Here is a 57,671-nt window from a genome sequence, read left to right on the forward strand (position 1 = left end):
TGGCGTCAAGGTGTATCCGGATGCTGGCCATGATCTATGGGAAGCTCTGGCCATGGACGTCAAGGTCGAACGCGACCATGACCGGGTGATCTATCGCCTCACTGGCGATATTCCTCAGGACTGGCATCTTGGCATGCTGGTGGCGGATCATCAGCAGGAAGCCAGCTTCGAGGCCATTGTGCGCGAGATAGCTCCGAATCGTGCCACCCTGGAGCTGCTCACCAACTATCGGCACGGCGCCAGCGTATGGGGGGTACACGCCCACGACAGCCGTCAGAACTTTACCCTCAACCTGTTGATGGATGATGACATTGACCTGGTCACCGTGGCTGGCAGCGCAGGTACCGGCAAGACCTTCATGACCCTTGCTGCCGCCTTCCAACAGACTCTCGACAGCAAACGCTTCGAGCGTATCGTGTTTACCCGGGCGCCCATTTCGATGAGTGAGGACATCGGCTTTCTGCCCGGCACCGAAGAGGAGAAGATGTCTCCATGGATGGGTGCATTCCATGACAACATGGATAACCTGCTCCGCGATGAGCATGACGGTAGCTCTACCTGGAACCAGGACGCGACCCGTCAGTTACTCGGTTCAAGGGTGCAGATCCGCGCTCCAGGCTTCATGCGTGGCCGTACCCTCAATGACACCTTCCTGATCATTGACGAGGCACAGAACTTCACTCCCAAGCAGCTCAAGAGCCTGGTAACCCGCGCCGGGCGCAACACCAAGATCGTCTGTCTGGGCAATGTCGGCCAGATCGACACTCCATACCTCACCGCCAATACCTGCGGCATGGCTGCTCTAGTGCAGAATTTCAAGAACTGGCCTCATGGGGGGCATGTCACCCTGCAGAGTGTCGAGCGTTCACGTCTCGCACTGGCCGGTGAAGAACTTCTCTAGCGCAATATTCAACGCATACGGCGCCTTACGATAGGCCTCAAACAGCACAGCCCCCGGTCATCACGACCGGGGGCTGTGTATTCAGTGCCGCGCTATCACGCCTATTTGTCACGATTGACGGCATCTTCCATCAGCTTCTCATCCTCGCTGCGAGGTGTGTTTTCCAGCATCTCCAAGGCTTCCGCATACAGGCAGATATAAGCCCGGCAGGAGGCACAATGCACCTTCTCGTCCGGATTCCGTGTGCTCGGCGCACGCATTACGTGACTACCACATTCGGGACAAGGCTTGGGAAGGCGCAGATTTTCACTCAAAGCCATGAGTCTTCTCCTATTCGGGTCCACCACGTCTGCTACCGCCGCCGCGAGGGCTACGTGGCAAGACGAAAGGTCGCGACACCGACAAGAATCGTCTCCATGTTCTACCAGACCTTGAGGCAATCTGGATAACTTCAAGGCCCTGACCCGAATTAGCGCACGAGTCACCCTGCGCTTACTGCGACAAGCGAGACACCATCCACTCGCCGATATCGGCAATCTGCTGAGGGCAAACTGCATGCGCCATCGGGTACTGACGATAGCGGGGAGTATAGCCAAGGGATTCGAGGCGCGAATGAGCCGCACGTCCCAGAGCTTCTGGAACGACGGGGTCCATATTGCCGTGATGGATTTCGATCGGCATCTCACGATTGGCTTCCGCCAACTCAATGGAGTCTGCGGTGGCAAGATAGGTCGACATCGCCAACAGCCCACCCAGCGGCTGCTCAAAGCTCAGCGCCGCTTCATAGGCCACAGCGCCGCCCTGTGAAAAGCCCGAGACGAGAATCCGGCGACTGTCGATACCGGCAGCAATCTGCTCACCAATGATCGCCTGGATGCGCTGCGCCGACTGACGTAGCTGCTGTTCATCGACACGACGGTCGAGGCTCATTTCCAGAATGTCGTACCAGGCCGGCATCACCATGCCGCCGTTGACCGTCACCGGCAGCCGCGGCGCATGGGGCATGATAAAGCGCACCTGCGCGTAATCCGGGCGCGGCATCATCCTTGCCACCGGCTCGAAATCACGGCCATCGGCTCCCAGGCCATGCAGGATGATCATACAGGCATCGGCAGGTGCATCACCGGCCGGGTTGATGACGATCTGATCGTTGTCACTCATGGTTGTCTCGTGGCCAGGTTCATAAAATTCGAAGACGACACATTATCGTAATGGCAAAGCCATCGCGAGCCCCTGCATTCAGCCGGTGAAGGGCCAGATGAGCGGCGTCAGCGCGATCACGATAATGGCAGTCAGCACATTCAGCGGACCACCCAGGCGCAGGAAGTCACCCAGTCGATACCCCCCAGGCCCCATGACCATCAGGTTGGTTTGATAACCGATCGGGGTCAGGAAGCTCGCCGAAGCAGCAAACATCACCACCACCACAAATGGCATCGGGTTGACGCCGAGATGTTCCGCGCCGGACATGGCAATCGGAAAGGTGATTACCGCTGCGGCATTGTTGGTCACCAGTGAGGTCAGCACCGCTACCACGACATAGGTGCCGATCAACAGCAACCATGGCTGGTCGCCCACAATCGACAACAACGCCCCGGCAACCTCCGCTGCCGCACCGGAACCGTCGAGCGCCGCGCCGAGCCCGAAGGATGCGGCGATCGTCAGCAACACCTGAGTATCGAGACTGCGCCGAGCCCCGGCGACGCTTACACAACCGCTCAACAAGGTCGCCGCTGCACCCAACATGGCGGCATTCATCATGCTCATCATGCCACTGGTAGCGAGAACCACCACTGCGGCAAGAATTCCCCAGGCGCGGATGGCACGTTCGTGCACCGGGCGAGCCGCGCCATCGATCTGGCTGATCAACAGAAAGTCTCGTGACTGTCGATGGCGTTCGATGAAGGCTGGACGTGCTTCCAGCAGCAGTACATCAGCAGGCTGCAGGCGAACCTGGCCAAGGTTGCCGGATACTCGCTCACCACTTCGGCAAACTGCCAACACCGCAGCTCCATACTGGGTACGGAAGTGCCCATCACGGATACGTTGACCGATGAACTGACACTGATCGGAGACCACTGCCTCGACAAGACGACGCTCTCGGAACTCCTTTTCCAGACTTGAAGTTCCCTGACGCGAAGGCATCAATCCACGCAGCTGCTGAAGCTCCACGGCTCCGCCCGCTGTCCCGGCGAAAACCAGACGATCTCCGCCCTTGAGCCGTTCGCCGGGGCCCACCACACTGACCACGTTACCGCCACGCTCGATCTCGACCAGAAAGAGCTCACTTAGATGGCGTAATCCTGCCTCCTCCACGGTATGGTCCACCAGCGGGCCACTCGGGTCGACTTCCATCTCGATGGTGAACTCACGAGGGTTGGAGAAGGCATCCTCGGTACCGGCACGACGCGGCAACAGGCGCGGACCAACGAGGACAAGAAATCCCAGCCCGATCACCGCCATCGGCACACCCAGCCATGCGACTTCGAACAACCCCATTTCGAGTCCGTCGATGCGTTGCTCCGCCAGCGCATGCACGACCAGGTTGGTACTGGTGCCCAGCAGCGTGATGGTGCCGCCAAGAATCGAGGCGAAACTCAGCGGCATCAGCAGCAACTGCGGTGCCACTCCCAGACGCCGGCTCCAACTCAGCACTGCCGGAATGAAGGTCGCCACCACTGGGGTATTGTTGAGGAGTGAGCTGATGGCCGCGACCGGAAGAATCAATCGTGTCAACGCTCGTCGGTCGCCCTGAGGCCGACCCAGCACATAACGAATGATCAGATCGATACCACCGGTTTCGCGCAGGCCCGCGACAACGATATACAGGAAGGCAACGGTAAACAGACCGCTATTGGAAAAGCCACTCAAGGCCTGCTCAGTGTCGATTACCCCGAGGCTCAACAGCAGCGCCACAGCGCCCATCAGCACCATGTCCGGGCTGATCCGGGTCAAGGCCATGATCGGGAAGACAGCACCAGCGACAATCAGGGAGATCCAGGCGTCCAGCGACATCAGCAGGCATCCTTGCAGGAGGAGCCTCATTGTGACCGCTTCAGCTTATTCTAAAAAGTTCCTGATTATTATCCACTTATCCCTGTTCGGAATAAGCTGGTTTTTCGGGGCACGCCGCGTGCCGGCAGATCTACAGGCCACGGTGCATTCAAGCGCAGCGACAGATGTGCCCGTTATAACGCAAAGAAGGCCCGCCAATGGCGAGCCTTCTTCTGCATTCAGAGCGTTAGCCCTGGACCAGCATCAGATCAGTCGATGACCTTGATGTTGGAAGCCTGCAGGCCTTTCTTGCCCTGAGTGACGTCGAAGGAAACCTTCTGGCCGTCCTGCAGAGATTTGAAGCCGTCAGCCTGAATCTCGGAGAAGTGAGCGAACAGGTCGTCACCGTTGTCGTCCGGAGAAATGAAGCCGAAGCCTTTAGTGTCGTTGAACCACTTAACTGTACCAGTAGCCATTATCGAATTCCTCGAATAGCAATTGAATTACCGGGAAATACCCGAGTAGCAGTGGGTAAAACAAGAAACTTTCCCCCGGGAAACCGATGCATCAGGCTTCGATGACCACTGAAGATATGTTCGACTTGCTAACCTACTGCGATCAGCATGCTCGGTCTGAGCGCTCACGTCAACTCTAATTGTCAATCATGACCTCTGGATGACACCCCCTGGCGAACCCAGGCAGCCGCCTTTTCAGCGATCATGAGAGTTGGTGAGTTGGTGTTTCCTGACACGATAGTCGGCATCACCCCTGCATCTACGACCCGCAAGCTGTCGACGCCCTGAACACGCAGCCGGGAGTCGACCACCGCCATGGGATCATTCATCGCCCCCATGGCAGTGGTTCCTACAGGGTGAAAGATTGTCGTACCGATGTCACCGGCTACCTGCTGCAATTCCTCATCACTCTGCGCCGCGGCTCCGGGCTTGAGCTCTTCAGGATGGTAATGCGCCAGTGGTGACTGCTCGATGATACGGCGTACCACTCGTAACGAATCGGCGGCAACCTTGCGATCCTCGGTTGTCGCAAGATAGTTGGGGGAGATATCCGGTGCGGCGCGGGGATCAGCACTCCTCAGGCGCACTGTGCCACGACTGGTCGGGTTGAGGTTACAGACACTGGCAGTGATCGCCGGGAAGTCGTGAAGGGGCTGCCCGAACGCCTCGAGACTCAGAGGCTGGACATGAAACTCGAGATTCGGATGGGGCTGGCTGTCGCTGCTGCGGGTGAAGATACCCAGCTGTGATGGCGCCATGCTCATCGGCCCCGAACGCCTGGCCAGATAGTGCAACGCAATCGCCGCCTTGCCCCACCAGCTCTGCACCATGGTATTCAACGTGCGAGCACCATCGAGCCGATAGACCGCCCTCAGTTGGAGATGGTCCTGAAGGTTCTCACCAACCCCCGGAGCATCCTTGACCACTTCGATACCGTGCCGTTCCAGCAACTCTCGAGGTCCGATACCGGAGAGCTGCAACAGATGGGGAGAGCCAATGGCACCAGCACTGAGAATGACCTCTCGATTGGCCTCGGCGACCATACTCCTGCCTTGACGACTGACTCTCACACCGGTGCAACGCGGTTTCTCGGCGTTGCTGGTATCAAATTCGAGGCGCTCCACCAGGGTACTGTGCCAAAGCGTTAGATTGGGGCGTTTCAAGGCCTTGCGCAGGAACGCTCTCGAGGTATTCCAGCGCCAGCCGGAACGCTGATTGACCTCGAAGTAATCAACGCCTTCGTTGCAGCCACGATTGAAATCATCAGTGGCGGGAATCCCCGCCGCTCGGGCCGCCGCAGCAAACTCATCAAGAATGGGCCAGCGGTAACGCTGCTTCTCGACGCGCCATTCACCACCATGGGCGTGAAAACGCTGCAGCTGTTCGTCGTCATCACCGTGGGGATGATGATCATCGAGACGATAGTGGTCCTCATGACGTCGAAAGTCCTCGAGGCAGGACTCCCACCGCCAGCTGTCATCGCCGGTAATCTCTGCCCAGTGGTCATAGTCTCGCGCCTGACCACGCATATAGATCATGCCATTGATGCTCGAACAGCCTCCCAGAGTTCTGCCGCGAGGATACAGCAGCGAGCGACCATTGAGGCCTGCCGCTGGTTGGGTGCGAAAACGCCAGTCGGTACGTGGATTGTCAATGCAGTACAGGTAGCCGACCGGAATATGAATCCACGGATAGCTATCTCGGCCCCCGGCCTCGATCAACAACACCGACACATTGGGATCTTCGCTCAGGCGCTTGGCCAACAGGCAGCCGGCACTGCCGGCCCCCACGATGATGTAGTCGAACCTGTGGGTGACCTTGCTCATCAACTCCATCTCCTGGCGGCATATAATGTCTGGCTTGCTGGTATCGACAGACTATCGTCCGGCCAGCGCCTGCTCTGCAATGCTGCCAATGTCCAACTCGATGGTCCGACGGCGACCACGGCACTCTGCATTGCGGATAGAATCGCGTTAACGTTGTCTGATAATCGATTCGAACCACCCGTGACCATCGCGACAACACAAGGCCGACCAACGGAACGGCCCTGGACCTGCCGCGTGTTGTTGCTGGAAGTGCTGTTTCTCGAGGAGCCCTGTATGTCCGTATTACCCGTGCGTTTCAGCACCTATGCCTTGAGCATTGCCGGCCTGCTGATCAGTCTGATCGGCCTGGCCTTCGATGGCCTGTGGTGGATCGGTGTGGGGGTCTTCGCCGCCCTCGTGACCCTCGGTACTTTCGACTTGCTGCAGCGCAAACGCACCGTGAGCCGCAACTATCCAATTCTGGCGCATATGCGCTATCTGCTCGAATCGATTGGCCCGGAGTTTCGTCAGTATTTCATCGAGGCCGACACCGACCAGGTGCCCTTCTCCCGCGAACAGCGCAATCTTGTCTACCGCCGTGCCAAGAACGATGTCGACAAGAAACCGTTCGGCTCATTGCATGACATGAACGCTCCCGGCTACGAGTGGATGAGTCCGTCGCTGGCACCGGTGCACATCACCGATCAGAACTTTCGGATCGTTATCGGTGAAAATCGCGTACAGCCCTATAGTGCCAGTGTGGTCAATATTTCAGCGATGAGCTTTGGCGCCCTCTCCCCCAATGCGCTCAGCGCCCTGAACGAAGGCGCTCGCAACGGCGGCTTCTACCACACCACAGGTGAGGGCGCGATCTCGCCCTACCACCTGCGTGGCGGAGACCTGGTCTGGCAGTTGGGTTCCGGTTACTTCGGGTGCCGGCGTGACGATGGCGGCTTCGACCCGGAAAAGTTTCGCCGTAACGCCCAGCGCGATGAAGTCAAGATGATCGAGATCAAGCTCTCTCAGGGCGCCAAACCGGGCCATGGCGGGATCCTGCCGGCAGCCAAGGTCACCCGGGAGATCGCCGTAACCCGTGGTGTTCCTGCCGGAAAGGATGTGGTATCCCCTTCCTGCCACTCGACTTTTTCGACACCTCGCGAAATGATCGGCTTCATCCAGACGCTGCGCGAGCTTTCCGGTGGCAAGCCGGTAGGAATCAAACTGGCCATCGGCCACCCCTGGGAATGGTTCGCCATGGTCAAGGCCATGCGCGAGGAAGGTGATCATCCCGATTACATCGTTGTCGATGGTGGTCAGGGCGGCACTGGAGCGGCACCACTGGAGTTCATCAACCGCCTCGGCATGCCGCTTGATGATGCGCTCAACCTGGTACATAACACGCTGATCGGGGCAGGCCTGCGCGAACAGATCCGCATCGGCGCCAGTGGCAAGATCATCACCGCGTTCGATATCTGCCGCACCATGGCGATCGGCGCCGACTGGGTCAACATGGCACGCGGTTTCATGTTCTCTCTGGGGTGCATTCAAGCCCAGAGCTGCCACAACGACCGCTGCCCGAGCGGCGTCGCGACTCAGGATCCGCTACGCGGCAAACGCCTGGATATCACCGACAAGTCCGAGCGCGTCGAGAACTTTCATACCAACACCTTGCACGCGCTTCGCGAAATGCTCGAGGCCGCAGGACTACAGCACCCGGGAGAACTGGGCCCGGAACATATCATCCGGCGCCTCGACAATGGCTCTGCTCGGCCCTACATCAGCCTATTGAACAGACTCAAGCCCAATGAACTGCTGGAAGGTGGGGCTACCGACCATCCTATCTATCGCGAGTTCTGGGAGATGGCTACCGCCGACAGCTTTTCTGCTCCTTCGGAAATCGTGAAACTTCGCGCCAGTAAGCTGGTGTAACACTGTCCCACCAGGGTAATGGTATTCTCTTGGCTGAATCGCCACCCTTGCGAGGATGGCGACCTGAACGGCCGTAGCGACCGGATACCTGAAGATCAAAAGGGAGTGCCATGAGCGACAACGGACAGCCGCGGATTACCCCTCTGCCCGACGTACTGGCCGGCCCGATTCTGCGGCGCTCCTCAACAGAGCGTCTGCGCATCTGGCTGGTCGCCAGCCGCCATCTTGAGCTTACCCTTGAGCTGAAGCCCGAAGGCCAGTCATCCCTCCGCCTCGCGCTTGATGATGAACAGTGCCGACGCATGCCATTGGGACGTCATGCGGTGCTGCACCTGATCGAGGTCGGTCTGGATACCCCTCTACCGACAGGCCAACACATTGCCTATGACCTGCATATCGGCGACGCTGGCAGCGTTGCCGATTGGGCGCCTCATCTTGTGTACGACCAGCATTCAAGCCCCGGTTTCGTCATCACCAACGAGCAACGTCGGCTGTTGCATGGTTCCTGCCGTCGTCCCCATTACGACGGGCCGGATGGCCTGGCTCACGTCGATAGTTGGCTGGAGCAGCGTCTTGACCAGCCCGCCGAATGGCCAAGCTGGCTGCTGATGACCGGCGACCAGATCTATGCCGATGATGTTGCTGGCCCCATGCTGGTGGCGATCCATGCGCTGATCGAGCGCCTCGGCCTGTTTGATGAGACGATTGAGGGCGCGACCCTCGATGACAGTCAGGCGCTCTACCAATGCGACGCCTGCTATTATCATCGCCAGCAACTATTGCCCGATGTGAAGGAGACCCGCGAGCTGCGCAAGCGCTTCTTCGGTGGCGCGCGCAAACCAGTCTTCACCTCGGCCAGTGCCAACAACCATCTGATGACCTTCTCCGAAGTCATCGCCATGTATCTGCTGGTCTGGTCACCGACGCCCTGGCAATTGATCGAGATTGAACCACCCGAACTGTCTGATGAGGATCGGGAAACCTACCACGAGCAGGCGCGGATCATCACTGACTTTGCCGCCACTCTGCCCGCTGCGGCACGGGTCATGGCGCAGTTACCGACGTTGATGATCTTCGACGATCATGATGTTACCGACGACTGGAACCTGACCGCCGACTGGGAGCGTACCGCCTATGGGCATCCCTTCTCGCGAAGGATCATCGGCAACGCGCTGCTGGCGTACCTGTTGTGTCAGGGCTGGGGGAATGACCCTCAACGGCTTGCCACACCTCTCGACGACGCCCAGGCCCTGCTCGAGGCAGCAAGTGCCAATCACAACTGGCTGGACGGACAGCAACTCGACGAGGTGATCCGCCGCCTGTTGCGCTTCGAGGGCTGGGAGTTCGTGATCGACGGCAATCCGAAGCTGGTGGTGCTGGATACCCGCACCCGCCGCTGGCGCAGCGAACGTGACCCGGAGCGTCCGTCGGGGTTGATGGACTGGGAGGCGCTCTCCGAGTTTCAGCAGCAGATTCTGGGTGCAGGATCCGTGATCATCGTCTCTCCGGCGCCGATGTTCGGTGTCAAGCTGATCGAGATCATTCAGAAACTATTCACCGCCATCGGCAAGCCACTGCTGGTCGACGCCGAAAACTGGATGGCACATCGTGGCGCAGGCAGCACCATGCTCAATATTTTCCGCCACTCACGCACGCCAGGGCACTACGTTGTGTTGTCCGGAGACGTACACTACTCCTTCGTCTACGACATCTTGATCCGCCATCGTCGTGAAGGGCCAAAGATCTGGCAGGTCACCTCCAGCGGTATCAAGAATTGCTTTCCCGATACGCTGCTGGATATCTTCGATCGCCTCAATCGCTGGCTGTTCTCACCACGCTCGCCACTCAACTGGTTTACCCGCCGGCGCCCGATGGCCATTCGTCCTCGCGACCCTGATGGTGCCAAGGCTGGTGAGCGGCTATGGAACGGGCCAGGCATGGGACTGATAACCCTCGCCGAAGATGGAAGTCCCGAGGACATTCGTCAACTCGACGCTCGAGGCATGGAAGTGGTATTCCCACCGCCTGGGAAGCGGCCCTGAGCAGCGTGCGCAGCAACAGGCTACGAGTCACGGGCGACCGAGCCGTTCAGAGCCAGCCACGGGCCTTCAAAGCTCGAGTAGCTCGTGGCTCGCAGTCGCGTAGCTGACGGTGTCAGCTACGCGTTACATAGTTGAGGATCTCCACTACCTGATCGGTGGTCTGCGCCCAGGCCATGGCCGAGGAGTCGACCTCCTTCAACGGATGGACGATATCGGTGTCATGCAGGGTCACATACGGTTTACCCAGCGCAGCACAATATCCCGCGTCGTAGGCGGCGTTCCACTGCTTGTACTTGTCTCCGAAGCGCACCACCACCAGGTCGCTCTGCTCAATCAGCGTGCGTGTACGAATCGCATTGACCTTCGATGACTTATGGTCGCGCCAGAAGCCATCCGACTCTGCCCCCAGGTGGTCACCAGCGGCATCACTGGCATCGTGATCGGTCACCGCAGAGGTGAAGACCACATCCAACCCCGCAGCCTCAGCGCCTCGCGCAATCTCATCGCGCCAGTCGGTATGGATCTCACCGGATAGATAAACGTAAAAACTCATGGTTGTTCTCCTCAATCCTGTCAGGGCCCGTGACCAGCTCCGAGCTGTAAGTTACGAGCCGCGAGCTGACCGGTGCCGCCACCTGGGTTATCGACAAAAGCCACTGGCCCGGGGCTCTTCACTCTTCACTCTTCACTCTTCACTCTTCTCATCATACGTCCACAATTATTGTATACAACAGTAACCAGTATCCAATTGGCACCAATGGCTGGAAAGTCGGCGCTCTTCATCGCATGATGAAAAGCCGCCCGGGAGCAGGCCCAGCAACGAATCGCGATCAGGAACCGCAATGCCGACAACGTCTCTTGCCGCCACTACAGCGACCTCCAGCTCTGCCGACACACGCGAGCTCAATCGCCGCATGAGCCACTTCGAAGGACAATCGAAGGTCTGGCTGTTCGGTTATGGTTCGCTGATCTGGAAGGCTGACTTTGCCTGGCATCAACGTCGCCCAGCGGTGATTCATGATCTATCGCGACGCTTCTGGCAAGGCTCCCACGACCATCGAGGCACCCTCGAGGCCCCAGGTCGTGTGGCCACCCTCGTCGATGAGCCCGGGGCAGAATGTCTCGGCATGGCCTACCTGATCGATCGCGAGATCCTGGCTCCTCTCGATCTGCGTGAGAAGAATGGCTATCTCCGGCGTGTCACCACCATGCATTTCGTCGACAAGGCAGCGAAGGCCGACAATGCCACCGACAGAGCCGAGGGGCTGGTGTATATCGCCACCCAGGAGAACACCGCCTGGCTCGGTGAGGCTCCCCTGACCGGGATGGTCGAACAGATCAGTCAGGCACATGGCCCGAGCGGTGCCAATGCCGAATACCTGCACAACCTCGCCGATGCTCTACGTGAACTGGGCGGTCATGACGAACACGTATTCACGCTTGCCGATACCCTGCGCGAGCGAATGCCGGGCTCGAATCCGCAGCGCTGACCCGCTGTACCCAGCCGCCAATACGGTTCACTACGCCACTACCCTGGCCTATCCCGCTATCATGCCTACTGGAGATCCCGGATGAGCATTACTCTTGACGATGTGCAGCGTGCCGCCTCGGCTACCACTGGCCAACTGGTGCGCACGCCCTGCCTGCACTCCGCGACGCTATCGCGCCTGACCGGCTGCCAGATCTACATCAAGTTCGAGAACCATCAATTCACCGCTGCTTTCAAGGAACGCGGCGCGCTCAACCATCTGCTGATGCTGAATGAAGCACAACGACAACGTGGCGTAATCGCAATGTCCGCCGGCAACCATGCCCAGGCGGTGGCTTACCATGCCGCTCGTCTGGGAATTCAGGCAACCATTGTCATGCCTCGCCACACCCCCAACCTCAAGGTTCGCAATACCCGTGCACTGGGCGCGGACGTGCATCTGGTAGGCGAAGGAGTCGATGACGCTGGCGCTCATGCTCGGCAACTGGCGAGCGAGCATGGCATGGTCTTCGTGCATCCCTACGATGACCCATACATCATCGCTGGCCAGGGCACCATGGCGCTGGAGATTCTCGAGGACGCCCCCCAGCTGGATGTGCTGGTTGTTCCCATTGGCGGCGGCGGACTGATCGCCGGTAATGCCATAGCCGCCGCTGGACTCAAGCCCGGTATCGAGATACTTGGTGTCCAGACAGCGCGCTTTCCGGCCATGAAGCAAGTGCTGGCTGGCGAGACAGTGCACTGCGGTCACGCCTCCATCGCAGAAGGTATCGCCGTCAAGCAACCAGGTGAGTTGACTCGACGACTGGTAGCAGAACACGTCAACGAGATTCTGCTGGTCGATGAAGCCGATATCGAGCGTGCCATTCTCATGCTGCTGGAAATCGAGAAAACTGTGGCCGAGGGCGCTGGTGCTGCCGGTCTGGCAGCAGTACTCAGCGAGCCAGAGCGCTTCCGTGGGCGCAATGTCGGCCTGGTGCTGAGTGGCGGCAATATCGATATGCAGGCGCTGTCATCGGTCATTCAGCGCGGTCTGGTGCGCTCGGGACGCGTGGTGCGAGTACGGGTCGCAATTCCCGATGTCCCCGGTGCCCTATCGGAACTGACATCATTGCTGGCACGCGAACGTGCCAACGTTATTCACATCGCTCACCAGCGTACCTTTACCGACCTGTCACTGCGCGCTACGGAAGTAGAGGCCACTCTAGAGACACTGGGTAGCGAACATACCCGGGAAGTGATCGAGGCACTACGTGGCGAAGGTTACGATCCCGTCATGCCCGCCAATGAAGTACATCCCGATGAGCGCAGGGCCAGCGGTGAGTCACACTGAGCAACAACGACAACGAATGATATCGGGAGGCTTCAGCCTCCCAGTATTCCTGCATCACGCAGGGCCTTGCCGGATGCTGGCCCCAATACCTCCAGTCTGACCAGTAAAGCCTCCAACGCATCCCTAGTGTTGCCCTGTGCTGCCGCGCCCTCCAGTTCTGCCGCGACGCTTTCGATAGCCCGGAAGCCGAGTGAGGACGAGACACCACGTAATTCATGAGCCTCGGCTTCCACTCCAGCCGTATCATCGCTCAACAGCGCGACACGTAGCCGCGACAGGCGCTCGGGAAAACGCTGCAGATACGTGGTCATCAAACGCTGGACACCATCGGGCGACATCACCTCGCGGAGTTCACACAATGTGTCCTCAACCAGCAGTTCAGTGTCCACCTCTGGTTGGGGTATTGCTGCCAGCAACGGAGCACTGACGGGTTTGTTCGAACCGGCTGAAAACTGGTACACGTTCCCCCTGGATGACTCCAGCGCGGCACGTGCCGGATATCGCGCCAGCACATCGCTCAGCTCTGCACGCGAAAACGGCTTGCCAATCACCTCATCCATGCCTGCCTCCAGGCAGGCACGGCGATGCTCTGGCATGACATTGGCAGTCAGAGCCACCACCGGAAGAGCATGCCATCGCGGATCCTCAATATTGGCTTGTGCTTCACACTGGCGCCAGCGACGCGTGGTTTCCAGACCGTCCATGACCGGCATCTGCATATCCATCAACACCAGATCGAAGTGCCGCTCACCCAGTGCCTGCAGTGCCTGACCACCATTGGCCACCAGCTCACAGCTCTGCCCCAGACGCACCAGCATGGCGGCGATCAACTCACGGTTGAGTTCGTTATCCTCGACGACCAATACATGGTGGGGCCCGGGATTGATATGCTCTCCTTCCCCTACATCAGAGCCCGCGCTCGATGGCTGGCTGGGTAGTTCGATATCGAACCAGAACCGACTACCACTGCCTGGCTGACTATCGACCTGCAATTGCCCGCCCATCGCCTTGACCAGGCGCGCACAGATAGCCAACCCCAACCCCGACCCTCCATGACGACGGGCCAGAGTTGTATCAGACTGGGCAAAGGGTTCGAAAATCGCTGTGGTATCTTCTGGCTCGATGCCGCAACCTGTATCGACAACCACGAACGACACCCGATCTCCGGAAAGGCGTGCCACTCGTAACATCACGACACCGTGATCAGTAAACTTGAAGGCATTGTCCAGCAGATTCAGCAACACCTGACGCAGGCGATACAGATCACCCACAACGCTATCCGGCAAGTCCGGTGCGGCCCGCATCAGGAACTGAACATTGCTCTGGCCGTGTGCGCGATAAGCCGTCGCTAGATGCTCCAGCATGCCTGCAAAGTCGAAAGTCCCTTGATGAATCTCCAGGTGACCGGACTCGATGCGGGTATAATCGAGAATATCGTTGATCACTGCCCGCAGGCCGATAGCGCTTTCCTTGAGCCCCTTGAGTTGCCGCCGACCTTCCTCGGTCAATTCCTCGTCACACAACAGGTCAGCCATTCCCAGCACGCCACTCAATGGAGTGCGGATTTCATGGCTCATGATCGCCATGAAATTCGACTTGGCCTCGCTCGCCGACTCTGCGCGCTCGAAGGCTTCGCGCAGCGTCTCGGACTGAGACTCCAGCAGACGCCTCTTGCTGTCTCGCGCCCGGCTCTCCCGTATCAGTGATTGGATCAACCAGACACCGGTGGCAAGGATCAACAACATCGACACCAACGCGACGCCGTACAATCGCGTCAACCAACCAATATCACGTGAGCGTGTCTCCGCAGATATTCGCCCATGCACCAGCATCAACTGTCGACTGTGCTCCTGAAGCACCTTGAGGGTGTCGCCAATCTTTCGACGCATCTCGGGATCATAGCTCGCCGTCCCGCTGGCCAGCGCGGAGAACATAGTGTCGAGACTCGTCATGCTGGCCTCGATACGTCCCACCCTGGTTGCCGTCTCGGAGAAATCCTGCAGAAATGCAGCAGCCTGGCCTTCCTGAAGCCCCCTTAACCGACCGTATAAAAGCTCGAAATCCAGCAACGTATCGTCAAGGTTGTCCTCACCACGTTCCCAGATCGACATACGGAGATCTCGTATCGAGCGATCGAACTGGTATAGCGTCCAGGTCACGGTATCGATACTGCGGTGAGAAAGGGAGCGGTGGCGATCATAGATCAGGCCGCCAGCAACCATCAGAGCCAACATGAACAGCACAGCGGCAACGGTTGCCACTACGGGGATTCTCGTTCTCGGAACCATGGGCATCCTGGTGACTAACGCACTTCGATTCGAGCAACGTGCCAGACCGAGCGACTGAAGTAGATATTGGTATTGAGTTCAGGCCGTTCATCAAAAGGATAAATGACCTGTAGCGGCCCCCTGTCCCGCACACGTATTGGAGTTCCGTCTCGGGTCAGAGCAAGAATCACATCATAGTCATGCGCATCGGAGAACGGAATGTCGGAAGCATAGGCGCGGATAGCCTGCACGTTCATGGTCTCTCCGTGAGCACTCACCGCCTGCAGGATGTCGCGCAACAACGGGCCCTCGAAGCGTGACTGGCCGTCGATCCAGGGGTGGCCAGTGGTCACGACATGCTGGGGTAACGCTTCGAGCATGTCGCGATCAAAATGGGCCTCACCATCCACATTGGTCGCATCGATAGACCCAGCGACTTCGAGAATAACGGCACCGGTCGGAGCCTGCAGCGCCAAAGATGGCACGCTGATCAGCAGTAACACTGCCCCCAGCAGAATCCGCCCATATCGCCAACCCATGAGTCTTCTCCTTTCCGGTCTGATATTTTCCGAGGGGCACGAAACGAACGACATGCTAATGTGATGGTGCGCGTGTGAAAAGTCTGACACTCGAAAGCTCATCGGTGATCACCTGCTTTCAGGATCATCCCCAAACGCAACATCATGGCGGACACCAGTTCACGGTTGAGTGATTGTCTTCGGCGATCAGCACATGCTGCGGGTCGGGAAATACCAGTTCATCACCATGTAGAGGAGACGGCACTCCCGCAACACATGTGGCCATACAAGCCTCAATACCCTTGTTTACACACTTTATATAACTCAGTCACAGTATGACTGGAATCAAAGATACTGCATGAAGCATGGGCGTAGACCCGACCCCACCGTGTCTTCAGGTTCGCCGCCGCTTGCTGGCCGGAATGCATAGCGCCGTACCATATTCGTGCATCTGCAATCGCTGCTTGATAGGGAATTCATGTATTCAATAATGATGGTTGTCGGCACCCTCCCCGAGATGATCAAAATGGCCCCCATGGCCCATGAGTTCAAGGATTCTCCCGCCGCCACCCGACCTTTATCCGTCACAGGCCAGCACCGCGAAGGCTGCACCAGGCACTCGACCAGTTTGATCCCAGCCCAGACAGCGATCTGTAGCGGATTGTCGATGCCGTCTCGCGATTGCTCGACAACCCGGCGCAGCATGAGTCGATGGCGAACACGGCCCATCCCTACGGAGATGGCAGCGCGGCGCAAACCATTGCCGCGTATCTACAGCACAGACCGGACCACCAGCGGGAGGCAACGGAGGGCCCCGAATGAGTGACCTGACGTTCATGCTGGTTGATGCCTTCATCTATGTGCTGTACGGCCTGAAGTGGCTGGCGTTGGTACTGGCCCTGTTGATGCTGATGTGCGGCCTCGATGACCTGTTTCTCGATGTCTACTACTGGACACGGCGCTTCTGGCGCAGCCGAACGGTGTACCAACAGCACTCGCATGCCAATGAGGAGCGCCTGTTCGAGCAACCGGAAAAGCCGCTGGCGGTCATGGTGCCGGCCTGGCAGGAAGTCGGCGTGGTTGGCTCCATGGCCCAGCTCATGGCCAACACCATGGATTATGAGAACTATCAGATCTTCGTCGGCACTTACCCCAATGACCCGGAAACTCAGGCTGAGGTCGATGTCGTTGCTCGGACCTTTCACAACGTACACAAGGTGGTCACGGCGCGCCCAGGTCCTACCAGCAAGGCCGACTGCCTCAACAACATCGTCCAGGCCATCGCCGACTTCGAGGAAGCAGCAGGGATCGAGTTCGCCGGCTGTATTCTGCATGACGCCGAAGATGTCATCTCGCCGATGGAACTGCGCATGTTCAACTACATGCTGCCTGACAAGGACCTGATTCAGGTCCCGGTATACCCCTTCCGTCCCCGCTGGTATCAACTCTCCAGCGGCCACTACATCGATGAATTTTCCGAGTACCACGGTAAGGATGTCGTCACCCGCGAGGCCATCACCGGTCAGGTCCCCAGTGCCGGTGTCGGCACCTGTTTCAGCCGTCGGGCCCTGACCCTGCTGCGCGAGTTGAATGACGGTGTCACCTTCGATATCTGGAGCCTGACCGAGGATTACGATATCGGCTTCCGCCTGCATGAAAGCGGACTGACCTGTGCCTTTGTCCGCTACAGCGTCGATGATGACAACCTGTCGCCGCACCGCGAGCACCGCAAGGGGCAGCGTTATCATGACAGCCGCGTCATCTGCGTACGCGAGCACTTCCCGACCGACTTCAAGGCCGTCATACGCCAGAAATCCCGCTGGATCACCGGTATCGTCTTTCAGGGCTACCAGCACCTCGGTTGGAGCAACAACTGGCGACTGAACTACTTCCTGTGGCGCGACCGGCGAGGGGTGGTTGCCTACCCTGTGGCCTTGATCGCCTCCTGCCTGCTGATCGTTCTGGTCAGCCTGTGGCTGGCCGCGATACTGCTGCCCGATGCCTGGCGCTTCCCCGACATCCTCAGTGGCGGGCTACTGTCCACACTATTGATGATCAATGGTGTGCTGCTGATCAACCGAGCCTTTCAGCGCTTCTATTTCGTCAAGATCTACTACGGCTGGCGCCAGGGAATCCTGTCGTTCCCCCGCATGTTGTGGAGCAATATCATCAATTTTCTCGCCAACGTGCGGGCATGGCGCCTGTTCATGCAGCGCGCCCGCCACCAGACCTTTGCCTGGGACAAGACCACGCATGAGTTCCCGCATGTCGAGTTGCCGGTCGAGGTGCCGTTGGAGGATTTTCTGCTCGAGGATGGCGTGATCACCCAGCAGCAGTTGACCACTTTCAAGGCACAATCGATTCTGCGCGAGGAAGGCCGAGAAATGCTTGTCCAGCAGTTGATCACTGGTCGCCAGCAGGTCGCAGCGCTGGCCCGCAAGCATGACATGCAATGGCGCTCGATCAATCCGCTGGCTCTGGCGGAAGACCTCGTGGCAAGGGTGCCCACGGCGACGGCGATGCGCTATGCCATCCTGCCGATCGGCGAACAGGGCGATATTCTACAACTGGCCACGGAAGCCCCGCTGACGCCAGTGGCAATTGGTGCGATCTGTCGCCGTCTCAAGTGTCGGGTCGAGGTTTATCTGGTGCCGATCGGTCGCGTTACGCTTGGTCTACGCCACTGGCACCTGAACCGTCTCCCCGACCAGCAGGAACGCCGCATCACCAGCTGGCAACCCGAAGACGATAACGGTGAAGCCCACCTCGATGCCTACTGCTGCCACCAGGTACTGTTGGGTCAAGTGCTGGTCGAACGTGGCTGGCTGTCCAATACCTTGTTCATTCAAGCGATGATCGACTTCGACCCACAGCAGCAGCGTCTCGGTGACTTCCTGCTTCAGCGCGGCATGATCGATGCCAGCGTCCTCGACCAGGCGCTCGAGGTTCTCGCCGGGGAAGAGCGACTGGCCCGCCAGTTGTTGGAGGAGCAAGTCGTATGAAGGCACACCTGACTCTCGCGGTGCTGCTACTGTCCGGAGTAGTTCACACCCCGAGCCTGGCGCAGGAGCAGTCCGGGCTCAGCCGATTCGACAACTTCCGCAGCTACCCCTATCTCGACCGGGCCTATCGTGCCGCTGAGGAACAGCGCTGGACGGACGTACAGCGCTTGATGGAACACCTCCTCAAACGTGTCCCTGGAAGCCTCGAAGCTCATCGCCTGCTGGCACGCTCGCTGATGGAGCAGGGAGATCTCGACGGAGCTCTCGATACCCTCAACGGCCTCGATATCAATATCTCCAGCGCGCAAAAGCTGACGCTCCAACTCAGCTGGATCAATGCCGGCAAGGCCACTGCAAGCCAGGCCAGACAGTGGGCCAGCGAAACCACCGGTAGTGGACGCAAACGCCTGTGGCAGGCCGAAGCCGAACACCTGCGCCAAAGCCGCGGTACAGCGGCCGCCATGGACTGGCTGAGCGGAATTGCCGAGCGCGGCAGTGACCTGCCCCTCGACCGCTATCTCGCCACACTCGCTGAGTCCACTCAAGACTGGCCAACCGTGGTCAGCTCACTGGAACCTCACGCCGCCAGCGGCAAGCTCAACGACGTCGACTGGCAGCGCCTGACGTCCGGGCTGGTGGCCACCTCGGATGCCGCGGGGCTCGATCGCCTATTGGCATCGATGCCCGAGCATCGGCAGTCGGTGGCATTGAATGAGGCAGCACAACGAGCGATCGCTCTCGGCCACCCGGAGATCGCCGGGCGCTGGCTGAAGGAACTCGAGCGGCGCGGTGAACTGGATGCTACAGGCCGGTCGATGCTGCTCGAAACAGCCTTCGAAGCTCAGGATACCGAGACCGTGCACGACCTCGCCATGCGCTCAACCGAGAATTGCCTCAGAGCAACTGTCTGGCTGGCCGATCAAGCGCCAGGCATGGCCAGGGAAGTGCTGGCTCACTGCCCTCCCGGTACCCACATCGATCCGGAAACCTGGTTGAATCTGGCATCGCAGCTTGGCGCCACAGAGCTGATCGAGCGCATGCCGCTGCCGCGCGACCTCAACAATCGCCGCACCATGGTGCTGGTCCAGGAGAATGAACGCCAGGGTAACTGGCGGGCGGCACTAGCCTGGTTGCAGGACGTGCCCCCCAGCCCTGAACGCTGGCAACTCGAAGCCGAACTGGCCTCCCGTGCCGGCGATGCCCAGCGAGCCGCCCGCGCCTGGCAGACCCATTACCGACTGACAGGCGCCCCACAGTCGCTGGACACTGCCAGTCATCAGTTGGTCGAGAGTGGCCAACAGCAGCAGGCGCTGGAGCTCCTGCGAACGGCCTTCCAACAACATCCGGACCGACTCAACAGCAACAGCCTCACACGGCTGGCCGAACTCTTCCGTCAGGCCCCTGCCAGCCTGGATGCCGCCACCCTGGCCGCACTCAATGCGCGCCTGGCTCCCGAACAGCGTCCGTCGCTGATCGAGAGCCTTGCCTATGCCGAGCGCTGCGACCTGGTCACCGCTCAGGCCAACGCCCTGAATCCACCCGCCTGGCGGGCGCTGGCAGTCTGCGCAGGGGATCACCCCGATGAAGCTGTCGCACTCTGGCAGAAGGCTCTGGAGCAAAGCCTTGTCGAGGGCAACACAGACGTCATCGAAACCGACCGACGAGCGTTGGCTTATGCGCTGGGCAACGCTGGCAAGGCTGAAGATGCCTGGCAACAATGGCAGCAACTGCCCTGGCCGCATCTCGATAGCGATGCTCGAGAGGCCGCCTCTCGCAGCGCGCTGGCCGTTGGCGCAGCGGAAGACGCCTGGACCATCTGGCAGAGCCTCGACACCAGCGACAGCCGAATTCAACTGCTCGGCGCGCGCATCGCCCTGGCTCGCGGTGAGGATGAGCGAGCCATCGCGCTGGCACGCGATGCAGCGGAGTCATCCAGCAATACCTCGGATGCTGCCGAGTATCTCACCGAGGCCAGTGCCATTGCTGCCAACGCCGGCGATCCGCTGTTGGCCACTCAGTGGCTGGAGCAGGCTCATCGACTCACCCCTGACTCACCTTCATTGACCCGCCAACTGGGCATGACTCTGGCCAACAGCGAGGACGCCGCTACTCGGCAACGTGCCGTCACGCTACTCGAACAATCCCGTCAGGACTATCCCGAGGATTACCTGACCACCGGCACTCTGGCCAATCTGGAAGTGGCTCTCGGCAACTACGCAAACGCCCGGCAGTGGCTGCGCCGCTCGATCGATCAGCAATCGGAGGCGTCTACCATCAGCGATGCAGACAGCCGCGAGATGGCCAACCGACTCTATGCACAACGTCGTGCGCACGAAAGCCTCTCACGGCGCGACACCATACGTCTCTCCAGTAGCTGGGCCCCTACCCAGCCATCAGCGGGCATCTACAATGATGATGGCGGCGATAACGGCGGTGCCATCAATACCCAGATTCTGGAATGGGAGCACGCACTGGGCAGGGAACCCTGGTCGAGGGGCCGTCAACTGGCGATGTATGGTCGTACCATCGTCGGCGGTGATGACCGCCACAGTTACGCCGATAGCCAGTCTTTAGGCCTCGGCCTGCGCGCCAGGCCCTTTGCCAGCCACAACTTGAACCTCTATGCCGAACTCTACGCGGATCACGACTACGCGAGCGACGATACTGATGTCGACCTGATGCTACGCGCCAATACGTCGTTGCTCGATCAAGGAGACTACAGTAGCGAGTGGCGGCCCAGTACGAACCACTGGAACGAACGTTCCCTGTACCTGGATACCGCCTGGTGGGTACACCGTGACGCGGCCCAGCTCTATGCGCGCTATCAGCAGGGCCATACCTTCAAGCTGCACACCAGCTCCGCCCAGACCTTGATGCCGTACATCGCCGCCCAATACACGCTTCAGAACAACGCCGACTGGGACGACCAGCAGGATGACAGCCGCCTGGCAGCGGGTCTGCGTTGGCAGCTCTGGTATGACGAGGACCAGTACAACGCCTGGCGCCGAAGACTTACCATCAGTACCGAATACCAGCACTCATTCACAGGCGACCTGTATGGCGGTGAACATGGATGGGCGGTAAGTCTGGAGCTAAGTCTGTAATGCGCAGGCGCATCGTGGCCGGGGCCCTGACAGTAGCATTACTGGGGCTGGCCCTGGCCTTTCCGATCCTGAGGAACCTCCTGTTTCGCGCGGAACACGTGCCGTCTGGAGAACTGTTCGCCTCCCACGGCATCTTCTACCAGCCGCAGAACGCCGATGCGTCACTGAGCTCGACTCAGTGGGATGAACTGTGGCAACACACCCGAGATGTCGGCTTCGATCGTGTCTTCGTACAGTGGACTCGCCATGGGAATAGCGACTTTGGTGGTGGTAATGGCTGGTTGGCCCAGGCACTGACATCCGCCGAAGAGCATGGACTGAAACTGGTTGTCGGTCTGAGCCAGGATCCTCATTACTACTCTGTGCTCCCCGACAATGCAGGTTTCGCCAGTTACTGGCAGCAGCAGATGTTGGAGACAGCTCGGCAACAGCGAATCGTGCAGGACGAATGGCCACTGAATCCAGTCGGTTGGTATCTGTCACTGGAGCTCGATGACTGGTTGTTCCGCGACCCAGACGTACGCAACGAATTGAATCGACAATTGGCCGATACCGCCAGGACTCTGGATGGTCAACTCCACTTGAGCATGTTCACCGGCGGCTTCTTGCCACCCAGGCGTTATGCGGAGTGGGCCAACACCCTGACAGGCAACGGCTGGCAGGTCTGGTGGCAGGATGGTCATGGCACCCACAGCCTCGACCCTGCATTACGCGCCACCTACGAGCAGGACCTGGCCTGTAACATCGGTATCGTACGTGAGGCCTTCAATACACTCTCTGCGCCACATGAAACCTTCCGTGCCGAACCCGCTCAGCCACATACTGACCCCAACAGCTGCCACCCACAGGTGGTCTTCTCTCTACGCTACATGAGCTGGGCTGGGGCCCTGCGCGATGAATCAGCCGACGACTCTTGATTTCGCTCGTGTCCCGGTCAGGCTCCCACTACCGGCTCTGCCAATTGCCGAGACAGCCACTCCACCAGTGCGTTGCTTGCCGGATGTCTCGGCGCGCCACGATCGCCGGGAATCACCAGCGTCAGTCGCGCCTCGGTGGTCACGAAGCCCCAGGGCGCAACCAGGCGTCCGCTGCGCAGGTCCTCCTCGACCAGATAGTCCGGCGCAATGCCGATGCCCAACCCCACCAGAGTAGCCTCGAGCAGATAACTCAGGTGCTCGAAGCTCTGTGCCACGCCAGGCTCGAATATCGATACGCCTTGATGGCGGGCCCAGTCAGCCCAGGCACCAGCACGCGATCCGGTATGCAGCAACGGCAACTCTGCCAGCAACTCGGTCGGCGGTGGCGACTCACTCTCCAGTTCAGGCCACTGTCCGGGCCTCATCACCGGCCCGATGCGCTCCGGGCCCAGCACATGTAGCTGTTCATCATCGCCACACTGCAGAGGTGGAGACTGGAAACGCAACACAGCGTCGACACCAGGACGCAGCAAACTGCTGTCGTCACTGGCGGTCAGGTGCAACTGCAGTTCCGGAAGGGCCTGCTGCAGTTTCGCCATCCGTGGGATGAACCAGCGCGCCAGAAACGACCCCGGACAACTCAGCACAAATGGTGCCTTGCCATCCACCCGCGACAGCTCACGGCAGGCCTGTGCCAGACCGGAAAAATGCTGTCGGGTTGCCGCAGCCATCTGGCGCCCGGCATTGGTCAGCACCAGCCCACGCCCGGCACGCTCGAACAGCGCGATGCCCAACTGCGCCTCCAACTGCCTGATCTGGCGGCTGACCGCTCCATGAGTGACATGCAGCAACTCGGCAGCACCCGACACGCTGTACTGGCTGGCAACCGCATCGAAAGCACGCAGAGCGTTGAGTGAAGGAAGGTCGGTCAGATCGGAGGACTCGGCCATGCCGGCATTCACCCCTCATGTGAGAATATCTCACACATTATGGCAAATTAATCGATATTCCTCGAGTGAGTAACAACCTAGTCTATTCCTATCCAGGCTCACCCATTGGCTCAAGCCAGGTGGCAATCATTGAATTTTCCTTGCAATGGTGAGGTTTCCAACATGACCCAGCCCAACCTTCAGACCGGCCCCGACGAACGAGGCTTCTTTGGTGACTTCGGCGGCCGCTTTGTGGCCGAAACTCTGATGCCGCTGATCCTCGACCTGCAAAAGGAATACGAAGACGCCCGTCAGGACCCAGAGTTTGCCGCCGAGCTGGACGAATTATCGCGCGACTATGTCGGTCGTCAAAGTCCTCTGTATTACGCGGCACGCCTCACTGAACACCTCGGCGGAGCAAAGATCTACCTCAAGCGCGAAGACCTGATGCACACCGGCGCGCACAAGATCAACAATGCGCTGGGCCAGATCCTGTTGGCACGGCGTATGGGCAAGACCCGCATCATTGCCGAAACCGGCGCCGGCATGCACGGCGTTGCCACCGCCACCGTCGCGGCGCGTTTCGGACTCGACTGCGTCATCTACATGGGCAGCACCGATATTCACCGGCAGCAACCCAATGTGCATCGCATGCAACTGCTCGGCGCCACCGTACGCCCGGTAACCGCGGGTGACGGTACGCTCAAGGATGCCATGAATGAGGCTTTGCGCGACTGGGTGACCAATGTCGAGGACACCTTCTACATCATCGGTACCGTTGCTGGCCCTCACCCCTACCCGGCCATGGTGCGCGACTTCCAGTCGGTGATCGGCAAGGAAGTTCGCCAGCAGCTCGAGGACAAGGAAGGTCGTCTACCGGATTCGCTGGTAGCCTGTATCGGCGGCGGCTCCAATGCCATGGGCCTGTTCCACCCCTTTATCGATGACAGCAGCGTGGCACTGATCGGTGTTGAGGCCGCCGGTGAGGGCATGGACACTCCCCGCCATGCTGCCAGCCTGCAAGGTGGTCATCCTGGCGTCCTGCACGGCAACCGCACTTTTCTGCTCCAGGACGAGCAAGGCCAGATCAGTGACGCCCACTCGATTTCTGCGGGTCTCGACTATCCTGGCATCGGCCCCGAGCACGCATGGTTGAATCAAGTCGGGCGTGCCGAATATGTCGCAGCTACCGACCAGCAGGCACTGGACGCTTTCACTCTGCTCTGCCGCCTTGAAGGCATCATTCCGGCGCTGGAATCCTCGCATGCTCTGGCCGAAGTCATACGGCGTGCGCCGACGCTTCCCGCCGACCATCTGATGGTCGTCAACCTCAGCGGGCGCGGCGACAAGGACATGGCCACCGTTACCGAGCATCTGGCAGATAGCCTTGGCCTCGATACCAGCGATGCCAACTGACCGAATCCAGCGCCTTCAGGAGACACCATGATGACCACTACCCACGATCGCCTGCGTCACCGCTTCACCCAACTGCGTGAAGAAAACCGTGCTGCATTGGTAACCTATATTGCCGCTGGCGACCCCGACTACACCACCAGCCTCGCGACGCTTCTCGGCCTTGCCGAGGCCGGTGCCGATATCATCGAACTGGGTATGCCATTCACCGACCCGATGGCCGATGGCCTTGCCATCCAGCATGCCACACGCCGTGCTCTGGACGCTGGACATACCATGGAAAAGACCCTCGATATGGTGCGGGAACTGCGCCGTGAGGATAACGATACTCCAGTGGTGTTGATGGGCTACTACAATCCCATCTACCGCCGCGGCGTCGAGCGTTTCCTCAGCGAGGCACACAGCGCGGGTGTTGACGGCCTGATCGTCGTCGACCTGCCCCCGGAACACGACGACGAACTTTGCCTGCCTGCGGCGGCGGCAGGGCTCAACTTCATCCGCCTGGCCACGCCGACGACCGACGCACGCCGTCTGCCCGGCGTGCTCGCCAACACCTCTGGCTTTCTGTATTACGTCTCCAGCAATGGCGTCACCGGCGGCGCAGCCCCAACCGCCGAGCGTGTCGCCACGGAAATCGAACGCATCCGCGAGCACAGCGATATCCCCATCGCGGTTGGCTTCGGGATCCGCACTCCCGAACAGGCAGCAGCCATCGGTCGCTTTGCCGACGGCGTGGTGGTCGGATCGGCACTGATTGATGCCCAGGCCAACGGCGCAACGCCTGAACAAGGCACCGCCGCAGTACATCAGCTGACGCGTGAACTGGCTGCCGCGATAAGAAAGGCAAGAGACTGAAAAACAAGCTGTAAGCTTCGAGCGGCGAGCTTTAAAGCTATCCAGTGCCGCCTGACAATGCGCAGACAAGGCTCGGGTTCGGGGTTCAAGCTCGAGCGTAGAGTGCTCGTCGCTCGAAGCTCGTCTCTTGGGTTCACTTACAGCTTATAACTTACAGCTTAAAGCTGATGTAATGACTTACAGTTCGAGCAGCTCAGGCTGCTCGCCTGCGACTTAAGTCGACCCCACCCGGCGTCGACGGAGTGTTAGAATGCGCCGCTTCGTGGACAACCCACGTCTGCATAGCACCGAAAAGGGCGTGATCCGCCCCCATTTCACACTCCGAGAACACCAATATGACAGCCCCGTTCCTTGCCCCGCTGCGCCCGATCATGCGCCTGGGCCTGATCCCGCAGATCGCCATCGGCATTCTGTGTGGTGTACTGCTGGTCCTTGTCTCACCGCAGGCCGCTGAGTCCGTGTCCCTGCTGGGGCAGATCTTCATTTCCGCGCTCAAGGCTGTGGCTCCAATACTGGTATTCGTGCTGGTAATGGCGGCGATTGCCAATCATCAGAAGGGCCAACCCACCCATATCCGTTCGGTGCTGGTACTGTATCTCGTCGGCACCCTGGTGGCGGCACTGGTCGCAGTTACCGCCAGTTTCCTGTTCCCAACCACCCTGATCATCGATACTGCCCAGGCCAGTGGCACACCTCCGGGCAGTGTGATCGAGATTCTGCGTGATCTGCTGCTCAGCGTGGTAGCCAATCCGGTCACTGCACTGATGGAAGCCAACTTCGTGGCAATTCTCGCCTGGGCTGTAGGCCTCGGTATCAGCCTGCGCGGAGCCAACACCACAACACTGAATGCGCTCAACGACCTATCAAACGCGGTAGCAAATATCGTGCGTCTGGTGATTCGCCTCGCACCATTGGGCATCTTCGGCCTGGTGGCCGGCACCCTGGCCGATTCCGGCATGGGCGCGCTGCTCGACTATGGCCGCCTGCTGGCCGTGATCGTCGGTTGTATGCTGTTCGTGGCGCTGGTCACCAACCCGCTGATCGTGTTCCTGACCACGCGTCGCAACCCCTATCCGCTGGTGTTCACCTGCCTGCGCGGTAGCGCAATCACCGCCTTCTTCACTCGCAGTAGTGCGGCCAACATTCCGATCAACCTCGAGCTGTGCAAGCGCCTGAAGCTGCATGCTGATACCTATTCGATCTCGATTCCGCTGGGCGCAACCATCAATATGGCGGGTGCCGCCATCACCATCACGGTGATCACGCTGGCCACGACCCATACGCTGGGCATCAGTGTCGACTTCCCCACCGCCCTGCTGCTGTGCGTAGTCTCGGCGCTGGCGGCCTGCGGCGTTTCCGGTGTCGCCGGTGGTTCACTGCTGCTGATCCCGATGGCTGCAAGCCTGTTCGGAATTTCTGCAGATGTCGCCATGCAGGTAGTGGCCATCGGTTTCGTGATCAGCGTAGTGCAGGACTCCACCGAAACGGCTCTCAACTCCTCCACTGATGTGCTGTTTACCGCCGCCGCCTGCCGTGCGCGTGAGCGAGAACAGCTGTCGAGCCAAACTGCAGACTGACGCTACCGCCGAAACCGCATATGCAAAAAGGGCCGATACCCGGAGGTATCGGCCCTTTTTCATTCCCCTGACAGCATCACTGGACACTGCCACGTCGAATTCAATGCTTCCGGTCCACCTTCAAACCCTGAAGGAAATCACCATCCGTTGGCCTACCGGAAGCACAGGATCAACATATCAGCCATTGGCGGCGGGTAGATTGATCCATATCAAACGACGTCTCCCGATGAGAGATCAGGCACTGAGCAGAGCGTTCAGGCGTTTGACATAGGCTGCCGGGTCATCGAGATGACCACCTTCAGCAATGATTGCCTGATCCAACAGAATGCGTGCCAGATCATCAAAGCCCTCATCGGTGCCTTCAAGACGACCAACCAGCACATGCTCCGGGTTAAGCTCGAGGATCGGCTTGACTTCGGGAAGTGCCTGCCCGGCAGCTTCCATGATACGGCGCATCTGGTAGCCCATTTCATGTTCCGGCAGCACCACACAAGCGGGAGAGTCGGTCAGACGATGCGTAACCCGGACTTCCTGGACCTCATCACCCAGTGCATCCTTGACGCGCTTGACGAGCTCTTCCTTGGCCTTTGCGGTTTCTTCCTGAGCCTTCTTCTCGTCCTCGTTCTCGACATCCCCCAGGTCGAGGTCGCCCTTGGCAACATCGACCAGTTTCCTGCCGTCGAACTCAGTCAGGTGGCTCATCAGCCACTCGTCGATACGATCATGCAGCAGCACCACTTCGACGCCCTTCTTGCGGAAGATCTCGAGGTGCGGACTGTTACGCGCTGCATTGAAGCCATCGGCAACGATGTAGTAGATCTTGTCCTGGCCTTCCTGCATGCGTGACACATAATCGGCCAACGATTGATCCTGAGTAGCACTATCGGTATGCGTGGTAGCAAAACGCAGCAGCTCAGCGATCTTCTCGCGGTTGGCGGAATCTTCTGCAGGACCTTCCTTGAGCACCGAACCGAAGGTGTTCCAGAAGCCCTGATAAGCCTCCTTGTCCCTGGCCAGCTTCTTGAGCATGTCCAGCGCACGCTTGGTCAGCGCAGACTTGATCCGATCGACCTTTGGGTCCTGCTGCAGCAGTTCACGTGACACGTTGAGTGACAGGTCACGAGTGTCGAGCACACCTTTGACAAAGCGCAGATACAGCGGCAGGAATTGCTCGGCATCGTCCATGATGAACACGCGCTGTACGTACAGTTTGACGCCACGCGCGCCATCACGCTCATACAGGTCGAAAGGCGCACGACCCGGTACATACAGCAGGCTGGTGTACTCGAGCTTGCCTTCGACCTTGTTATGGCTCCAGGTCAGCGGATCGGAGAAATCATGAGCGATGTGCTTGAAGAAGGACTTGTATTCGTCATCTGACACTTCACCCTTGGGGCGCACCCAGAGGGCGGTTGCCTCGTTGACCGTTTCCCAGGTGGTAACTTCTGAACCTTCTACCTCGTTGCCGTCATCGTCATGCGCCTTTTCTGTACGAGGCATCTTGACCGGCACTTCGATGTGATCGGAATACTTGCGCACGAGGCTCTGAAGACGGAAATCATCAGCGAATTCCTGTGCGTCTTCCTTGAGGTGCAGAATGATCTCTGTGCCGTGACGCTCGCGTTCGACATCAGCAACCGTGAACTCTCCCTCACCGCGTGAACGCCACTCGACACCGCTGGAGGCATCATCACCCGCCTTGCGGGTGCGCACGGTGATCTCATCGGCGACGATAAAGCCCGAATAGAAGCCCACCCCGAACTGACCAATCAGGCGCGCATCCTTCTGCTGTTCACCGGAGAGCTGCTTGAGGAATTCAGCGGTGCCACTACGGGCAATGGTGCCGAGATTGGCAATGACATCCTCACGGTTCATACCGACACCGTTATCGCGGATGGTTACCGTACCGGCATCGCTGTCGTGTTCGATTTCGATGCGTAGCTCACTGTCGCCTTCATACAAGCTATCGTTGTCCAGCGCTGCATAGCGCAGCTTGTCGCAAGCATCGGCTGAATTGGAGATCAGCTCACGCAGGAATATCTCGCGATTGGAGTACAACGAATGAATCATCAGATTGAGGAGCTGTTTCACCTCAGTCTGGAAACCCAGGGTTTCTTCTTGGGTAGCGGTGGTCATGGTTGGTCGAACCCCTTTCAACATTGCTGGCCAGTATCCGCGGCAAGCGCCGCTGATTGATCAGCGCCCATCGCGGGCACTACTTCAATATGCAAGGGGATATGGGGCCCGGTAACAGCTTTTCAAGCCGTGACCGCCTGGAAAAACGTCACACCTCACCGAGAAGGAAGTTGACGCGAGCACTGGCTACCGGTTGGTCTTCATCGTCCTGCCATGCCTTGACCTTGACGTTGGCCATACGCTTACCCTCTCGCTCGATCCAGCAACGCGCGTAGGTCGGCTGGACCTTCGCACTGCGTAGATAATCCAGGGTGACATCGACCAATCGCGGTAGACGCGGCTCGCGCGCGGCATGCAATGCACTCAGTGCCGCCGTGGTTTCCATGAAGGCTGCCACCACACCACCATGCAAGGCCGGCAACATGAAGTTGCCTATGTTGCGCTGCTGCGGTTCAAGCACAAATAGTGCCGGCTGTTCGGTCCCTGACACCGTAACGCCGATGTATTGTGCATAAGGTATCCACTCCAGCCATACCCCCATATCCCCGCTGGCTCGACCACTCGTCAGTGATTCACGCAGCGGCCTGGAGCATTGATGTCTCTCACTGATATCTGGCACGACGGTGGTAGATGCGACTGTTACATCTGGCGCTCTCTCATCCAGGCCAGCAAAGAGGGCCGCGGAAAAGCCCGGCGGCGTATTACGTTCTCCCAGGCGCATGAAGTGGCCGCTGGCACGCGCGACGATGACTCCCGGACGCTGCCAGACTTCAGCCTCGGTGAAAACCAGCGACTGAGTCACTTCCACGGCCCGCGCCCGAATCCACAACCCCTGACCGGCGACGGCTGGTCTTCGGTGACTGACGTGAAGATCAAGGGTCGGGCAGACTTCCGGTGCATCAAGCGCCGGAAGCAGCGCAGCGCCGGATGCGGTATCCAGCAACATGCTGAGCACACCGCTATGCACAAGACCACGCTGGCGGTCCCCGCTCAAGTCATCCCGCCAGGGCTGGTGGAAGGTCACGCTATCGTCATTGACCTCAGTAACCTGAAGGCCAAGATGCTGTGTATGAGGAATCGCCTCGACCACGCGCTGCAGCGCATGGCGCCACAACGTGAAGGAGGGAGAAGGCGCATGAGGCATTCGCTGGTCCCGTGATGGTTGAGATGGCTATTCAAACACTTGTCTGAATATGGCCTGTCATCAGCAACCACGCAATACGACCAGAGGTGAAGAGGTAATCGAAAGCGAGGAACAGGAAATCAACAGGTGGCGCGAGCGCCACGTCAGCCAATCATCAAATATCGCGAATATCAGGCTCTTCCGATTCACCACGCCAGGCACGATAATCCATCAGGGCATGATCAACCTTGGTCAGCAGCCAACTGACAATCACCACATCGTCGATGATTCCGAACAGCATCAGGAAGTCCGGTATCAAGTCAATCGGCGAAACCAGATAGGCCAAGGCTGCCGCCATCCAACCAATGGCTGACCAGGGAACCGGCCGGTAGCGGCCAGAGGCCACATCCTGCAGCATGGGAACAAACAGCTTCAGCGCACGCAGAATCTGTTTGAAGGCACGAGAACGCTGCGAGAACCGCCCGATCCTCGGCAAATAATCACGAATTGCCATGTTGTGTCTCCTATTGTGTGCTGTAGCGCCAGTTGGGCCGCGGTTTTCTGCATGACGCATTTACGGCCTTATGGCACACCACACTCACGGGCCGCCTGGAAAAGGGTCCAGCAGCCGCCAATAATGCTGTTATGGGGCTTTCCAACGTATCAATCAAGCACCCAACCACATTCAGACTATGCTCCTCCAAGCAAGTGACATAGCAACAGCCTGGAGAATTGCTGTGCTTATCCGACACAAGAAGGACTGTTCAAGCGCCCCGCACCAGGCGACCATGAGCGTTAATCACGAACACGCAAGCAGGCAGGATGCCTGGCCCATACAGAAGATCGCACGGGATCATCGTCGAGGAGGGAACACATGTCGGTAGCCTTGTTACGTTCTATTGAAAAGTTACGTTCTATTGAAAAGTTACGTTCTATTGAAAAGCTGCGTCCGTTTGAAAAGCTGTGCCGTCTTGTGCGATCACACCGTCTACCATCACTGGCTACCATCGCCGCCTTGAGCTTGCCGATGCTGGCCTTCGGTCCTGCACAAGCCAGTGACAGCTCCTTGAGTGCTGCCCTGGATACCGTACGCCGCGGTGATACGCAACATGTCAACCCTGCCGATTACCGCGGACATGAGCTGAGCGGCTACGTCGAATACTACATCCTGCGTGAGCGCCTGCCTAACGCCTCGCCCCGCGAGGTACTGGACTATATTGCGGCCAACGCCGACGCACCGATGGGCGATTGGATGCGTGAGCAGGCCATCCTGCGCTATGGCAGGGCCGGACGCTACGACGATGTACTGGCAGTCGCTGCCGGCGAGCCGAAAAGCACCGCAGAGCAGTGCTACTACTACACGGCTCTGATGTCTCAAGATCCTGTGGCTGCCGCCACTGGCGGTCGTCGCCTGTGGCGAGTCGGTAGTTCGCAACCGGATGCCTGCAACTCACTGTTCTCCACTCTGCGCAATCGTGGTGAGATCGGTGACATGGAAATCTGGCAGCGCATGATGCTGGCCTGGGAAGCCGGAGAAGACGGTCTGGCCAGCTATCTCGGTCGCCAGATGGGCCCCAGCTGGGGCAGTGCGGTTGCCGCACAACGGAGCGTGGCAGCCAACCCCGCCGCCCTGAGCAGTGTTGGGCAGTGCATTGGGCCAAACTGTGCCGGCAACGAGAGTTTCTTTACCGCTGCATTGCGTTCAAGCGCCCGCTCATCCAGCCAGGCCGCCCTGAATTCCTGGCAGCAATTAGCGAGTGCTCAGCCGTTCTCGATGGATGCGACGCGAGATATCGAGCACGACATCATCTATTGGGGGCTGCGTCGTGATCAGCGCCAGATGCTGTCCTGGATTGATACGGCCCTGCCTCGCCAGACCGATCCGGAAGTCTACGAGCTACGCGCACGCCTGGCGATTCGCGATGCAGACTGGTCTGCTGTCGAGAACACGATCAACATCATGCCCGCGGAAACGCAAGGCAAGGCCCGCTGGCAGTACTGGTTGGCACGCGCGCTGGAGATTCGCGGGCAGACATCCGCCGCTCAGACCGCCTTCGCGCGTGCTGCCGGGCAGCGTGATTTCTTCGGCTTTGTCGCAGCAGACCGTCTCGGCCAGGCCTACAACCTGAATATGGACACCAGTACCTTCAGCGATGCTCAGCGCGCGGAAGTCAGTAACTGGCCAACCGTGCGGCGCACCGAAGCGCTTCAGCGCATTGGTCAGGATGGCCTCGCCTACCTGGAATGGATACATGCGGTGAAGGCCGCCACTCCGAACGATGCTCGCCGCCTGGCGGACTACGCTCATCAGCGTGGTTGGTACATGCTGCTGATCCAGACCACCATTGCTGCCGATGACATGCTCAACTCCCTGCAGTGGCGCTTCCCCGAAGCATATCGCGATGACTTCATGCGCTGGGGTGAAGCCAACCGCGTCGACCCTTATCTGCTGATGGGTATCGCCCGCCGCGAAAGCGCCTTCAACCCCCGCGCCGAGTCACCGGCAGGTGCCCGTGGCCTGATGCAGCTGATGCCCGGCACCGCTTCCCTGGTGGGGCGTCAAGTGGGTATCGGTGATCCCGGCCCTTACGGTGTACTCGAACCAGCAACCAATATCCGTCTCGGCAGCACCTATATTCGAGACATGATCAACCGCTATGACGGAAACCGTATCGCTGCCGCTGCCGCGTACAACGCTGGCCCGCAGCGTGTTGACCAGTGGCTGGCACGTTCTCCTGGGGAGTTTGACCTGTTCGTCGAGCATATTCCTTTCAAGGAGACACGCCGCTACGTGCGCGCGGTACTCGAATATCGCGTCGTGTTCGAAAGTCTTGCCAATGGTGGCTCGACGCAAGGGGTCAGCGTGCTGACACCTGCAGAGCGTGACCATCGCTATGACGCCAGCCTGTTGGTCAGGCGCTGATACTTCGGTTTCAAGTTCATGAGGCGTCAAGTTCACGGCTTCAGGTAACGTAAAAGGGCCTCGGCTTTCCAGCCGAGGCCCTTTCATTTCAAGTGACCAAGATCAAGTTGCAGTGGGAGAGTCAGCCGAGCATGCTCGGCTTCACGTTGGCGCTCGGGTCAATGCCAGTTTGACACCAAATATCACCAGTACCGCACCAGTGATGCCATTGAGCCAACGCGAAAAGGCTGGCCGCGCCAGTAAAGCTCCTGCACTACCCACCATCACTGCCACTCCGACCTGCCAGATGTTGGCGATCACGAAGTGCACGCCAGCCAACCACAGCGACTTGAGCAATACGGGATCTTCCGGAGCGATGAACTGCGGCAGAAAGGCCATGTAGAACACTACCGTCTTGGGATTGAGCACATTGGACAGCAGGCCCTCCCGTAACGGCCGCCAGAAGCTCGTCTGTTGCCGCTCGCCTACCGCGACTTCCGCGACCGGTAGTCCTCTGGAGTGAGGCACCTGCCTGAGACTCTGGATTCCCAGCCAGATCAGATAGCCGGCACCGATCAACTTGAGAGCCGAGAAGGCCCATGCCGACTGCAGCAGAATCAGTGAAACCCCCAGCGCCGATACCGTGGCATGCACGAACAGTCCCAGGCAGATCGCCACACTGGTCAGGATGCCATCGCCGAGGCCGCCACGCGCGGTATTGCGGATCACCAATAGTGTGTCCACCCCCGGCGTGATGCTCAGCAGAGTAATCGCCACCACAAAGGGCAGAAACTGGGCATCGATCAGCGACTCCATCAGCGCACTGTCCTCAGCTCATCACTGTGTTTCAGCGATATCTGGTCATTGAGTGTCCAGAAGTCGTACAGAATACCGACCAGGAACAGGCCGCCTGTACACAGGTAGATAATGCCGGTCACCCACTTGCCCATGTAGAAGCGATGTACACCGAAGACGCCAAGGAAAGTCAGCAGTAACCACGCGCCGGTGTAGTTGATCGAACCACCTCGGAAGCGCATATCTGCCTCGCGATCCATGCTCGGGATCAGGAACAGATCAATGATCCAGCCGATGAAGAACAGACCGAGAGTCAGGAACCAGATGGTGCCGGTGACGGGCTTACCGTAATAGAAACGGTGCGCGCCAAGAAAGCCGAATAGCCAAAGCAGGTATCCCACCACCTTGGAGTGCGTATTTTCTGAATGAACTTCTGAAGTCGTCATGAAAAATCCCAATCAGGTCAAACCCAAGCCTGGTACAGGCCCCTGAACCTCTGGACGCTGCACCCCTTTCGATCTACAGTAAATCTGGCGAGTCGAGGTATACCATCGTCAAGATGGGTGACATAGGCCTCTGCCTATCATGCCCTCGAATCGCAGCGTTGGACAGCAAGTGGAAATGTCGTCACTGGTAGTTCGATTTGTCGATCTCTCGATTCTTTCGAAACACACAATGCGCTCTTCTGTCTTGTCTTGCCCACGCAACAAGGTTCAGACCACGCCATGGCGGAAACAATCCCCTGCAGGCTGAACCCGCACCATCATCTAGCGAGTTAAGGAAATCGACAATGGCAACTGGCACTGTCAAGTGGTTCAACGACACCAAGGGCTTCGGCTTCATCTCCCCCGACGACGGCGGTGATGATCTGTTCGCTCATTTCTCCGAAATTCAGGCTGAAGGCTTCAAGTCCCTACAGGACGGCCAGAAGGTCTCCTTCGACGTCACTCAAGGGAAGAAAGGCCTTCAGGCCTCCAACATCAAGATTGCCGAGTAAACAGGTGATCGCTCCGTCTCCCGCACGGGGACGGCATCGTCCAGCTATTCAAGGACAATGCACCCAAAGGCCCACCTCAAGGTGGGCCTTCTTTATGTGGTGCTGCTCCAGACTTACGCTTATCTGGAATTGCCCGTTATGGCGAGCTATCGCCTTCGGAACCTTCAAGGCTTTGGTCAACCTCAGACTCGACCTCGGGGGGCACCGATTCAGGTACCTGGCGTTCCGCCTCCTCAAACTGGCGGTCGATTTCACGACTGGCCTCTTCGAAGCGGCGCTCGGTTTCCTCAATGATGGCATCAACCTCACTCGTCACCGGATCCTTGCTCAACTCGTCTTCAATCGCACTTCCGGTTGGAGTTGGCTCGCCATCACTCACACCAGGATTTGGCGTAGCGGTTGCTGAATCCAGCTGCGGTCCACTGGTCGGCTCCTCAGCCACCTCAACTTCCTCGAACTGCTGATCCAGTTGGCGGCTGGCTTCCTGGAAACGTCGCTCGGTCTCTTCAATGATCGCGTCAACGTCACTGGAACTGGTCTCATTGGGCAAGGCTTGCTCTTCGTCAAGCGTTGCCTCGGCATCTGCGGTAGCGGCGCTATCTTCAGACATCTCCTGCTCCGAGACAGCTTCCCCTGACGCATTATCTGACACAGCAGGAGGTTGCTCTGCAGCGGCCTCATCCTGTGCATCAGCGCTGGAGTCCGACTCCACCGTTGCCTCTACCTCGTTATTCGTTCCACCATCATTCGCCGCCGATGACTCAGCGGCAGTCGGCTCGGCACCAGATGCAGCCTCGTCATCACCTGCGGATTCATTATTGTCGCAGGCGGTAAGGGCCAGCAGCATCAGTGCCACCAACACGGCCTTGCCGGGGCTCGTTGCCATCAGCGTCTCTCCATGAAATAAGCCTTTATTGCACCAAAGCAACAACCGAGGTGCAAGATATAAGGCACTTAGCTTCGGTCTTGAGTTCCGTGAAGGCAACAGCTGCGAGCCAGGAGCTTTTCTATTCCCCCAGCGGCGCGGCAAGGCGACAGCGATCGGGCATCACCAGGCGCAATGCCAACGGGGTGACTTCTGCTTCGAAGCAGCGCTGATAACAGGACTCGCCATCCAGCGTCAGCGGTAACCAGGCATCCCCGTCGGCCTCGAACCGCAGCCAGGCCGAGCGGAAGGCGTCAACGTGGAGGCCATGATAAGGCCGAGTACGCAGCTCCTGCATCATGGCCCGCAACTGGTGGAGTGACTTGAAATCGCGCACCAGCATGACATCAAACAGTCCATCGTCCAGACGTGCCGCGGGGGTAAGTTGCTGACCGCCCCCGGCCTGAACACCATTGCCGATCGCCAGCAGAAATATCTCGGTATGGCTTTCACCACCATCCCAGGCAAGATGCCCCGGATAAAGCTTGTAGCGCCAGGCCTTGAGGGCCCCAACAACAGAATAGGCACCACCGCCCATCAGACGCTTGAGCCCCTTTGGCGTCGACGTAGTGATCTCTGCACCAAAGCCGCCCGTGGCCATGTTGATGAAATAGTGGTCATTCATACGCGGTATATCGATCCAGCGACTGGGCAGGCGGCAGGCCGCATCCAGCGCCGCCGCCTGCCCAGGCGGCAGGCCCAGCGAACGCGCCAGATCATTGGCACTGCCCAGCGGCATGATCGCCAACTCGGGGCGCTTGTCACGGGGTAATTGCATCAGTCCATTGACCACTTCATGGACGGTGCCATCCCCTCCCCCGGCAATGACTCGTTTGACGCCATCGTGTCCCGCCTGAAGCGCCTGTCGCTGGGCGTCGCCACTCTCCCAGGTCACCCTCACGTCGACATCCAGACCACCACGCCGACAGCTATAGACCGCACTGCGCACCTCCGGGGCCTGCGCAGCCTGACCATTGAGAATCAGTCGGTTAGTGCCTGACGGCTGGGTCATCCTGACTCTTCCTTAATTATTCACGCGAGCTGTTCAAGAGAGCTATTCATTAAAACTCAATGATCACCGGACATCCTTACCGAGTGTTCCAGAGACCCCTGCGCCGCTCAAGATCGTCCCTTTCCCGTAACAATACCGTTACACTAGGCCTTTGCAATCGCTTTTCCGACTATACAGGTGATCGATGGACCCGGTTTTCATCCTGGCGGCTTTTCTTTCAGGCGTCACTGCGCTGCTGCTGAGGCTTCCTCCGCTGGTAGGGTTTCTGATCGCGGGGTTCCTGCTCAACGCCCTCGGCTATGAGAAGCCAGCTCTACTGGATACCGTGGCTCACCTCGGCGTGACTCTGATGCTGTTTTCCATCGGTCTCAAGCTCAACGTACGCACCCTACTGCACCCCGAGGTATGGGGAGGAGCCGTACTGAGTACGGGTCTGACGACCGCCGCACTGATCGGCATACTCGTCGCCTTCAAGACCATGTTGCTGTTGATACCTGGTCTCGACTTCAGCGATCTGGTGGCCTCTCTGAACTTCTCTACCTTACTGGTTCTGGCCTTCGCCCTGTCGTTCTCGAGCACGGTATTTGTGGTCAAGATACTCGAAAAACGCAGTGAGACACAGACAGCCTATGGTCGATTGTCGATCGGTATTCTGATCATGCAGGACCTGTTCGCCGTGATCTTCCTGACCTTCTCCACCGCAGAGATGCCACACCCGCTAGCCCTGGGGCTGGTGATCCTTGTTCCGCTGGCACCCTGGTTGGCACGGTTACTTGACCGAATGGGACACGGCGAAATGCAGTTGCTGTGCGGTATCATGATGGCGCTTGTTCTCGGCTATGGATTATTCGAAGCGGTAGGGATCAAAGGTGACCTGGGGGCGCTGATCATCGGCATGTTACTGGCACCTCACTCCGCTGCTCAGTCACTGGCACGATCAATGTTCAACATCAAGGAACTGTTGCTGGTTGGCTTCTTCCTTACTATCGGCTTTCATGCCCTACCTACCTGGACACTGCTTGGCGCTGCCGTGTTGTTACTCGTGCTGCTCCCGGTCAAGACCCTGATCTATCAAATGGTGTTGATGCGTTTCGGCATTCGTCACCGCACTTCGATACTGGCAACGCTAAGTCTGAGCAACTACTCGGAATTCGGCCTGATAGTGGGTGCTGTTGCAGTCACCAACGACTGGTTGTCTCCGCAATGGGTCGTGGTCATCTCGCTGGCGCTGGCAATGAGCTTTATCATCTCGGCACTGATCAATTCCGCCAGCGAGCAGATCTATCAAAGAGTCGAATCCTACCTACCCAGAATCAGCACCGAGAGACTGTCACCCAGCGACCGACCTCTGGAAGTCGGTGATGCTGAAGCAGTTGTGCTGGGGATGGGGCGAATTGGGCGCAGCGTATATCGTCGTCTGACCAAGGAGTATGGTCTCAAGGTACTGGGCGTCGACTCCAATCCACGCAGTGTGACCACTCTCCAGGCGGCCGGGTTCAATATTCTCGAAGGTGATGCCGTTGACTCGGACTTCTGGGACAAGATGCTGATGTCATCAGATGTACGTCTGGTGGTGTTGGCGATGCCTCACCACGCAGGTAACCTCTTCGCTCTCAAGCAACTGCGAAGCCGCGACTTCCCTGGCAAGATCACCGCGATTGTCGAATACCCGGAAGAGATTGAGCCGATTCGAGAATTGGGCGCCCATGCAGTCCATCACGTCTATGACGAGGCGGGACGCGCGCTGGCCGACAGCGCAGCAGAAGAGGCTGGGTTGGCATCACGCAGCGAACAACTGGGTTAGAATCTCCTCATCTACAAGGGCGCAACACAAGGATTCCCGGCACCATGGAAGATATATTCACCTGGCTAGGTGAAACACTCGGCCACCTGATTCGTTTCATCGTTGACGGCCTCAGCGCCATGTTCTCCGGCATTGATGATGCCGGCGCAGGCTTCGTCAATGGCCTGTCCAGTTCGCTGGGTATCACCCCGACCTTCTTCAGCATTGCGCTGCTGATTCTTGGGCTGTTCCTGCTGTGGCGGGCAATACGCGCAGCCATGAACCGCGCCATTGTTGCCGCACTGATCTGGGCACTGCTGGGTCTGATCGTGCTGTCGACGTTGTTGCCGTAAGCCGTAAGCCGTAAGCCGTAAGCCGTAAGCCGTAAGCCGTAAGCCGTAAGCCGTAAGCCGTAAGCCGTAAGCCAGGAGTCTCGGGGTTCGAGCCGGAAGTTGTCCAGCGCTATCCGATGGAATCAGGGGTTGGGGTTACTTCCCTCTTCCCTCTTCCCTCTTCCCTCTTCCCTCTTCCCTCTTCCCTCTTCCCTCTTATAACTTACAGCTTATAACTTACCGCTTACAGCTTGAATGTAACTTACAGCTTACCACTCCGTCCCTACGCCAGCGCCTTGCTGATCACCTCATACAGGTTCGGCGACAGATCTTCCCCGGCAATCCGTTCCAGCTCGGCCTTCATCAACTCCTGGCGCTGTTCGTCGAAACGCTTCCAACGTGTCAGAGGTGTGATGATTCGTGCGGCAATTTCGGGGTTGAGACGGTTGAGCTTGATGACCACATCGGCCAGCAGACGGTAACCTTCGCCATCGAGACGATGGAAGTTGATACGGTTCTGGTTGGCGAAGGCGCCGATCAGTGCACGCACCTTATTGGGATTCTTGAGCGAGAACGCGGGATGCTCCATCAGGTAGCGCACCCGATCCAGTGCGTCCGGTTGTGGACGAGTCACCTGCAAGCTGAACCACTGATCCATCACCAGCGGATCCTGCGCCCATTTCTGGCCGAAAGCCTTGAGTGCCGGATCGGCGATCTCGGAACATGAGCTATGTACCAATAACGTCAGCGCATGACGCACGTCGGTCATATTGTGGTCGGTGCCGAACTGGGCCTTCGCAGCCTCAACGCCCTCTTCGTCCTCGATACTCATTAGATAGGACAGCGCCACATTCTTCAGTGCTCGCTGGCCAATCTGCTCAGGCGTAGGCTCATAAGCAGCATCACTCTGGTTGGTGCGATATACGGCAAGGAGCTCATCACGCAGTTCATGAGCCAGTGACTGACGCACGAACTCACGGGCGGCATGGATGGCATCAACATCTACCAACGGCTGTTGTTCAGCGATGTAGGCCTCGCTGGGCAGCGTCAACATTTCGGCAAGCACTGCCTTGTCGTCACTGTTCTCTTCCAACAGGATACGGAACGCATCGACCACACGGCTATCCATGACCTTCTCAACGCCATTGCGATGCGCCGCAATCAAATCATCCAACGCCAGAAGGGTCAGGCGCTGACCTGCGTCCCAACGGTTGAAACCATCGCTATCATTGGCCAACAGAAACGCCAGGTCCTCGCGAGAGTAAGGGAAGGCCAGTTTGACCGGCGCGGAAAAACCACGCAGCAGTGAGGGTACCGGAGCCTCCTCAACATCAGTGAACAGAAACTCCTGTTCTTCCTCACGCAGATGGATCACGGCATCTGTGCCCAGCGATTCACCGTCAAGGGTCAGCGTGAGATCACTGCCACTCTTGGTGCCCACCAGGCCCAGGCGCACAGGGATATGCAATGCCTGTTTCTCGGACTGCCCGGGAGTGGCTGGAGTGCGTTGACGCAGCAACAAGCGGTATTGCCCCCTGGCATAGTCATACTCGCCAAACGCATCGATTTCCGGGGTGCCAGCCTGGCTGTACCAACGCATGAACTGGGTGAGATCCAGACCCGAGACCTCAGCCATGCAGGAAACGAAGTCCTCAATGGTGACGGCCTGGCCGTCGAATCGCGAGAAGTACAGGTCGGAGCCTTCGCGGAACTTCTCTTCCCCTACCAGGTTACACAGCATCCGTACTATCTCAGCACCCTTCTCGTAAATGGTCAGGGTGTAGAAATTACCGATCTCGATGTACTGATCGGGGCGCACTGGGTGAGCCGTCGGCCCGGCATCCTCGGCGAACTGCGCAGTACGGAAGAAGGACACTTCTTCGATACGCTTGACTGGCGCAGAATTGACGTCAGCGGAGAAGGATTGGTCACGGAATACCGTAAAGCCTTCCTTGAGCGACAGCTGGAACCAATCGCGACAGGTGACACGGTTACCGGACCAGTTGTGGAAGTACTCATGCGCCACAATGCCTTCAACGCGCTGGAAGGTGGCATCGGTGGCCGTCCGGGAGTGCGTCAACACTGCCGCGGAGTTGAAGATATTGAGCCCCTTGTTCTCCATGGCACCCATGTTGAAGTCATTGACCGCGACGATCATGAACAGGTCGAGATCATACTCACGGCCATAGGCTTGCTCATCCCAGCGCATGGCCCGCTTGAGTGACTCCATGGCATGCTCGGTCTTGCCGAGATTCTCTTCCTCAACCCAGATCTGCAGGGTGACCTCACGCCCACTCATGGTCGTGAAGTGATCTTCAACCTTCTTCAGATCACCCGCCACCAACGCAAACAGATAACAAGGTTTGGGGTGGGGGTCTTCCCAGGTCGCGAAGTGGCGGCCATTGGGCAACTCTCCGCGCTCCGTCGGGTTACCATTCGACAACAGTATCGGCTCACTTTGAGTATCACCGATCACCGTGGTGGTAAAGGTGGCCATTACATCCGGCCGATCCGGATAGAAAGTGATGCGTCGGAAGCCTTCGGCCTCGCACTGGGTGCAGTACATACCGCCAGACTGATAAAGCCCTTCCAGCGCAGTGTTTTCGCTGGGAGCAATCTCGACTTCGGTGTCGAGGATAAACCGCTCCGGCACCTGATGTACCTTGAGTCCTGCGTTACTCTGTTGGTATTCATCTTCCTCGAGCGGCTGGCCATCGAGGGCAATACTCTTGAGCACCAGCGACTCGCCATCGAGCCACAACGGCTCTCCGGCCTCGCGCTCTGGATGACGTTCGAGATGCAAGCGTGCCTTGACACGAGTAGCACCAGGGGCGAGGTCGAAGGTCAGTTCAGTACGGGTTACGCGATGGGCCGGAGGACGGTAGTCACTCAAGTGAATCGGCTGGGGTTCGGACATCAGTGATGCTCCAGTTCAGAAGGGTCTCGAGCATTGTACGGTGCCAGCCCCCTGATGCTCAAAGAAGTGTGCTCAAGGAGGACTGTCCTGGAACGCAATCTTTTCAAAACAGACTATCGAGTTGATGCACGCACAACGGGAAGCGGCGGCAACAGAAGCCGCCATGCGGGGAAACAAGGCTCGATGGATCGAGAAGAACTCAGGAAGACGAAGAGACCGGTTCGGGACGCGTCAGAATCCAGATGGCCAGCACCACAAGACCAATGATCAGCGCCACCTTCAACCACATCAGCGACACAGTAAAAGCCAGAATCGTAATGGAGATGCCCAGCATCACCATCGCCAGCCACTTGGCATGCCGTGGAATCGCACCAGCTTCTTCCCAGGCAACCACCGTGGGGCCAAAGCGCGGGTGTGAGCGGATCCAGTTGGCGAATCGTGGTGATCCCTTCGACGCGGCCCATACCGCCACCAGCATAAAACACGTGCTGGGCAACAGCGGCAGGAAGGCACCCAACACCCCAAGGCCGAAACTCAGCCAGGCCAGAGTGAGATACAGGGCACGTCTGGCAGGTCCAATCACAGCACCGCTCCTGTTGACTTCATCAATCGACATAAGCTGATTGAAGCTGATTTACGCAACAAAGGCCAATGGTCCAAAGCTATCAAGGTGTTAGGAGAGCCGTAAGCCGTAAGCCGAGGAGTCCCGGGCTTCGAGCCGGAAGTTGTCCAGCGCTAACCGATGGAATCAGGGGTCGGGGTTACTTCCCTCTTCCCTCTTCCCTCTTCCCTCTTCCCTCTTATAACTTACAGCTTACCGCTCTTAGCTCCCTCAATCCCTGAAATTATCGAACTGCAGTGCCAGCTCCGGTCCCTGCTCACCGCGCAGCAAAGCCATGACACTCTGTAGGTCGTCGCGCTTCTTGCCAGTGACTCGGACCTTGTCTCCTTGAATCTGCGCCTGGACCTTGAGCTTGGTGTCCTTGATCAGCTTGACGATGTCCTTGGCTTCCTTCTGCTCCAGCCCCTGCTTGAGCTTGACGTTCTGGCGCGCTTTGACGCCGGACAGTTCCGGGTCCTGAATATCCATGGTGCGCGGATCGATGCTACGAGCGATCAGCTTGTTGCGCAGGACATCCAGCATCTGCTGGAGCTGAAAGTCGACTTCAGCAGTCAGCGCCACAACCTCATCATTGAGTTCGAAGCTGGCATCGACGCCACGGAAGTCGAAACGTCCCTGCACTTCACGATTGGCCTGGTCCACCGCATTCTGGGCTTCATGGCGATCAAATTCAGAGACGATGTCAAAGGAAGGCATGCACAAGACTCCTGCTGCGCGAGAGAAAACCGTTATTCTATCAGCATGCCGGTAATGTCACTATTTGATCGGACACACGGATGGTCAGACACAGGGAACATACGGCACTAGCCAGCGAGCTGAACGTCACTCAATGATTTGCGCATTCGCCAGGCCGCGCAACCATCCTCATAGTAGTCATCGATCCAACTGAGCAGCCGAAACCCGGAGCGCCGGTAAAGCGCCATTGCCGTGCGATTGTCGGCACGCACCTCGAGCGTCAGTTGCGTACAGCCGAGGTCAGGGCACAAGGCTTCCAGAGCATCGAGCAACTGACGACCATAGCCCAACCCGCGAGCCTCGGGGGCGATCCCCAGCGAATAAAGACGCGCGTTGCTGCTGTTACGACGTAACAGCAGAGTGCCGTACCCCAGGACCTGTCCATCAGCCTCCACCACCAGAGTTTGCGCGTTGGCGCGATGGATAAGGTGCCAGAGCTGACGGCGGGAAAACCGGTCGCCATTGAAGGCTTGCTCTTCCAGCTCAACCAGAGCATTGAGGTCACTCCCCTGAACGGGGCGAATCAAGGCGGACATGAATGAAAGATTCCTGACGCGATAATCCTGCTGAGAGATAATCCTGAGAGATAGTCCTGAAACACGGCTGATGAGATGGCGATATCATGCACTGATCATCAGCCAGCTCGAGACGCCTGTCTCAGCGGTATTCTGCCGCTTGTCCCGGACTACTGTCAGCGTCTCTGAACGTGAAATCATTTCACGATGGTAACCGCTTGTGCTGATATCGACTCAGGCGCATTCTCTGCGCAACCTGGTCGCGATCGGTCGTCGCCCGGGGCTGCCCGAGGATTCTCCCTGATGTGCTCGCTACGAATTGTCGTTGATCGTCACGATGACTGGCGTCCCTACTACCCCACTGATGACCTGATCGATTCCGATGGCTACCTGTCATTGATCGAAGCCACGGGCCATCACCAGGTCATCAACCTGTGCTCTGATCTCGACTATCTGGGCACTGGCTACTATGTCTCACTGCTGGCCCAGGCGCGCGGTGATCGAGTCCTCCCCAGTGTCGACACGCTCAATACTCTGCGCCGCAAATCGACCACCGATATGCAGTTGGAGGGGCTGACTCCGGTACTGGAGGAGCTTTCGCGCAACGCTGAAGCCCATTCACTGGCGGATGAAATCAGCCTCAAGGTGATGTTCGGAGAATGCCGTGAGCCTCACCTGACGCGACTGGCCCGGCGCCTGTTTGAGCGTCTACCCTGCCCTCTGCTGGATGTTCGTCTGGTTCGCAAGTCCGGAAACTGGCGCCTGAGTCGCATTCGGCCATTGCGCCTCAAGGATCTGCATGGCGAAGAACAGGATCTGTTCGCGCGTGCCCTCAACCGTCACTCGCGAAAGGTATGGCGTACGCCTCGTGCCAGGCGCCGCTATCGTTTCGACCTGGCCATGCTCATCAATCCCGAAGAACGTATGCCGCCCAGCAACAAGGGCGCACTGAAGGCTTTCATACGAGCGGGACGTCGCCAGGGTATTGATGTTTCGCTGATCACCCATCGCGACGCCGGGCGCCTTGCCGAATTCGATGGTCTATTCATTCGCGAAACCACCTCTCTTGACCATCACACCTGGCGTCTGGCGAGGCGGGCCGAGCATGAGGGCCTGGTGGTCATTGATGCACCCCAGGACATCCTGCGCTGTACCAACAAGGTCTACCTGCACGAACTGCTGCGAGCTCGCAGCGTGCCAGCCCCCGGAGGACGTCTGCTGAAGAAGGCTTCGATGTCGCGGTTGCGCGCCGAGGCCGACACCATCGAATATCCGCAGGTGCTGAAGATTCCCGACGGCGCCTTCTCACGCGGTATCGTCAAGGTTGCCTCAGCGGCGCAGTTGGTCGAAGAAGCCACTCGCCTGTTCAGCTCGTCCGACCTGCTGTTGTTACAGGAGTGGTTACCCACTGAGTTCGACTGGCGGATCGGAGTGCTCGATGGCAGACCGTTATTTGCCAGCCGCTACTTCATGGCGCGGGGGCACTGGCAGATCTACGACCATTCCGGAGTCAGAGTAAAGAGCGGGGGCTTCACCACTCACCCAGTGGACGAGGTGCCTCGGGCAGTGATGCGCACCGCCTTGAAAGCCACACGCCTGATCGGCAATGGTTTATATGGGGTCGATCTCAAGCAGATCGGCAACCGCGTGTTGGTCATCGAGGTCAATGACAACCCCAACATCGACGCCGGAATCGAAGATGTCGTGCTCGGCAACCAGCTTTACGACCGGGTCATGCAGGTGTTCCTGGCGCGCATGGAGGCACGACGTCGTGCCCACGCTCGTGAGCTACCGGACCGACAGGAGAGTGGCTCACTATCGACATAGGTCTGGTTTAGCCGGACCCAGGCAGATTGACTGACTTGAGCGGGCTGACGTGGCCGGTCTGCTGAGCTACGCTGCCAGGCTCTCCACGTCTTCATTTCAGCATTCACGGTTTCAGCATTCAAAACGTCAATGACCATAGCGTCAACAACCATGGCGTCAACAACCATAGCATCAACAACAGTCAGGAGCCCGCATGACGGATCGCGACTCGCACAGCAGCTCTCCAGATCGAAACACTCGACACAAGTCTGCGATGCAGAAGCTGAAGTCTCATGTCGATGCCAAGGTGGCAGCCGCCGATGAAGAACGCGGTCTGCTGTTGGTATTCACCGGCAACGGCAAAGGCAAGACCACCGCCGCCTGGGGCACCGTCACTCGGGCGCTGGGTTACGGCTATCGAGTCGCTGTGGTGCAGTTCATCAAGGGCCTGTGGGAATGCGGTGAACGCGAACGGCTGGTCGCCGACGACAACCTCGAAGTGGCGATCATGGCAACCGGCTTCACATGGGATACCCAGAATCGAGAAAGCGACACCGCCGCCTGCCATGAAGTCTGGGAACAGGCCGCACGCATGTTGGCCGACCCGGACGTCTACCTGGTGGTGCTTGATGAGATCACCTACATGCTCAAGTTCGGCTATCTGGACTTCGATACCGTACGCACTGCACTGGAGAACCGTCCCGCAGAGCAGACGGTCATCATCACTGGACGCAATGCTCATCGGGAGCTGGTCGCCATGGCCGATACTGTGACCGAGATGAATGAGGTCAAACACGGCTTCAACAATGGCCTGAAAGCACGCCGCGGCATCGACTTCTAGCACGCCTGGCTCCGCCGCCCACGCCGACCGGAATCGGCGTGGGCCGTCAGCTACTCGATGTCGAGCTGGCCCTGATCGATCAGTTGCTGAACGAAATTGACCGAATCCTGACCGCCCATATCGAGCCCTGCGAGGGTGATGATCTGATCAGCATTGCCACCACCGGCATTGATGCCCCCATCGCTCTTGATGTGCAGTAGTGTATCGCCGGCCCCCCCCTCCTCGGCATACAGATAATCGGCAATATCCGCAGTATCAGCGACATCCAGAAGGTCTGCGATATCAAGCTTGTCGGCTTCGGCAGAGACACCGAAGTTGCCCAGGCTGAAACCCTCCACGGTATCGTTGGCCGGTGCCCCGCTCGCGCCCTGCTCGCCGGCGTTCCACACCACCGTATCAGCACCGAAGCCAAGAAAGATGGTGTCATTGCCCTCTCCGCCGATCAGGGTGTCGTCACCTGCGCCGCCGATGAGGATGTCATTACCACTCCCACCCTCCAGACGATTGGTGCCACCGTCGGTGCGTTCATTGTCGATCAGATCCGCCAAATGGTTACGCACATGATCGATAATCTGATTGGACTGCGGCGCGGTGCCACCATTGATTCCCCACTTCAGGTACTCGTAGAGCCCTGCATAGCCCAGACCATCATGAGTTCCTGCAGCGAAGGTCACACCGGTATCGCCATTGACCCAGCCAAGCGAATCGCTGTTGAGCGTATCGGCCACCAGCACATCATCTCCAGCGCCACCCGACAGCGTATCGCCACCCAGTGGCAACAACGAACGCGCTGCCTCCTCAAGTGCCGCCTCGAGCTGATTGCCCTCGAGGACGATCTGCGGCTGACCTCTGGGCCCCGTCACATCATTGATGCCATCACCATTGACATCGATGCTGCCATTAGCGGTCACCACATTGGTGTTGTCGAAGAAACTCAGGATGTCGTTGCGAATGCCCGATCCCATTCCAATCGCTGCAACATTGCTGAACTGCACCAGATCGCTGAAGGCATCCAGCGAGTTCTGCACGGTAGTCGCGGTATAGTCGGAGCCATTGCCCCCCAGGGAACCGTTATCATTGCGGAAATACGTCGGCTCACCATCAGTCAGCAGGAAAGTCATGTTCTGAAAGCCGTTGGCCTGTGCAGCAAACCAGTCTCTTGCTGAATCGAAGCCGTCCTCAAAGTTGGTGCCACCCTCCGCCACCATCCCGGTGATGAATGCCTCAACGGCGGCAAGGTCATCCGCGGAAAAGTTCATGAACGTAATGACGTCGCCAGTACCAACCTCCGTATCAAAATCCACCAACTGCAGGTTGATCGTTCCATCATGGTTGGCCAGCTGTTGCACCAGATTGCGTAACGCCTCCTTGGCAAGCGCCATACGCGACTGACCACTGGAGCCAAAGGTATTGCTCATGCTTCCGGATGTATCGACCAGCAGAGAGATGTTGTAGTTGCCTGCCGGCTCGACGTTTACGCCACCGGCGTCACCGATCAGGACATCATCACCATCCCCACCTGTCCGCGTCTGTTCGGCATTACCACCAACGTAGAGCTCACCGGTAGCTTCTCGCGTCAAGGTCAGGACACTGGTAATTCCATCGCCATCGCTGTCCGTTGCGACCAGAGCCAGGTCCAGTGCGAGGTCCATTCGCGGTTCGCTGACCATAAAGCCATCAGAGCCTTCCAGTGAGGTCTCTCCAGATTGGGGTACGAAATCGACGCTTGCGAAAGGTCTGTCGGCAGTCGTCTCGACCCGCACTTCCCAGCCATCCTGGAGGCCCTCGACACGAATGCCATCGCCCTCGGGCAAGACTGACACATCCAGCGTCACATCAACCCCATACTGATTGAAGACGCGAACCGACTCACTACCCAGCTGCAGGGGGTTGCCGCTACCATCCTCCACCACCGCCGTGATCAGGACAGTACCCAACACTCCTGCGCCGGTAGTACGTACCACCCGAGCAGCGCTCATGACCGATGAACTGTTGGTCACATCGCCCATCACTTCGACGGTATACCCATTGCCGGCCGCATCGAGACTGACACGGAAGCCATCCTCTGCACCGAAGGCGGTCTCCGCATAGAGTGTCCTGCCATCGTCAGCAAGCCGATAGCTCAACGCCTGACCCGCGACGTTCAATCGGTTGCCATCCACATCCATGGCCGGCAGGCCGCCAAGCGACCCATCAAAGACCAGAGCGCCCAGCCCATCGGCCCCGATGTGGTCGGCCAGATCCAGCATCCCGGTGCCATTGGTGAGCTCATGCTCCCCAGGACTGAATTGCTGGGGAACATCGTCCTTGACGTCGATATCCAGCGTCGCGGTAGCCGAGTCGCCATCCGAATCGGTGACGATGATGTCGAAGGATTCGAGCAGAACAGCATCCGTTGCCGAGCCCGGTGCGCCATGTTCGGCATTACCCGTCAGTTCGTAGCTGTATGTGAAAGTATTGCCGTTGCGCGTCACAGTCAGAATGCCGTAGTCACCCATCACTGTGCCGCCATTGGTAAGGTTTTCACCGTTGATGGTCAGGCTCGCCAGCACATCATTACCGGTGGAGATATTCAGCGAACCTGACGTCTTCTCGAGATCCGTGGCTGCCTGACTACCGCCGTCATCAAGCCCGGCTTCATCAACCATGTTTCGATCGCCAACGTCCGGCGATACATCAATTTCTGGCGTGGAGTCCCCGGCCACATCAAGAATCAGCACGGCGCTGTCGCGATCTCCACCTCCCGTGCCATCAGGACCATGGTCGGAATCCTCGATGGTATAGCGAATCCTCACCTCCCCCCCGGCGAAGCCCGGCACAGGAACAAAAGTCACGGTGCCATCATCGGGATTGAAGTAGACCTCGCCTGGTGCTGGGTCCAGAGGAGAGACGATTTCGGCACCAGTCAGGATCACTTCCCGGTCGGCGCCGAACAGATCATTTTCCAGCACGTTGACCGTGATCTCGTCGTTCTCCGCGACCTCAGCACCATCATTCACTGCCCGCGGCACGTCATCGCGGATATCGATGGTCAGATCAGTGCTGGCACTGTCGCCGTCCGAGTCGGTCACCGACACCGCGAAGATATCCTGAACGCCATCCACTGCGCGGCTGTCGACGCTGGTGTGCTCGAGGCTATTGCTGGTCAGTTCATAGCGATAGCGGTAGCTGCCGTTGCTCTCGATCACGGTCAGCGTGCCGTAGTCACCGACCACCGTGCCGCCGCTGGTGACATTGATGCCACCGATGATCAGTGAACCGAGACCATCGCTGCCGGTATCGATATCGAGGCGGCCTTCGGTGAACTCCGCATCGGTATCCCCGGCGCTGCCGGTTTCATCCAGCCCCGCCTCATCGACCTGGTCATGCCCCTCGGCATTGGGGTCATCAGGCGTGACATCGACGTCGGGCTGGGCATCGACCTCCACCACCAGCCTGGCGCTGCTGGTGTCGCCATCGGCATCGCGAATGGTGTAGTTGATGATGGCCTGGCCATCGAAGCCGGCGGCGGGCGTGAAGGTCACATTGCCACCATCGATCACCAGACTGCCCTGCGCGGGATTCGCCAACTCCGCGCTGACCAGAGTCAGTGGCCCATCGGCACCGGAGACATCATTGGCCAGCACATCGACGCTGATCGGCGTGTTCTCGTCGGTCTCCCAGCCACCATCATTCACCGCCCGCGGTACGTCATCGCGGATATCGATGGTCAGATCAGTGCTGGCACTGTCGCCGTCCGAGTCGGTCACCGACACCGCGAAGATATCCTGAACGCCATCCACTGCGCGGCTGTCGACGCTGGTGTGCTCGAGGCTATTGCTGGTCAGTTCATAGCGATAGCGGTAGCTGCCGTTGCTCTCGATCACGGTCAGCGTGCCGTAGTCACCGACCACCGTGCCGCCATTGGTGACATCGATGCCACCGATGATCAGTGAACCGAGACCATCGCTGCCGGTATCGATATCGAGGCGGCCTTCGGTGAACTCCGCGTCGGTATCCCCGGCGCTGCCGGTTTCATCCAGCCCCGCCTCATCGACCTGGTCATGCCCCTCGGCATTGGGGTCATCAGGCGTGACATCGACGTCAGGCTGGGCATCGACCTCCACCACCAGCCTGGCGCTGCTGGTGTCGCCATCGGCATCGCGAATGGTGTAGTTGATGATGGCCTGGCCATCGAAGTCGGCGGCGGGCGTGAAGGTCACATTGCCACCATCGATCACCAGACTGCCCTGCGCGGGATTCGCCAGCTCCGCGCTGACCAGAGTCAGTGGCCCATCGGCACCGGAGACATCATTGGCCAGCACATCGACGCTGATCGGCGTGTTCTCGTCGGTCTCCCAGCCACCATCATTCACCGCCCGCGGTACGTCATCGCGGATATCGATGGTCAGATCAGTGCTGGCACTGTCGCCGTCCGAGTCGGTCACCGACACCGCGAAGATATCCTGAACGCCATCCACTGCGCGGCTGTCGACGCTGGTGTGCTCGAGGCTATTGCTGGTCAGTTCATAGCGATAGCGGTAACTGCCGTTGCTCTCGATCACGGTCAGCGTGCCGTAGTCACCGACCACCGTGCCGCCGCTGGTGACATTGATGCCACCGATGATCAGTGCGCCGAGACCATCGCTGCCGGTATCGATATCGAGGCGGCCTTCGGTGAACTCCGCGTCGGTATCCCCGGCGCTGCCGGTTTCATCCAGCCCCGCCTCATCGACCTGGTCATGCCCCTCGGCATTGGGGTCATCAGGCGTGACATCGACGTCAGGCTGGGCATCGACCTCCACCACCAGCCTGGCGCTGCTGGTGTCGCCATCGGCATCGCGAATGGTGTAGTTGATGATGGCCTGGCCATCGAAGTCGGCGGCGGGCGTGAAGGTCACATTGCCACCATCGATCACCAGACTGCCCTGCGCGGGATTCGCCAGCTCCGCGCTGACCAGAGTCAGTGGCCCATCGGCACCGGAGACATCATTGGCCAGCACATCGACGCTGATCGGCGTGTTCTCGTCGGTCTCCCAGCCACCATCATTCACCGCCCGCGGTACGTCATCGCGGATATCGATGGTCAGATCAGTGCTGGCACTGTCGCCGTCCGAGTCGGTCACCGACACCGCGAAGATATCCTGAACGCCATCCACTGCGCGGCTGTCGACGCTGGTGTGCTCGAGGCTATTGCTGGTCAGTTCATAGCGATAGCGGTAACTGCCGTTGCTCTCGATCACGGTCAGCGTACCGTAGTCACCGACCACCGTGCCGCCGCTGGTGACATTGATGCCACCGATGATCAGTGAACCGAGACCATCGCTGCCGGTATCGATATCGAGGCGGCCTTCGGTGAACTCCGCGTCGGTATCCCCGGCGCTTCCGGTTTCATCCAGTCCCGCCTCATCGACCTGGTCATGCCCCTCGGCATTGGGGTCATCAGGCGTGACATCGACGTCGGGCTGGGCATCGACCTCCACCACCAGCCTGGCGCTGCTGGTGTCGCCATCGGCATCGCGAATGGTGTAGTTGATGATGGCCTGGCCATCGAAGCCGGCGGCGGGCGTGAAGGTCACATTGCCACCATCGATCACCAGACTGCCCTGCGCGGGATTCGCCAGCTCCGCGCTGACCAGAGTCAGTGGCCCATCGGCACCGGAGACATCATTGGCCAGCACATCGACGCTGATCGGCGTGTTCTCGTCGGTCTCCCAGCCACCATCATTCACCGCCCGCGGTACGTCATCTCGGATATCGATGGTCAGATCAGTGCTGGCACTGTCGCCGTCCGAGTCGGTCACCGACACCGCGAAGATATCCTGAACGCCATCCACTGCGCGGCTGTCGACGCTGGTGTGCTCGAGGCTATTGCTGGTCAGTTCATAGCGATAGCGGTAACTGCCGTTGCTCTCGATCACGGTCAGCGTGCCGTAGTCACCGACCACCGTGCCGCCGCTGGTAAGGTTTTCGCCGTTGATGGTCAGGCTCACCAGCACATCATTACCGGTAGAGATATTCAGCGACCCCGAAGTCTTCTCGAGATCCGTGGCTGCCTGACTACCGCCGTCATCAAGCCCGGCTTCATCAACCATGTTTCGATCGCCAACGTCCGGCGATACATCAATTTCTGGCGTGGAGTCCCCGGCCACATCGAGAATCAGCACGGCGCTGTCGCGATCTCCACCTCCCGTGCCATCAGGACCATGGTCGGAATCCTCGATGGTATAGCGAATCCTCACCTCCCCCCCGGCGAAGCCCGGCACAGGAACAAAAGTCACGGTGCCATCATCGGGATTGAAGTAAACCTCGCCTGGTGCTGGGTCCAGAGGAGAAACGATTTCGGCACCAGTCAGGATCACTTCCCGGTCGGCGCCGAACAGATCATTTTCCAGCACGTTGACCGTGATCTCGTCGTTCTCCGCGACCTCAGCACCATCATTCACCGCCCGCGGTACGTCATCGCGGATATCGATGGTCAGATCAGTGCTGGCACTGTCGCCGTCCGAGTCGGTCACCGACACCGCGAAGATATCCTGAACGCCATCCACTGCGCGGCTGTCGACGCTGGTGTGCTCGAGGCTGTTGCTGGTAAGTTCGTAACGATAGCGGTAGCTGCCGTTGCTCTCGATCACGGTCAGCGTGCCGTAGTCACCAACCACCGTGCCGCCGCTGGTGACATCGATGCCACCGATGATCAGTGCGCCGAGACCATCGCTACCGGTATCGATATCGAGGCGGCCTTCGGTGAACTCCGCGTCGGTATCCCCGGCGCTGCCGGTTTCATCCAACCCCGCCTCATCGACCTGGTCATGCCCCTCGGCATTGGGGTCATCAGGCGTGACATCGACGTCAGGCTGGGCATCGACCTCCACCACCAGCCGGGCGCTGCTGGTGTCGCCATCGGCATCGCGAATGGTGTAGTTGATGATGGCCTGGCCATCGAAGCCGGCGGCGGGCGTGAAGGTCACATTGCCACCATCGATCACCAGACTGCCCTGCGCGGGATTCGCCAGCTCCGCGCTGACCAGAGTCAGTGGCCCATCGGCACCAGAGACATCATTGGCCAGCACATCGACGCTGATCGGCGTGTTCTCGTCGGTCTCCCAGCCACCATCATTCACCGCCCGCGGTACGTCATCGCGGATATCGATGGTCAGATCAGTGCTGGCACTGTCGCCGTCCGAGTCGGTCACCGACACCGCGAAGATATCCTGAACGCCATCCACTGCGCGGCTGTCGACGCTGGTGTGCTCGAGGCTGTTGCTGGTCAGTTCGTAGCGATAGCGGTAGCTGCCGTTGCTCTCGATCACGGTCAGCGTGCCGTAGTCACCGACCACCGTGCCGCCGCTGGTGACATTGATGCCACCGATGATCAATGAACCGAGACCATCGCTGCCGGTATCGATATCGAGACGGCCTTCGGTGAACTCCGCATCGGTATCCCCGGCGCTGCCGGTTTCAACCAGCCCCGCCTCATCGACCAGATTTCCGCCGCCGACAGCAGGTGAGTCATCATCGGGGATGATCTCGACCCAAGGCTCATCGTCCTCAATCACCACACGCCAGGTCGCCTGACTGGAATCACCGTCATTGTCAGTCAGGGTATAGCGGATTTCCGCCATGCCCTCGAAGCCTGGCAACGGAGTGAAGATCACCTGACCATCGGGGCTGAAACTCAGGCTTCCTGCTGCGGGGTTGTCCAGTTCCGCCGCTGTCAATCGGCTCCCATCGGCGCCCGTACTGTCCCTACCGACAGCATTGGTGATCACATTGATGCTGACAGCTTGATTGTCTGACGTAGTACTGGTCGGGTCGTCCACTGCGCCAGGGACATCATCGACAATCAAGATATCCAGAGAGTCCGAGCGGCTGCTGCCGTCGAGGTCTTTGACTTCGATGTTGAAACTGACCAGATAGCCACCGTCTGTGGCTCCAGCAAGACTGTCATTATCGACGTTATCGGAAAGCGTCCAGCGATAGCTGACAACACCACCGTGCTCGTTACCCTGATAGCTGGTCAGTGTCAGGACACCCTGCTCTGTGGTGAGATGCAGAGGGTCATTCGCCAACTCGCCGAGCCGTTCCAGATCGAGACGAACCCCCGCAATGACCAGACTTGCAAGGCCATCAGGAGTCGATATCTCAAAGCTACCGAGGCGGGTCAGGGCTGCATCATCTGGCTGGCTGCCCTGCCCTAGATTGGCCTCATATACCGTCTGTTCAGCACCAGCCACGCCAACCGGCTGATCAACAGGCTCGGGAAAAGCGGGCTCCTCCAGCACATCCTCTTCGCCCCCGGCTCCGAAGCCATCGCGCTGTTCGCCATCGAAACGTTGTGGATCGTCATAATGGAAGGTCAGCGGATCAACGGCTTCGACGATACGCAGTAGGCGAACAAAGGAGCTACCTTCATTGTCGCCACCACCTCTCGAGTCTCCTGCTCCCGGCTCCTCGACCTCATCCAGCAGATCACCAGAACCTTCATCCAGAGCCACCAGCAACCGTTCCAATTCCGCATCGCCCAATACATTATCGGGCGCGAATGCACTGTCAGGAGCATCAGTACCAGCAACCGATGCCGACGAGTCCAAAGGGGAAGGTAGCTGGGAGGACTCAAGGCCCTGCGGCGGGTAGAAGTTGAGCTGTCCTACGCCACTGACGATGGTCGGCTGTATACCATCACCGAAGTCGAGTACGACTCGAGCCCCGTCTGGCGCAATCAGACGTTCACCGTTCGCGAGCGTATCACCAGGATGCAGTTCTCTTTTTTCACCCGAAGCGCCGACGGCCCAGGCCTGCCCTTCGATATACATTATCGTTGTACTTTCCATGTTCCCTGCTCCGCCATTTTCTCGAATTCATCATCGGAGGCGCTCTGTCATCAGCCGCCACCAAACCTGTGAATCAACAAATAGCCAAGCAGGAAGGATCCCGTCATTGTACTGAAGTACCAGGGAAAAACAGCACTATCACTTGATGTAAACCCAAGCTTAAATTCTCGGATACAGCAAACTATCCACCTGGAAAAAATCATGTTGAACAGGCTATATCTTCATCACACGAGAACATCAAACACATCATCCATGAAGCATGAGATATTTCGATTTTTCTTGTATAACCCCTTGGTCAGTCACTGACAAAAACACCAGATCTTTCATTTTATTCAACATAACCAATTGATAAGAAAAATACTTCGTCAGAAAAGAGTCTACTGGCCTCCTCGTTCCCCTCTGCTCTCCCGCCTTTGGGTCATATCCCATGTGTCTCAATCGAGCTACTTGAACAGTATTGCCATATGTACCGATGTGCGCACAGGACTGAGTTTTCCTCATCCAGAAAAACACCAGAAAGCATGATGCCATTCACCAACACCAGCAGTACGTCGCCCCTCAACAGGCCAAGGTGCAATGTCTTCCATGGGCGAAAAACAAGCGCCTGGAACACGTAAGAGGCAGCGCGTCCTGCGTCGCCACTTTTCCGTCCCACTCCCGCATGTAGCCAATTTCATACATATAACTCATTGTTTTTACTTTATTTTATCCTTCACCTCTAAATCCTGTCTTCCCCCGGCGACGTAATTCACGCACCTCACTGCCCCACGCTCGGTTCCCGGGCTTCCCGTGCGAAATAAAACACTGTTCGCAAACAAGAATTACGTTAATGGACCGGTTCTTGCAATTCCCCTCTACCGAAAACCTGCGGCCCATGACTCGCTGCCCGCTACAACGCCAGAGCAAGCGCCGAAGACCGCACTCCAGTGATGCCCTCCAGTCAGCTCATGGCATGTACCACCAGTACATGCCATGAGCGCTGCCGGATGGCAATCGGGCAGTTTCATTGGGCCCCTATTGATTCAAGTGACGCGAGGAGGTCATTGATGAAGATCACCATTCATGGTTCCGGCTATGTGGGACTGGTTACCGGCGCCTGCCTGGCAGATGTGGGACATGACGTCGTCTGTGTCGATGTGGATCAGGTCAAGATCGCCCGCCTCAAACGCGGTGAAGTCCCGATTCACGAGCCAGGTCTCGAAGACTTGATTCGCTACAACCTCGGCAATGAGCGCCTGCGCTTTACGGACGACCCGCAGGAAGGTATCGAGCACGGTATGCTGCAGTTCATCGCGGTAGGCACTCCCCCCGATGAAGACGGCAGTGCAGACCTGACACATGTGCTCAATGTGGCGCGTACCATTGGCCAGCACATGACGGACTATCGGGTCATCGTCAACAAGTCGACGGTTCCTGTCGGCACCGCCGACCGTGTCAACCAGGCCATTAGCGAGGTGCTGGAAGACCGTGAAGAGACCTTGGAATTCGATGTCTGCTCCAACCCGGAATTCCTCAAGGAAGGCGCAGCCATCGAGGACTTTTCACGCGGTGCCCGCATCGTGGTCGGCAGTGAATCCGAGCATGTACAGCGGCTGATGCGCGAGTGCTATGCACCCTATAGCCGCCAGAAGGACAAGCTGATCTTCATGGATGTACGCAGTGCCGAACTGACCAAGTACGCTGCCAATGCCATGCTGGCCACCAAGATCAGCTTCATCAATGAAATCGCCAATCTCGCCGAAAGCCTGGGCGCCGACATCGAGCATGTTCGCCATGGTATCGGCAGCGACCCACGTATCGGCTACCACTTCATCTATCCGGGCTGTG

The 57,671-nt window shown here is 58.7% G+C and carries 39 protein-coding genes (2 of these 39 cut by a window edge); 18 read left to right on the plus strand and 21 right to left on the minus strand.

The annotated features are described in order from the left end of the window. A protein-coding gene (locus AR456_RS14090; RefSeq protein WP_021818724.1) for a PhoH family protein crosses the window boundary here: on the plus strand, nt 1–901 show its 3' portion. It extends 503 nt beyond the left edge of the window; 901 of the gene's 1,404 nt are visible here — the last part of the coding sequence; the start codon falls outside the window, past its left edge; its stop codon occupies nt 899–901. 101 nt (nt 902–1,002) lie between these two features. Here the strand turns inward: AR456_RS14090 and AR456_RS14095 are convergent, their stop codons facing one another. The 5 genes from AR456_RS14095 to AR456_RS14115 form a co-directional block, all read right to left on the minus strand. After that, on the minus strand, nt 1,003–1,221 hold the full coding sequence (locus tag AR456_RS14095; protein WP_031207626.1) for a hypothetical protein: 219 nt from the start codon (nt 1,219–1,221) through the stop codon (nt 1,003–1,005). A gap of 172 nt (nt 1,222–1,393) precedes the next feature. Then, a complete protein-coding gene (locus tag AR456_RS14100; RefSeq protein WP_021818722.1) occupies nt 1,394–2,062 on the minus strand; it encodes an alpha/beta hydrolase in 669 nt (222 codons plus the stop codon). A 78-nt stretch (nt 2,063–2,140) separates the two neighbouring features. Beyond that, nucleotides 2,141–3,916 carry an SLC13 family permease gene (locus AR456_RS14105; RefSeq protein WP_021818721.1) on the minus strand — a complete coding sequence of 592 codons (1,776 nt, stop codon included), beginning with the start codon at nt 3,914–3,916 and terminating at the stop codon, nt 2,141–2,143. 248 nt (nt 3,917–4,164) lie between these two features. Continuing rightward, complete coding sequence (locus AR456_RS14110; protein ID WP_021818720.1) at nt 4,165–4,371, minus strand: cold-shock protein; 207 nt, start codon at nt 4,369–4,371, stop codon at nt 4,165–4,167. Between the two features lie 182 nt (nt 4,372–4,553). Next, nucleotides 4,554–6,236, minus strand: a complete 1,683-nt coding sequence (locus tag AR456_RS14115) for a GMC family oxidoreductase (RefSeq protein ID WP_021818718.1) — start codon at nt 6,234–6,236, stop codon at nt 4,554–4,556. A 273-nt stretch (nt 6,237–6,509) separates the two neighbouring features. Here AR456_RS14115 and AR456_RS14120 point away from each other — a divergent pair, with 273 nt between their 5' ends. Together AR456_RS14120 and AR456_RS14125 are read left to right on the plus strand one after the other, a co-directional pair. Then, nucleotides 6,510–8,144 carry an FMN-binding glutamate synthase family protein gene (locus tag AR456_RS14120; protein ID WP_031207622.1) on the plus strand — a complete coding sequence of 545 codons (1,635 nt, stop codon included), beginning with the start codon at nt 6,510–6,512 and terminating at the stop codon, nt 8,142–8,144. A 110-nt stretch (nt 8,145–8,254) separates the two neighbouring features. After that, nucleotides 8,255–10,186, plus strand: a complete 1,932-nt coding sequence (locus AR456_RS14125) for an alkaline phosphatase D family protein (protein ID WP_021818716.1) — start codon at nt 8,255–8,257, stop codon at nt 10,184–10,186. Nucleotides 10,187–10,298: 112 nt separating this feature from the next. Here AR456_RS14125 and AR456_RS14130 read toward each other — a convergent pair whose 3' ends face one another. Beyond that, the gene (locus tag AR456_RS14130) at nt 10,299–10,739 is read right to left on the minus strand and encodes a YtoQ family protein (RefSeq protein WP_021818715.1); all 441 of its coding nucleotides are present in this window, start codon (nt 10,737–10,739) and stop codon (nt 10,299–10,301) included. A 289-nt stretch (nt 10,740–11,028) separates the two neighbouring features. Between AR456_RS14130 and AR456_RS14135 the strand changes: the two genes are divergently transcribed. Both AR456_RS14135 and AR456_RS14140 read left to right on the plus strand, forming a co-directional pair. Further along, nucleotides 11,029–11,676, plus strand: a complete 648-nt coding sequence (locus AR456_RS14135) for a gamma-glutamylcyclotransferase (RefSeq protein WP_021818714.1) — start codon at nt 11,029–11,031, stop codon at nt 11,674–11,676. A gap of 81 nt (nt 11,677–11,757) precedes the next feature. Then, nucleotides 11,758–13,008 carry a threonine ammonia-lyase gene (locus AR456_RS14140; RefSeq protein ID WP_021818713.1) on the plus strand — a complete coding sequence of 417 codons (1,251 nt, stop codon included), beginning with the start codon at nt 11,758–11,760 and terminating at the stop codon, nt 13,006–13,008. A 32-nt stretch (nt 13,009–13,040) separates the two neighbouring features. On the opposite strand, the gene AR456_RS14145 is transcribed toward AR456_RS14140, so the two are convergent. Together AR456_RS14145 and AR456_RS14150 are read right to left on the minus strand one after the other, a co-directional pair. Beyond that, nucleotides 13,041–15,296 (minus strand): ATP-binding protein, encoded by a 2,256-nt coding sequence (locus AR456_RS14145; protein ID WP_162148479.1) that lies wholly within the window; start codon nt 15,294–15,296, stop codon nt 13,041–13,043. Between the two features lie 14 nt (nt 15,297–15,310). After that, nucleotides 15,311–15,814: a putative pterin-binding protein gene (locus AR456_RS14150; protein ID WP_021818711.1), complete on the minus strand. Its 504-nt coding sequence runs from the start codon at nt 15,812–15,814 to the stop codon at nt 15,311–15,313. Nucleotides 15,815–16,611: 797 nt separating this feature from the next. Here AR456_RS14150 and AR456_RS14160 point away from each other — a divergent pair. The 3 genes from AR456_RS14160 to AR456_RS14170 are packed head-to-tail and all read left to right on the plus strand — an operon-like array spanning nt 16,612 to nt 22,816. Next, complete coding sequence (locus tag AR456_RS14160) at nt 16,612–18,795, plus strand: glycosyl transferase family protein (RefSeq protein ID WP_021818708.1); 2,184 nt, start codon at nt 16,612–16,614, stop codon at nt 18,793–18,795. Next, nucleotides 18,792–21,899, plus strand: coding sequence for an NfrA family protein (locus AR456_RS14165; RefSeq protein WP_021818707.1), 3,108 nt, complete (start codon nt 18,792–18,794; stop codon nt 21,897–21,899). Before AR456_RS14160 ends, AR456_RS14165 begins: the two co-directional genes overlap by 4 nt. Then, nucleotides 21,899–22,816, plus strand: coding sequence for a DUF4434 domain-containing protein (locus tag AR456_RS14170; RefSeq protein WP_021818706.1), 918 nt, complete (start codon nt 21,899–21,901; stop codon nt 22,814–22,816). Before AR456_RS14165 ends, AR456_RS14170 begins: the two co-directional genes overlap by 1 nt. A gap of 17 nt (nt 22,817–22,833) precedes the next feature. Here AR456_RS14170 and AR456_RS14175 read toward each other — a convergent pair whose 3' ends face one another. Beyond that, on the minus strand, nt 22,834–23,766 hold the full coding sequence (locus AR456_RS14175) for a LysR family transcriptional regulator (RefSeq protein WP_021818705.1): 933 nt from the start codon (nt 23,764–23,766) through the stop codon (nt 22,834–22,836). A gap of 162 nt (nt 23,767–23,928) precedes the next feature. Between AR456_RS14175 and trpB the strand changes: the two genes are divergently transcribed. From trpB to sstT, 3 genes are all read left to right on the plus strand, one after another. Further along, nucleotides 23,929–25,161 (plus strand): tryptophan synthase subunit beta, encoded by a 1,233-nt coding sequence (trpB, locus tag AR456_RS14180; RefSeq protein ID WP_021818704.1) that lies wholly within the window; start codon nt 23,929–23,931, stop codon nt 25,159–25,161. Nucleotides 25,162–25,191: 30 nt separating this feature from the next. Next, nucleotides 25,192–26,013, plus strand: coding sequence for a tryptophan synthase subunit alpha (trpA, locus tag AR456_RS14185; RefSeq protein ID WP_031207613.1), 822 nt, complete (start codon nt 25,192–25,194; stop codon nt 26,011–26,013). A 335-nt stretch (nt 26,014–26,348) separates the two neighbouring features. Beyond that, nucleotides 26,349–27,590 (plus strand): serine/threonine transporter SstT, encoded by a 1,242-nt coding sequence (gene sstT / locus AR456_RS14190; RefSeq protein WP_021818702.1) that lies wholly within the window; start codon nt 26,349–26,351, stop codon nt 27,588–27,590. A 234-nt stretch (nt 27,591–27,824) separates the two neighbouring features. On the opposite strand, the gene htpG is transcribed toward sstT, so the two are convergent. From htpG to AR456_RS14210, 3 genes are all read right to left on the minus strand, one after another. Continuing rightward, the gene (gene htpG, locus AR456_RS14195) at nt 27,825–29,726 is read right to left on the minus strand and encodes a molecular chaperone HtpG (protein ID WP_021818701.1); all 1,902 of its coding nucleotides are present in this window, start codon (nt 29,724–29,726) and stop codon (nt 27,825–27,827) included. Nucleotides 29,727–29,874: 148 nt separating this feature from the next. Then, on the minus strand, nt 29,875–30,870 hold the full coding sequence (locus AR456_RS21635) for a PaaI family thioesterase (protein WP_021818700.1): 996 nt from the start codon (nt 30,868–30,870) through the stop codon (nt 29,875–29,877). 154 nt (nt 30,871–31,024) lie between these two features. Continuing rightward, nucleotides 31,025–31,363, minus strand: coding sequence for a YkvA family protein (locus AR456_RS14210; protein WP_021818699.1), 339 nt, complete (start codon nt 31,361–31,363; stop codon nt 31,025–31,027). Nucleotides 31,364–31,822: 459 nt separating this feature from the next. Between AR456_RS14210 and AR456_RS14215 the strand changes: the two genes are divergently transcribed. Further along, on the plus strand, nt 31,823–33,772 hold the full coding sequence (locus AR456_RS14215) for a transglycosylase SLT domain-containing protein (RefSeq protein ID WP_031207611.1): 1,950 nt from the start codon (nt 31,823–31,825) through the stop codon (nt 33,770–33,772). 141 nt (nt 33,773–33,913) lie between these two features. Here the strand turns inward: AR456_RS14215 and AR456_RS14220 are convergent, their stop codons facing one another. Continuing rightward, nucleotides 33,914–34,567, minus strand: a complete 654-nt coding sequence (locus AR456_RS14220) for a LysE family translocator (protein WP_021818697.1) — start codon at nt 34,565–34,567, stop codon at nt 33,914–33,916. After that, nucleotides 34,567–34,992: an NINE protein gene (locus AR456_RS14225; protein ID WP_021818696.1), complete on the minus strand. Its 426-nt coding sequence runs from the start codon at nt 34,990–34,992 to the stop codon at nt 34,567–34,569. Before AR456_RS14225 ends, AR456_RS14220 begins: the two co-directional genes overlap by 1 nt. Before the next feature lie 344 nt (nt 34,993–35,336). Between AR456_RS14225 and AR456_RS14230 the strand changes: the two genes are divergently transcribed. Beyond that, complete coding sequence (locus tag AR456_RS14230; protein WP_021818695.1) at nt 35,337–35,543, plus strand: cold-shock protein; 207 nt, start codon at nt 35,337–35,339, stop codon at nt 35,541–35,543. 136 nt (nt 35,544–35,679) lie between these two features. Here the strand turns inward: AR456_RS14230 and AR456_RS14235 are convergent, their stop codons facing one another. After that, nucleotides 35,680–36,429 (minus strand): prolipoprotein diacylglyceryl transferase, encoded by a 750-nt coding sequence (locus AR456_RS14235; RefSeq protein ID WP_021818694.1) that lies wholly within the window; start codon nt 36,427–36,429, stop codon nt 35,680–35,682. 121 nt (nt 36,430–36,550) lie between these two features. Continuing rightward, nucleotides 36,551–37,480: a lipid kinase YegS gene (gene yegS / locus AR456_RS14240; protein ID WP_021818693.1), complete on the minus strand. Its 930-nt coding sequence runs from the start codon at nt 37,478–37,480 to the stop codon at nt 36,551–36,553. Nucleotides 37,481–37,664: 184 nt separating this feature from the next. Between yegS and AR456_RS14245 the strand changes: the two genes are divergently transcribed. Continuing rightward, entirely contained in the window at nt 37,665–39,284 is a 1,620-nt protein-coding gene (locus AR456_RS14245) for a cation:proton antiporter family protein (protein ID WP_021818692.1), read from the plus strand. A 44-nt stretch (nt 39,285–39,328) separates the two neighbouring features. Next, nucleotides 39,329–39,616: a hypothetical protein gene (locus tag AR456_RS14250; RefSeq protein WP_021818691.1), complete on the plus strand. Its 288-nt coding sequence runs from the start codon at nt 39,329–39,331 to the stop codon at nt 39,614–39,616. Nucleotides 39,617–39,878: 262 nt separating this feature from the next. On the opposite strand, the gene pepN is transcribed toward AR456_RS14250, so the two are convergent. From pepN to AR456_RS14270, 4 genes are all read right to left on the minus strand, one after another. Then, nucleotides 39,879–42,512, minus strand: coding sequence for an aminopeptidase N (pepN, locus tag AR456_RS14255; RefSeq protein ID WP_021818690.1), 2,634 nt, complete (start codon nt 42,510–42,512; stop codon nt 39,879–39,881). A 199-nt stretch (nt 42,513–42,711) separates the two neighbouring features. Then, nucleotides 42,712–43,095, minus strand: a complete 384-nt coding sequence (locus tag AR456_RS14260; RefSeq protein ID WP_021818689.1) for a YbaN family protein — start codon at nt 43,093–43,095, stop codon at nt 42,712–42,714. Nucleotides 43,096–43,344: 249 nt separating this feature from the next. Next, a complete protein-coding gene (locus AR456_RS14265) occupies nt 43,345–43,830 on the minus strand; it encodes a YajQ family cyclic di-GMP-binding protein (protein WP_021818688.1) in 486 nt (161 codons plus the stop codon). 107 nt (nt 43,831–43,937) lie between these two features. Further along, complete coding sequence (locus tag AR456_RS14270; RefSeq protein WP_021818687.1) at nt 43,938–44,405, minus strand: GNAT family N-acetyltransferase; 468 nt, start codon at nt 44,403–44,405, stop codon at nt 43,938–43,940. A 282-nt stretch (nt 44,406–44,687) separates the two neighbouring features. Between AR456_RS14270 and AR456_RS14275 the strand changes: the two genes are divergently transcribed. Together AR456_RS14275 and cobO are read left to right on the plus strand one after the other, a co-directional pair. Continuing rightward, a complete protein-coding gene (locus tag AR456_RS14275; RefSeq protein ID WP_021818686.1) occupies nt 44,688–46,211 on the plus strand; it encodes a RimK family protein in 1,524 nt (507 codons plus the stop codon). 193 nt (nt 46,212–46,404) lie between these two features. Beyond that, nucleotides 46,405–47,031, plus strand: coding sequence for a cob(I)yrinic acid a,c-diamide adenosyltransferase (gene cobO, locus AR456_RS14280; RefSeq protein WP_021818685.1), 627 nt, complete (start codon nt 46,405–46,407; stop codon nt 47,029–47,031). Nucleotides 47,032–47,081: 50 nt separating this feature from the next. On the opposite strand, the gene AR456_RS14285 is transcribed toward cobO, so the two are convergent. Beyond that, nucleotides 47,082–55,844, minus strand: coding sequence for a retention module-containing protein (locus AR456_RS14285; RefSeq protein ID WP_082599718.1), 8,763 nt, complete (start codon nt 55,842–55,844; stop codon nt 47,082–47,084). 1,046 nt (nt 55,845–56,890) lie between these two features. On the opposite strand from AR456_RS14285, the gene AR456_RS14295 reads away from it, so the two are divergent. After that, nucleotides 56,891–57,671 carry the 5' portion of a UDP-glucose dehydrogenase family protein gene (locus tag AR456_RS14295; RefSeq protein WP_021818681.1) on the plus strand. The gene runs 566 nt beyond the window's last position, so the window shows 781 of its 1,347 coding nt (coding positions 1–781); it begins with the start codon at nt 56,891–56,893; the stop codon falls past the right edge of the window.

Source organism: Halomonas huangheensis (genome assembly GCF_001431725.1).
In the GTDB taxonomy this organism is placed as follows: domain Bacteria; phylum Pseudomonadota; class Gammaproteobacteria; order Pseudomonadales; family Halomonadaceae; genus Halomonas; species Halomonas huangheensis.

What these genes read in the sequence shown, in the direction of transcription:
- AR456_RS14230 (WP_021818695.1), top strand. Translation starts at nt 35,337, where the DNA reads ATGGCAACTGGCACTGTCAAGTGGTTCAACGACACCAAGGGCTTCGGC.
- AR456_RS14170 (WP_021818706.1), top strand. Translation starts at nt 21,899, where the DNA reads ATGCGCAGGCGCATCGTGGCCGGGGCCCTGACAGTAGCATTACTGGGG.
- AR456_RS14115 (WP_021818718.1), bottom strand. Translation starts at nt 6,236, where the DNA reads ATGAGCAAGGTCACCCACAGGTTCGACTACATCATCGTGGGGGCCGGC.
- AR456_RS14265 (WP_021818688.1), bottom strand. Translation starts at nt 43,830, where the DNA reads ATGCCTTCCTTTGACATCGTCTCTGAATTTGATCGCCATGAAGCCCAG.
- AR456_RS14245 (WP_021818692.1), top strand. Translation starts at nt 37,665, where the DNA reads ATGGACCCGGTTTTCATCCTGGCGGCTTTTCTTTCAGGCGTCACTGCG.
- AR456_RS14225 (WP_021818696.1), bottom strand. Translation starts at nt 34,992, where the DNA reads ATGACGACTTCAGAAGTTCATTCAGAAAATACGCACTCCAAGGTGGTG.
- AR456_RS14130 (WP_021818715.1), bottom strand. Translation starts at nt 10,739, where the DNA reads ATGAGTTTTTACGTTTATCTATCCGGTGAGATCCATACCGACTGGCGC.
- AR456_RS14100 (WP_021818722.1), bottom strand. Translation starts at nt 2,062, where the DNA reads ATGAGTGACAACGATCAGATCGTCATCAACCCGGCCGGTGATGCACCT.
- pepN (WP_021818690.1), bottom strand. Translation starts at nt 42,512, where the DNA reads ATGTCCGAACCCCAGCCGATTCACTTGAGTGACTACCGTCCTCCGGCC.
- AR456_RS14210 (WP_021818699.1), bottom strand. Translation starts at nt 31,363, where the DNA reads ATGGCAATTCGTGATTATTTGCCGAGGATCGGGCGGTTCTCGCAGCGT.
- trpA (WP_031207613.1), top strand. Translation starts at nt 25,192, where the DNA reads ATGACCACTACCCACGATCGCCTGCGTCACCGCTTCACCCAACTGCGT.
- AR456_RS14125 (WP_021818716.1), top strand. Translation starts at nt 8,255, where the DNA reads ATGAGCGACAACGGACAGCCGCGGATTACCCCTCTGCCCGACGTACTG.
- AR456_RS14120 (WP_031207622.1), top strand. Translation starts at nt 6,510, where the DNA reads ATGTCCGTATTACCCGTGCGTTTCAGCACCTATGCCTTGAGCATTGCC.
- trpB (WP_021818704.1), top strand. Translation starts at nt 23,929, where the DNA reads ATGACCCAGCCCAACCTTCAGACCGGCCCCGACGAACGAGGCTTCTTT.
- yegS (WP_021818693.1), bottom strand. Translation starts at nt 37,480, where the DNA reads ATGACCCAGCCGTCAGGCACTAACCGACTGATTCTCAATGGTCAGGCT.
- AR456_RS14235 (WP_021818694.1), bottom strand. Translation starts at nt 36,429, where the DNA reads ATGGCAACGAGCCCCGGCAAGGCCGTGTTGGTGGCACTGATGCTGCTG.
- AR456_RS14140 (WP_021818713.1), top strand. Translation starts at nt 11,758, where the DNA reads ATGAGCATTACTCTTGACGATGTGCAGCGTGCCGCCTCGGCTACCACT.
- AR456_RS14275 (WP_021818686.1), top strand. Translation starts at nt 44,688, where the DNA reads ATGTGCTCGCTACGAATTGTCGTTGATCGTCACGATGACTGGCGTCCC.
- AR456_RS14175 (WP_021818705.1), bottom strand. Translation starts at nt 23,766, where the DNA reads ATGGCCGAGTCCTCCGATCTGACCGACCTTCCTTCACTCAACGCTCTG.
- cobO (WP_021818685.1), top strand. Translation starts at nt 46,405, where the DNA reads ATGACGGATCGCGACTCGCACAGCAGCTCTCCAGATCGAAACACTCGA.
- AR456_RS14220 (WP_021818697.1), bottom strand. Translation starts at nt 34,567, where the DNA reads ATGGAGTCGCTGATCGATGCCCAGTTTCTGCCCTTTGTGGTGGCGATT.
- AR456_RS14270 (WP_021818687.1), bottom strand. Translation starts at nt 44,405, where the DNA reads ATGTCCGCCTTGATTCGCCCCGTTCAGGGGAGTGACCTCAATGCTCTG.
- AR456_RS21635 (WP_021818700.1), bottom strand. Translation starts at nt 30,870, where the DNA reads ATGCCTCATGCGCCTTCTCCCTCCTTCACGTTGTGGCGCCATGCGCTG.
- AR456_RS14150 (WP_021818711.1), bottom strand. Translation starts at nt 15,814, where the DNA reads ATGGGTTGGCGATATGGGCGGATTCTGCTGGGGGCAGTGTTACTGCTG.
- AR456_RS14250 (WP_021818691.1), top strand. Translation starts at nt 39,329, where the DNA reads ATGGAAGATATATTCACCTGGCTAGGTGAAACACTCGGCCACCTGATT.
- AR456_RS14095 (WP_031207626.1), bottom strand. Translation starts at nt 1,221, where the DNA reads ATGGCTTTGAGTGAAAATCTGCGCCTTCCCAAGCCTTGTCCCGAATGT.
- AR456_RS14110 (WP_021818720.1), bottom strand. Translation starts at nt 4,371, where the DNA reads ATGGCTACTGGTACAGTTAAGTGGTTCAACGACACTAAAGGCTTCGGC.
- AR456_RS14285 (WP_082599718.1), bottom strand. Translation starts at nt 55,844, where the DNA reads ATGGAAAGTACAACGATAATGTATATCGAAGGGCAGGCCTGGGCCGTC.
- AR456_RS14165 (WP_021818707.1), top strand. Translation starts at nt 18,792, where the DNA reads ATGAAGGCACACCTGACTCTCGCGGTGCTGCTACTGTCCGGAGTAGTT.
- sstT (WP_021818702.1), top strand. Translation starts at nt 26,349, where the DNA reads ATGACAGCCCCGTTCCTTGCCCCGCTGCGCCCGATCATGCGCCTGGGC.
- htpG (WP_021818701.1), bottom strand. Translation starts at nt 29,726, where the DNA reads ATGACCACCGCTACCCAAGAAGAAACCCTGGGTTTCCAGACTGAGGTG.
- AR456_RS14105 (WP_021818721.1), bottom strand. Translation starts at nt 3,916, where the DNA reads ATGTCGCTGGACGCCTGGATCTCCCTGATTGTCGCTGGTGCTGTCTTC.
- AR456_RS14160 (WP_021818708.1), top strand. Translation starts at nt 16,612, where the DNA reads ATGAGTGACCTGACGTTCATGCTGGTTGATGCCTTCATCTATGTGCTG.
- AR456_RS14145 (WP_162148479.1), bottom strand. Translation starts at nt 15,296, where the DNA reads ATGGTTCCGAGAACGAGAATCCCCGTAGTGGCAACCGTTGCCGCTGTG.
- AR456_RS14135 (WP_021818714.1), top strand. Translation starts at nt 11,029, where the DNA reads ATGCCGACAACGTCTCTTGCCGCCACTACAGCGACCTCCAGCTCTGCC.